55 protein-coding genes, 1 tRNA gene, 1 rRNA gene and 4 pseudogenes (1 of these 61 only partly in view) are annotated in these 55,500 nt (G+C 63.1%); 35 read left to right on the plus strand and 26 right to left on the minus strand.

Features of this window, described 5'->3' with window-relative positions; all coding sequences use genetic code 11:
• The first annotated feature begins 3 nt into the window (after nt 1-3).
• A 5S ribosomal RNA gene (rrf, locus tag WCY17_RS09050) occupies nt 4-116 on the plus strand.
• A gap of 168 nt (nt 117-284) precedes the next feature.
• Here the strand turns inward: rrf and WCY17_RS09055 are convergent.
• Nucleotides 285-1,496: a CoA transferase gene (locus tag WCY17_RS09055; protein WP_372701858.1), complete on the minus strand. Its 1,212-nt coding sequence runs from the start codon at nt 1,494-1,496 to the stop codon at nt 285-287.
• Between the two features lie 24 nt (nt 1,497-1,520).
• Nucleotides 1,521-3,254 (minus strand): acyl-CoA dehydrogenase family protein, encoded by a 1,734-nt coding sequence (locus WCY17_RS09060; protein WP_372701859.1) that lies wholly within the window; start codon nt 3,252-3,254, stop codon nt 1,521-1,523.
• 94 nt (nt 3,255-3,348) lie between these two features.
• Here WCY17_RS09060 and WCY17_RS09065 point away from each other — a divergent pair, with 94 nt between their 5' ends.
• Nucleotides 3,349-6,108 (plus strand): 2-oxoglutarate dehydrogenase E1 component, encoded by a 2,760-nt coding sequence (locus tag WCY17_RS09065; protein WP_372701860.1) that lies wholly within the window; start codon nt 3,349-3,351, stop codon nt 6,106-6,108.
• A 7-nt stretch (nt 6,109-6,115) separates the two neighbouring features.
• Here WCY17_RS09065 and WCY17_RS09070 read toward each other — a convergent pair whose 3' ends face one another.
• The 9 genes from WCY17_RS09070 to WCY17_RS09110 all read right to left on the minus strand — a co-directional run bounded on the left by WCY17_RS09070 (nt 6,116) and on the right by WCY17_RS09110 (nt 13,647).
• Entirely contained in the window at nt 6,116-6,769 is a 654-nt protein-coding gene (locus WCY17_RS09070) for a nucleoside triphosphate pyrophosphatase (protein ID WP_372701861.1), read from the minus strand.
• Nucleotides 6,770-6,868: 99 nt separating this feature from the next.
• Entirely contained in the window at nt 6,869-8,311 is a 1,443-nt protein-coding gene (gene pyk, locus WCY17_RS09075; RefSeq protein WP_372701862.1) for a pyruvate kinase, read from the minus strand.
• A 38-nt stretch (nt 8,312-8,349) separates the two neighbouring features.
• Nucleotides 8,350-8,820, minus strand: a complete 471-nt coding sequence (gene rlmH / locus WCY17_RS09080) for a 23S rRNA (pseudouridine(1915)-N(3))-methyltransferase RlmH (RefSeq protein ID WP_372701863.1) — start codon at nt 8,818-8,820, stop codon at nt 8,350-8,352.
• Nucleotides 8,817-9,167 (minus strand): ribosome silencing factor, encoded by a 351-nt coding sequence (rsfS, locus tag WCY17_RS09085; protein ID WP_372701864.1) that lies wholly within the window; start codon nt 9,165-9,167, stop codon nt 8,817-8,819. Before rsfS ends, rlmH begins: the two co-directional genes overlap by 4 nt.
• The gene (gene nadD / locus WCY17_RS09090) at nt 9,164-9,793 is read right to left on the minus strand and encodes a nicotinate (nicotinamide) nucleotide adenylyltransferase (protein WP_372701865.1); all 630 of its coding nucleotides are present in this window, start codon (nt 9,791-9,793) and stop codon (nt 9,164-9,166) included. The genes rsfS and nadD overlap by 4 nt, the downstream gene beginning before the upstream one ends.
• The gene (gene hemF, locus WCY17_RS09095) at nt 9,778-10,686 is read right to left on the minus strand and encodes an oxygen-dependent coproporphyrinogen oxidase (RefSeq protein ID WP_372701866.1); all 909 of its coding nucleotides are present in this window, start codon (nt 10,684-10,686) and stop codon (nt 9,778-9,780) included. Before hemF ends, nadD begins: the two co-directional genes overlap by 16 nt.
• Nucleotides 10,683-11,990, minus strand: a complete 1,308-nt coding sequence (gene purD, locus WCY17_RS09100; protein WP_372701867.1) for a phosphoribosylamine--glycine ligase — start codon at nt 11,988-11,990, stop codon at nt 10,683-10,685. The genes hemF and purD overlap by 4 nt, the downstream gene beginning before the upstream one ends.
• Nucleotides 11,987-12,718: a YebC/PmpR family DNA-binding transcriptional regulator gene (locus tag WCY17_RS09105; RefSeq protein ID WP_372701868.1), complete on the minus strand. Its 732-nt coding sequence runs from the start codon at nt 12,716-12,718 to the stop codon at nt 11,987-11,989. The genes purD and WCY17_RS09105 overlap by 4 nt, the downstream gene beginning before the upstream one ends.
• A gap of 38 nt (nt 12,719-12,756) precedes the next feature.
• Nucleotides 12,757-13,647: a DMT family transporter gene (locus WCY17_RS09110; RefSeq protein ID WP_372701869.1), complete on the minus strand. Its 891-nt coding sequence runs from the start codon at nt 13,645-13,647 to the stop codon at nt 12,757-12,759.
• 55 nt (nt 13,648-13,702) lie between these two features.
• On the opposite strand from WCY17_RS09110, the gene WCY17_RS09115 reads away from it, so the two are divergent.
• Nucleotides 13,703-14,686: a quinone oxidoreductase gene (locus WCY17_RS09115; RefSeq protein WP_372701870.1), complete on the plus strand. Its 984-nt coding sequence runs from the start codon at nt 13,703-13,705 to the stop codon at nt 14,684-14,686.
• A 139-nt stretch (nt 14,687-14,825) separates the two neighbouring features.
• Here WCY17_RS09115 and WCY17_RS09120 read toward each other — a convergent pair whose 3' ends face one another.
• From WCY17_RS09120 to WCY17_RS09130, 3 genes are all read right to left on the minus strand, one after another.
• On the minus strand, nt 14,826-15,839 hold the full coding sequence (locus tag WCY17_RS09120) for a class 1 fructose-bisphosphatase (protein ID WP_372701871.1): 1,014 nt from the start codon (nt 15,837-15,839) through the stop codon (nt 14,826-14,828).
• Nucleotides 15,840-15,879: 40 nt separating this feature from the next.
• Nucleotides 15,880-18,681 carry an aminopeptidase N gene (gene pepN / locus WCY17_RS09125; protein ID WP_372701872.1) on the minus strand — a complete coding sequence of 934 codons (2,802 nt, stop codon included), beginning with the start codon at nt 18,679-18,681 and terminating at the stop codon, nt 15,880-15,882.
• Between the two features lie 146 nt (nt 18,682-18,827).
• Nucleotides 18,828-19,220, minus strand: a complete 393-nt coding sequence (locus WCY17_RS09130; RefSeq protein ID WP_372701873.1) for an H-NS family nucleoid-associated regulatory protein — start codon at nt 19,218-19,220, stop codon at nt 18,828-18,830.
• A gap of 225 nt (nt 19,221-19,445) precedes the next feature.
• On the opposite strand from WCY17_RS09130, the gene WCY17_RS09135 reads away from it, so the two are divergent.
• From WCY17_RS09135 to WCY17_RS09200, 14 genes and pseudogenes are all read left to right on the plus strand, one after another.
• Nucleotides 19,446-20,273, plus strand: a complete 828-nt coding sequence (locus WCY17_RS09135; protein WP_372701874.1) for a carbon-nitrogen hydrolase family protein — start codon at nt 19,446-19,448, stop codon at nt 20,271-20,273.
• Between the two features lie 112 nt (nt 20,274-20,385).
• Nucleotides 20,386-21,840, plus strand: coding sequence for a metalloprotease TldD (tldD, locus tag WCY17_RS09140; protein ID WP_372701875.1), 1,455 nt, complete (start codon nt 20,386-20,388; stop codon nt 21,838-21,840).
• 1 nt (nt 21,841) lies between these two features.
• Nucleotides 21,842-22,933: an AI-2E family transporter gene (locus WCY17_RS09145; protein WP_372701876.1), complete on the plus strand. Its 1,092-nt coding sequence runs from the start codon at nt 21,842-21,844 to the stop codon at nt 22,931-22,933.
• Nucleotides 22,934-23,043: 110 nt separating this feature from the next.
• Nucleotides 23,044-23,119, plus strand: a tRNA-Thr gene (locus WCY17_RS09150).
• Nucleotides 23,120-23,456: 337 nt separating this feature from the next.
• Complete coding sequence (locus WCY17_RS09155; RefSeq protein ID WP_372701877.1) at nt 23,457-23,699, plus strand: type II toxin-antitoxin system ParD family antitoxin; 243 nt, start codon at nt 23,457-23,459, stop codon at nt 23,697-23,699.
• On the plus strand, nt 23,696-24,025 hold the full coding sequence (locus WCY17_RS09160; protein ID WP_372701878.1) for a type II toxin-antitoxin system RelE/ParE family toxin: 330 nt from the start codon (nt 23,696-23,698) through the stop codon (nt 24,023-24,025). Before WCY17_RS09155 ends, WCY17_RS09160 begins: the two co-directional genes overlap by 4 nt.
• 3 nt (nt 24,026-24,028) lie before the next feature.
• Nucleotides 24,029-24,217 (plus strand): annotated as a pseudogene (locus WCY17_RS09165) (ATP-binding protein); the annotation flags it as partial.
• Nucleotides 24,218-24,268: 51 nt separating this feature from the next.
• Nucleotides 24,269-25,096 (plus strand): 3-hydroxybutyrate dehydrogenase, encoded by an 828-nt coding sequence (locus WCY17_RS09170; RefSeq protein WP_372701879.1) that lies wholly within the window; start codon nt 24,269-24,271, stop codon nt 25,094-25,096.
• A 136-nt stretch (nt 25,097-25,232) separates the two neighbouring features.
• The gene (locus tag WCY17_RS09175; protein WP_372701880.1) at nt 25,233-26,183 is read left to right on the plus strand and encodes an aldo/keto reductase; all 951 of its coding nucleotides are present in this window, start codon (nt 25,233-25,235) and stop codon (nt 26,181-26,183) included.
• A gap of 208 nt (nt 26,184-26,391) precedes the next feature.
• A complete protein-coding gene (locus WCY17_RS09180) occupies nt 26,392-27,558 on the plus strand; it encodes an NEW3 domain-containing protein (RefSeq protein ID WP_372701881.1) in 1,167 nt (388 codons plus the stop codon).
• Nucleotides 27,559-27,571: 13 nt separating this feature from the next.
• Nucleotides 27,572-28,510, plus strand: a complete 939-nt coding sequence (locus tag WCY17_RS09185; protein WP_372701882.1) for an ABC transporter ATP-binding protein — start codon at nt 27,572-27,574, stop codon at nt 28,508-28,510.
• Entirely contained in the window at nt 28,507-29,475 is a 969-nt protein-coding gene (locus WCY17_RS09190) for an ABC transporter permease (RefSeq protein ID WP_372701883.1), read from the plus strand. Before WCY17_RS09185 ends, WCY17_RS09190 begins: the two co-directional genes overlap by 4 nt.
• Before the next feature lie 88 nt (nt 29,476-29,563).
• Nucleotides 29,564-29,818 (plus strand): type II toxin-antitoxin system Phd/YefM family antitoxin, encoded by a 255-nt coding sequence (locus WCY17_RS09195; RefSeq protein WP_372701884.1) that lies wholly within the window; start codon nt 29,564-29,566, stop codon nt 29,816-29,818.
• A complete protein-coding gene (locus tag WCY17_RS09200) occupies nt 29,815-30,243 on the plus strand; it encodes a type II toxin-antitoxin system VapC family toxin (protein WP_372701885.1) in 429 nt (142 codons plus the stop codon). The genes WCY17_RS09195 and WCY17_RS09200 overlap by 4 nt, the downstream gene beginning before the upstream one ends.
• A 134-nt stretch (nt 30,244-30,377) precedes the next feature.
• Here the strand turns inward: WCY17_RS09200 and WCY17_RS09205 are convergent, their stop codons facing one another.
• The 8 genes and pseudogenes from WCY17_RS09205 to WCY17_RS09240 all read right to left on the minus strand — a co-directional run.
• Nucleotides 30,378-30,653, minus strand: coding sequence for a BrnA antitoxin family protein (locus WCY17_RS09205; RefSeq protein WP_372701886.1), 276 nt, complete (start codon nt 30,651-30,653; stop codon nt 30,378-30,380).
• Nucleotides 30,654-30,657: 4 nt separating this feature from the next.
• On the minus strand, nt 30,658-30,783 hold the full coding sequence (locus tag WCY17_RS09210) for a hypothetical protein (protein ID WP_372701887.1): 126 nt from the start codon (nt 30,781-30,783) through the stop codon (nt 30,658-30,660).
• A gap of 496 nt (nt 30,784-31,279) precedes the next feature.
• Nucleotides 31,280-31,537, minus strand: coding sequence for a helix-turn-helix domain-containing protein (locus tag WCY17_RS09215; RefSeq protein ID WP_372701888.1), 258 nt, complete (start codon nt 31,535-31,537; stop codon nt 31,280-31,282).
• A gap of 5 nt (nt 31,538-31,542) precedes the next feature.
• A complete protein-coding gene (locus tag WCY17_RS09220) occupies nt 31,543-31,863 on the minus strand; it encodes a helix-turn-helix domain-containing protein (RefSeq protein ID WP_372701889.1) in 321 nt (106 codons plus the stop codon).
• Entirely contained in the window at nt 31,863-32,078 is a 216-nt protein-coding gene (locus WCY17_RS09225) for a hypothetical protein (RefSeq protein WP_372701890.1), read from the minus strand. The genes WCY17_RS09220 and WCY17_RS09225 overlap by 1 nt, the downstream gene beginning before the upstream one ends.
• A 251-nt stretch (nt 32,079-32,329) precedes the next feature.
• Nucleotides 32,330-32,596 (minus strand): annotated as a pseudogene (locus tag WCY17_RS09230) (flagellin); the annotation flags it as partial.
• A gap of 870 nt (nt 32,597-33,466) precedes the next feature.
• Nucleotides 33,467-34,291, minus strand: a pseudogene (locus WCY17_RS09235) (hypothetical protein); the annotation flags it as partial.
• 95 nt (nt 34,292-34,386) lie between these two features.
• Nucleotides 34,387-34,900, minus strand: a pseudogene (locus tag WCY17_RS09240) (flagellin FliC); the annotation flags it as partial.
• A gap of 235 nt (nt 34,901-35,135) precedes the next feature.
• Here WCY17_RS09240 and WCY17_RS09245 point away from each other — a divergent pair.
• The gene (locus WCY17_RS09245) at nt 35,136-35,762 is read left to right on the plus strand and encodes a glutathione S-transferase N-terminal domain-containing protein (protein WP_372701891.1); all 627 of its coding nucleotides are present in this window, start codon (nt 35,136-35,138) and stop codon (nt 35,760-35,762) included.
• A 105-nt stretch (nt 35,763-35,867) separates the two neighbouring features.
• On the opposite strand, the gene WCY17_RS09250 is transcribed toward WCY17_RS09245, so the two are convergent.
• On the minus strand, nt 35,868-36,761 hold the full coding sequence (locus tag WCY17_RS09250; protein WP_372701892.1) for an AraC family transcriptional regulator: 894 nt from the start codon (nt 36,759-36,761) through the stop codon (nt 35,868-35,870).
• Nucleotides 36,762-36,962: 201 nt separating this feature from the next.
• Between WCY17_RS09250 and WCY17_RS09255 the strand changes: the two genes are divergently transcribed.
• From WCY17_RS09255 to flhA, 13 genes are all read left to right on the plus strand, one after another.
• Entirely contained in the window at nt 36,963-38,855 is a 1,893-nt protein-coding gene (locus tag WCY17_RS09255) for a methyl-accepting chemotaxis protein (RefSeq protein ID WP_372701893.1), read from the plus strand.
• 81 nt (nt 38,856-38,936) lie between these two features.
• On the plus strand, nt 38,937-39,260 hold the full coding sequence (gene flhD / locus WCY17_RS09260) for a flagellar transcriptional regulator FlhD (protein WP_372701894.1): 324 nt from the start codon (nt 38,937-38,939) through the stop codon (nt 39,258-39,260).
• Nucleotides 39,257-39,838, plus strand: coding sequence for a flagellar transcriptional regulator FlhC (gene flhC / locus WCY17_RS09265; protein ID WP_372701895.1), 582 nt, complete (start codon nt 39,257-39,259; stop codon nt 39,836-39,838). Before flhD ends, flhC begins: the two co-directional genes overlap by 4 nt.
• A gap of 210 nt (nt 39,839-40,048) precedes the next feature.
• Nucleotides 40,049-40,915, plus strand: a complete 867-nt coding sequence (gene motA, locus WCY17_RS09270; protein WP_372701896.1) for a flagellar motor stator protein MotA — start codon at nt 40,049-40,051, stop codon at nt 40,913-40,915.
• A gap of 8 nt (nt 40,916-40,923) precedes the next feature.
• Entirely contained in the window at nt 40,924-41,895 is a 972-nt protein-coding gene (motB, locus tag WCY17_RS09275; RefSeq protein ID WP_372701897.1) for a flagellar motor protein MotB, read from the plus strand.
• Complete coding sequence (locus WCY17_RS09280; protein ID WP_372701898.1) at nt 41,892-43,850, plus strand: chemotaxis protein CheW; 1,959 nt, start codon at nt 41,892-41,894, stop codon at nt 43,848-43,850. The genes motB and WCY17_RS09280 overlap by 4 nt, the downstream gene beginning before the upstream one ends.
• Before the next feature lie 28 nt (nt 43,851-43,878).
• Complete coding sequence (locus WCY17_RS09285; RefSeq protein ID WP_372701899.1) at nt 43,879-44,385, plus strand: chemotaxis protein CheW; 507 nt, start codon at nt 43,879-43,881, stop codon at nt 44,383-44,385.
• A gap of 1 nt (nt 44,386) precedes the next feature.
• A complete protein-coding gene (locus WCY17_RS09290) occupies nt 44,387-45,232 on the plus strand; it encodes a CheR family methyltransferase (RefSeq protein ID WP_372701900.1) in 846 nt (281 codons plus the stop codon).
• Between the two features lie 3 nt (nt 45,233-45,235).
• Entirely contained in the window at nt 45,236-46,303 is a 1,068-nt protein-coding gene (locus tag WCY17_RS09295) for a chemotaxis response regulator protein-glutamate methylesterase (protein ID WP_372701901.1), read from the plus strand.
• Between the two features lie 55 nt (nt 46,304-46,358).
• Nucleotides 46,359-46,727, plus strand: a complete 369-nt coding sequence (cheY, locus tag WCY17_RS09300) for a chemotaxis response regulator CheY (RefSeq protein ID WP_372701902.1) — start codon at nt 46,359-46,361, stop codon at nt 46,725-46,727.
• 13 nt (nt 46,728-46,740) lie between these two features.
• The gene (cheZ, locus tag WCY17_RS09305; protein WP_372701903.1) at nt 46,741-47,385 is read left to right on the plus strand and encodes a protein phosphatase CheZ; all 645 of its coding nucleotides are present in this window, start codon (nt 46,741-46,743) and stop codon (nt 47,383-47,385) included.
• A gap of 57 nt (nt 47,386-47,442) precedes the next feature.
• Nucleotides 47,443-48,597, plus strand: a complete 1,155-nt coding sequence (gene flhB, locus WCY17_RS09310; protein ID WP_372701904.1) for a flagellar biosynthesis protein FlhB — start codon at nt 47,443-47,445, stop codon at nt 48,595-48,597.
• On the plus strand, nt 48,594-50,714 hold the full coding sequence (flhA, locus tag WCY17_RS09315; RefSeq protein WP_372701905.1) for a flagellar biosynthesis protein FlhA: 2,121 nt from the start codon (nt 48,594-48,596) through the stop codon (nt 50,712-50,714). Before flhB ends, flhA begins: the two co-directional genes overlap by 4 nt.
• A 132-nt stretch (nt 50,715-50,846) precedes the next feature.
• On the opposite strand, the gene WCY17_RS09320 is transcribed toward flhA, so the two are convergent.
• The 3 genes from WCY17_RS09320 to flgA all read right to left on the minus strand — a co-directional run bounded on the left by WCY17_RS09320 (nt 50,847) and on the right by flgA (nt 52,388).
• Nucleotides 50,847-51,308, minus strand: a complete 462-nt coding sequence (locus WCY17_RS09320) for a flagella synthesis protein FlgN (protein ID WP_372701906.1) — start codon at nt 51,306-51,308, stop codon at nt 50,847-50,849.
• Complete coding sequence (gene flgM, locus WCY17_RS09325; RefSeq protein ID WP_372701907.1) at nt 51,305-51,607, minus strand: flagellar biosynthesis anti-sigma factor FlgM; 303 nt, start codon at nt 51,605-51,607, stop codon at nt 51,305-51,307. The genes WCY17_RS09320 and flgM overlap by 4 nt, the downstream gene beginning before the upstream one ends.
• A gap of 73 nt (nt 51,608-51,680) precedes the next feature.
• Nucleotides 51,681-52,388, minus strand: a complete 708-nt coding sequence (gene flgA, locus WCY17_RS09330; protein ID WP_372701908.1) for a flagellar basal body P-ring formation chaperone FlgA — start codon at nt 52,386-52,388, stop codon at nt 51,681-51,683.
• Between the two features lie 242 nt (nt 52,389-52,630).
• Here flgA and flgB point away from each other — a divergent pair, with 242 nt between their 5' ends.
• The 4 genes from flgB to flgE form a co-directional block, all read left to right on the plus strand.
• Entirely contained in the window at nt 52,631-53,047 is a 417-nt protein-coding gene (gene flgB, locus WCY17_RS09335) for a flagellar basal body rod protein FlgB (RefSeq protein WP_372701909.1), read from the plus strand.
• 27 nt (nt 53,048-53,074) lie between these two features.
• Nucleotides 53,075-53,482, plus strand: coding sequence for a flagellar basal body rod protein FlgC (gene flgC, locus WCY17_RS09340; protein WP_372701910.1), 408 nt, complete (start codon nt 53,075-53,077; stop codon nt 53,480-53,482).
• Nucleotides 53,483-53,497: 15 nt separating this feature from the next.
• The gene (locus tag WCY17_RS09345; RefSeq protein WP_372701911.1) at nt 53,498-54,199 is read left to right on the plus strand and encodes a flagellar hook capping FlgD N-terminal domain-containing protein; all 702 of its coding nucleotides are present in this window, start codon (nt 53,498-53,500) and stop codon (nt 54,197-54,199) included.
• A gap of 95 nt (nt 54,200-54,294) precedes the next feature.
• Nucleotides 54,295-55,500 carry the 5' portion of a flagellar hook protein FlgE gene (gene flgE, locus WCY17_RS09350; protein ID WP_372701912.1) on the plus strand. It continues 3 nt past the right edge of the window, so 1,206 of the gene's 1,209 nt are visible here — the first part of the coding sequence; its start codon is at nt 54,295-54,297; its stop codon lies off the right edge, out of view.

The following is a 55,500-nucleotide window of genomic DNA, read 5'->3' on the forward strand; positions in this document are numbered from 1 at the left end:
ATGCCTGACGACCACAGCAAGGTGGCCCCACTCCTTCCCATCCCGAACAGGACAGTGAAACGCCTTCGCGCCGATGATAGTGGATGGACATCCGTGAAAGTAGGTCATCGTCAGGCACCCCATACCGAGAGCCCCTGCAACATGCGTTGCAGGGGCTTTTGACGTTTGTGGCACGCTTGCAGCGCTTGCCATATTTGCAGCCGTGGAGTGCCGCTGCAGAATACAGATGTGGAATGCCGGTGATACCGGCGTTCATGAAGCCGGGGCTATTGTGCAATAACGCGTCAGGGGCGGGCAATGGTGTTCTGATCGACCAGGGCACCGATTTGTGCATTGCTCAGGCCAAGCACCTGGGCCAGCACTTCTTCTGTATGCTCGCCCAGTACGGGGGCGGCCGAGGCGGGTTGGCGCGGTATCGCAGCGAAATCAAGCGGCAGGCCAGGCATGAGATAGTTGCCCACGCCCGGCTGGTGGACATCGGCAAAAATGGGGTTTTCGTACAGGCTGGCAGGCCCGGTTTGCTGCAGGCGTTGCACCATGGAGTGATACGGGCCCCAGCAGACGCCATGGGTGTCGAATATCTGCTGAATGTCGGCCAATGGGCGTTTCAGGCACCAGGGCTCGAGCAGGCCGGCAATATCCTTTCTGGCCTTGAAACGATTGCCTTCGTCGTCGAGGTCCAGCCCAAGCTGCACGCCAAGGGCCTGCATGGCGTCTTCGAGCCCGGTGGCGCTGCACAGGCTGCGCCATTGTTTGAGGGTCAGGCCCACCACCATGATCCGATGGCCATCGGCCGTGCAGAAATCCTTGCCGAACGCACCAAACAGGTAATTGCCATAGCGCTGGCGTTCCGTACCCAGCTGGGCCTCGGCAATGAAGCCCAGATGCCCCATCATGGCCAAAGCTGCGTCTTCGAGCGCCAGTTTGACATGCTGGCCCCGCCCCGTACGTTGCCGGTGCCGCTCGGCCGCCAGGATGCCGATCACGGCCATATGTCCGGTGATCAGGTCCCAGGCGGGCAGTACGTGGTTACAGACGTCATCGCTGTCTTCGGGCCCGGTAATCGTGGGCAAGCCCAGTGTCGAGTTCACCGTGTAGTCGACAGCTGATTTTCCATGGCGATCACCCGTGACGGTCAACTGGATGAGGCTGGGCATGTCCGTGCTGAGCTTGTCGTAATCGAGCAGGCCACGCGCCGGGAAGTTGGTCAGCAGAATAGTGTCTTTTCTGGCCTGGATCAGGGCGCGGGCCAATTCCCTGCCCGCATCGGTGCGCAGATTGATGGCGACGGATTTCTTGGCCTTGTTCAGGCCATTCCAGAACAGGCTGCGGCCATTTTGAGCCAGTGGCCAGCGGGTGTTGTCCAGCCCGCCACTGAGCGGGTCGATGCGGATGACATCGGCCCCCATCTGTGCCAGTGTCATACCCCCCAGTGGGGCCGCCACGAAGGCAGACAGTTCAATGACGTGAAGATCGTCGAGCAAGTTGGGAAACATGGTGTCTTTCAGGCAGTAATGGGTTCAAGCAGTCGTGGATGAATGATGCGAGGCGGTGGTGCCGGCCGATGGCCCTGATTCTTCTGCAGCTTCTTTCAGCATGGCCTGATACAGGCTTCGGGACACGACTTTCAGGGCCAGCGTTTCTTCTGCCCCTTCGAAGATGGATAATACACGGGCATCGACGAAATGCCTGCTGACGGCTGTCTCTTCAGCATATCCAAGCCCACCGTGCAATTGCTGTGCCTCGCGCGTGACCCGTTCTGCGGCGCGACAGGCCAGCAGCTTGACCAGGCTGGCCAGCATGGGGTTGCCACCGGAAGACAGTTCGTGGCTGACGGCATAAGCCAGTTTGCGGCAGGCCGCATACAGGGCTGCCATGTCGCAGATTTTCACCTGGGTCAGTTGATGATCGGCCAGCGGCTTGCCGAACAGCTTGCGACCCCTGGCCTGGGCGATGGCTTCGGCCAGGGCCGCGTGCATGACGCCTGCCGCTCGGGCTGCCGTCTGCATGCGGCCACCGGTCATGCCGGCCATGGTGTAGTAGAACCCCCGGCCCCGGCCTTGTTCGGCGCCGATGAGCTGCTCGTCGGGGACGAGGTAGTCTTCGAAATGGAGGTCGAAGGAATGCATGCCACGATACCCTATGGTAGGAATCGCCCGGCCCGAGAGCTTGCCGCCGGCTGGCTGATGGTGCTCGAATTCATGGCCGGAGAAAGAAGGCTTGTCGACCAGAAACAGGCTCAGGCCCTGATAGCCGGGCCGGGGCTCGGTTCGTGCCACCACCATGATCAGGGTGGCCTTGCCGGCAAACGTGCACCAGGTCTTGGCACCATTGAGCAACCAGCCCTGCGGGGTATGGCGCGCCTTGAGCGTGAGCCCTGCCACATCGGAACCATGGTCTGGTTCGGTGATGGCAATGGCACACAGCGCTTCGCCACTGGCCATGCGCGGCAGCCAGTGGTTTTTCTGGGCCTGGGTCCCGCCTTCGAGCAGTGCCCGGGCGAGAATCTCCGGGCGGGTCAGCAGGCTGCCGGCAGCCCCCAGCGATGCATCCGACAGGGTTTCCGTGACTGCGAGCATCGTCGGCAGGTCGTTGGGCGAACCGTCGGCGCTACCGCCGTGATGCGCCGGAATGCTCAGGCCGAATGCGCCCATCGAGCACATGCCTGACAGGATTTCTTCGGGCACGGTGAGGTCGTTGCGATGGATCTCGGCCGCCCGTGGACGCACGACATCTTCGGCAAAGCGCTGGAAGGCCGCCTGGATCATGGCCACGTCGGGATGCATGTCGACCAGGCCGATGCCTGCGGGGTTTTCGATGGCCATGGCGCCGAGGCGTGCCTTTTTCGGTGCGGCGCAGAACTCGCGCCGCAGCGATTGAAGGGCGCTGCCGTAAGCCAGACGCCCGATGGGCTCGGGGTCCATGCCGGCGTCGGCATATACGCGCTCGAGACGTGCCAGAATGGATTGAATGGCGTCGAGCGTGTAGGCCATGGCCAGGCCTGCGTCCAGGCCATGGTCGGGGCGCAGGGTCTGGCACAGGTGGTGGGCGGCCTGCCATTCTGCGCAGGCCCAGGCCAGTTCGTAGCTGCTGGCCTGGCAGCCATCGAGCAGTGTATCCTTCAGCCGGTTGTTTTCGCTGCATCGGCGCGCAAGCGCCATGACGGCCGCGTCAAACAGAGCCCTGGTCTCGGCCAGGGCGCTCTGCACCCTGCGGTGTTGCGATGAAGGCGCTGATTCGTTTTCTGTATTCATGGTGTGCTGCCAGCCTGTGAAGTGTCCGGGTAAAGTACGATGGATGGGTTCATGATGCAGTATATAAGCCTGGACACAACTTTCCGATCCGATCATGCATAGACAAAAATTCTTGCCCTCAGCTCTTGGAAATGCTTCCGCTCATTATATGGAATCACTGTACGCCCAGTTCCGCGCAGACCCTGCGTCGGTCGATGCGTCGTGGCAGAGTGTATTCCGGTTCCTCGACGATCTGCTGCAAGACGGCGACCAGGCAGTCGGCGGGGTGGGGCAATCCGCGGCGCCGGCCCTCGCATCGTTCTTGCGTGCCGTCCTGTTGCGGCGCCATGGCCACTTGCAGGCCGACCTGAATCCGCTGTCTGCACCCGATCGGGGGCCGGCCGATGCGCTCGAGGCGTTTCTGGCACAGCAACTGAGGCTGGACACCGATCCAGGTACGCTGCAGGGCCAATATACCGGCAAGCTGGCTGTCGAGACCGCACATATGTCGGATCTGCATCGTATTCAATGGGTGGATGAACGCCTCTCGCAGCCGTGGCCTGAGTGTTCTACCGATGTTCTTCTCGATGCCTGGCGCAACGTGGTGGCGGGCAGTGAATTCGAGCGCTTTTTGATGACCCGGTTTCCCGGGAAAAAGAAATTCGGCCTCGAAGGCGCAGAAATCCTTCTGATTGCGCTCGATCAGGTGTTGTCACAGGCTGCGCGCATGGGTGTCGAAGAGGTGGTGCTGGGCAGCATGCACCGGGGGCGCCTCAATCTCATGGCCAATGTCCTCGGCAAGCCGCTGGTTGAATTGTTCGCCGAATTCATGGGCCTGCACCCGTTTCCCGACGCCGCGCACCTGCCGGCCGATGTGCCCTACCATCTGGGCCACGAGGCTATCGTGACAAAGGCCGGCAAATCCATCCGGATCCGGCTGCTGCCCAATCCATCCCATCTCGAAGCCGTCGATCCGGTGGCACTGGGCGTGGCCCGTGCGCGTCAGGCGCTGCGGCCAGATGGGCAGGCGGGCAAGGTGCTCGCCCTCATCATACACACCGATGCGGCGGTCATCGGGCAGGGCATCGTCAGTGAATGCCTGCAGTTCAGTGGTGTGGCCGGGTTCGGTACAGCCGGCACCATTCATCTGGTCGTGAACAATCAGCTGGGCTTCACCACCGAGCCGTCCGAAGGGCGCAGTTCGCGTCATTGTACGGATGTATGGAAGGCGGTCGACAGCCTGATCCTGCATGTCAATGGTGAATGCCCCGAGGCGGCCATCCGGGCCGCCAGCCTGGCGGTCGAGTATCGCCAGACCCATGCGTGCGACGCCGTTATTGATCTGGTGGCCTTTCGGCGGCACGGCCACAATGAGTTCGATGAGCCCCGGTTCACTCAACCCGTGCTGTATCAGGCAATCGATCACCATGAATCACTGGGCGCGCAACTGGAAAGCCGCCTGGCCGCAGCAGGCGCCTTCGATTCCGAGGTGGCCGGGGCCTTTGCGCGGCAAAACTGGGAACGGTTCGATGCGGCGTTTGAAGCAGCCAGCGCGCGCAAACGGCACGACGCGGATCAGCAGCACGACACGGATCAGCAGCACGACACGGATCAGCAGCACGCCGCAGGTCAGGAATACGACCCGGACCAACAACACAATACGGATCAGCAGCACGACGCCGGCGTCCGTTCGTATCCTGATGGTCCGTCTGCTGGCCCGGATACGGGTGTGCCTCGGGAAAAGCTGCTGGGCATGCTCGAGGTGCTGGCCCATGTGCCCGAGTGGCTGACGCTCGGCGACCGGCTGGCGCGGCAGATTCGTGCGCGCAGCCACATCGGCCAGGGGGTTGCCTGGGCGGTGGCCGAAGCGCTTGCTTTTGCAAGCCTGCTGGCCGAAGGCACGGATGTACGCCTCAGTGGCCAGGATGTCGTACGCGGTGCCTTTTCGCACCGTCATTTTATCCTCACGGATATCCATGACAACCGGAAATACTGTGCACTGAATCATCTTGGTGCAGGGCAGGGCGCGTTCGAGGTCATCAACAGCCCCCTGTCGGAATACGCGGTACTGGGCTTTGAATATGGCTACAGCCTGGCCGCCAGGCACGCGTTGACGCTGTGGGAGGCGCAGTTTGGCGACTTTGCCAACGGCGCGCAGATCATGATCGATCAATTCATCAGCAGCAGCGAAAGCAAGTGGCGCCAGTCTTCCGGGCTGGTAATGCTGTTGCCGCATGGGCTCGAAGGGCAGGGGCCCGAACATTCTTCGGCACGCATCGAGCGCTACCTTCAACTGTGCGCCGGGGGCAACCTGTGGCTGATCAACCCGAGCACGCCCGCCAACTATTTTCATGCCCTGCGCCAGCACGCGCTGACGGCTCAGCCCCGCCCGTTGATCGTGGTGGCGCCCAAGACCTTGTTGCGCCTGCCTGCGGCGGTCTCGCCACTGGACGCATTCTGTCCGGGCGGGCATTTTTCGCCGCTGCACGTCAGTGCTGCATCGGCGCAGGCCTCCAGGCTGCTCGTGTGCTCGGGCAAGATCGCTTACGAGCTGGAAGACTACCGCCAGGCGCAGGGCCATCCGGATGTGACGATTGTCCGCCTCGAGCAGCTGTACCCTGTGCCGTCGGCCGAGTTGCAGGCCTTGTTGCAGGCCAGCCCGTCGGCGGAACTGGTCTGGGTCCAGGAAGAGCCTGAAAACATGGGGGCCTGGTCATATTATGATCGCCGTCTCGAAGCGCTGGCCCGGCTGGCCGGCTGTGCCAACCCGCGGTTCAGGTTCTGCGGCCGGCCGGAAAGTGCTTCGCCAGCGGGCAGCTTCCACTCGAATCACGTGCAGGATCAGGCGCTGATCGTGGAGCAGGCCTTTGCCTGAACCCTGTTCATGCCGCAGCGGACCGCAGCAGCATCATGGTCTCGTGCGCGGGCAGCCCCATGACGCCGGTGTAGCTGCCTTCCAGGCGCGTGATGAAGGCAGCGGCGCGCCCCTGTATCGCATAGGCGCCTGCCTTGCCGAAGGGCTCGCCGCTGGCGATGTAGGCCGCGATGTCGGGTTCAGCCAGGGCCTCGACATCCACATCGCTGGCACTCAACGCCTCCCACAGCCGGCCGCGTGCCCATAAGGCAACCGCAGTGAGCACCTGGTGGCGTCGGCCCGAGAGAAGCCTCAGCATCCGGGCAGCGTCGGCTTCATCGGCGGGTTTGCCCAGCACCTGGCCGTCCACCGTTACCGTGGTGTCTGCGCACAGAATGGGACACTGGTGCCACTGGATGGGCCAGTCGGGCGGTATGGATGCCGGCCTGCCGCCCGCGTGCAGCCAGGCATGGGCGTGCAGCGCCTTGTTGCGCGCCGTGCGACAGACATATTCGACCGCGGGCTCGTGTGCCAAGCGTGGTTCGTCTTCCCCTTCGGGGGCCGGTACGTGCAGTACCCCGTGTGCAACCCCCAATTGGGTGAGTATTTCGTGGCGCCTGGGGCTGGCCGACGCGAGCAGCATGAAGCCCGCCATCAGGCGCCTGCCTCCGCACGTATCCATGCGCCTGCCCGCGCGCGTACCCACGCGTATCGCAGTTCGGCACTCGTCGGCGGCCGGCATGCATCTGTCCCCGCACGTACCCATGCGCCTGCCCGGGTCTCAGTGCACACGCAGGATCTTCATGCCGTTGGTGCCGCCGCTGTCGCTGTAGAAGTCACCCTTGGTGAGGATCACCCAGTCACCCTTCTGCAGCAGCCCCTGTTGGCGCAGAATGTCGATGGCGGCGTTGCTCACGTCGGCGGGTGGCAGCCGGGTGGCATCGAAGGGTATGGTATAGACACCGCGAAACAGCGCTGCGCGACGTTGGGTGCCCACATGGCGGGTATAGCAGTATATGGGCACGCCCGAGCGGATGCGCGACATGATCAGCGGCGTGTGGCCGCTTTCCGTGAGGGAAATGATGGCCTTGATACCGGGAAAATGGTTGGCGGCATACATGCTGGCCAGTGCAATGGTTTCATCGCAGCGCGCAAAGGTTTCGCCCAGCCGGTGATGTGACTGCGTGCTGGTGGGCTCCTGTTCGGCCCCCAGGCAGATGCGTGCCATGGCTTCCACGGCCTGCACGGGATAATCGCCCGAAGCCGATTCGGCCGAGAGCATGACGGCGTCGGTGTAGTCGAGCACCGCATTGGCGACGTCCGACACCTCGGCGCGCGTCGGGATGGGGCTGGCAATCATGGATTCCATCATCTGGGTGGCGGTGATCACCAGCTTGTTCAGCGTGCGGGCGTGGCGGATGATTCTTTTCTGCAGGCCCGCCAGCCGGGCATCGCCGATTTCCACGCCCAGATCGCCCCGGGCCACCATGACGCCGTCGCTGGCGCGGATCAGATCATCGAGTGCCGCGTCATCGGCCACGGCCTCGGCGCGCTCGATCTTGGCAATGATCCAGGCCGGGCTGCCCGCGGCTCGCACGAGCTCGCGCGCGCTGCTGATGTCGGCACCCGTGCGGGGAAACGAGACGGCCACGTAATCGAGCTCGAGCTCGGCGGCCAGTTCGATGTCCTTGTGGTCCTTGGGTGTCAGGCTGGGTGCGGAAATGCCCCCGCCGCGGCGGTTGATGCCCTTGTTGTCGGACAGTTCGCCACCCACCAGAACCGTGGTCTGAACCTGGTCGGCATCGACCGACTCAACCCGGAGAATCACCCGGCCATCATCCAGCAACAACTCGTCGCCGGGCGCGCAATCCTGCACCAATGGCGGATACTCGATGCCCACGATGCGATCCGTGCCGGCATCGAGCGGATGCAGGGTCGACAGGGTGAAGGGCTGCCCGGGCTGCAGTGTCACCCGCCCGTGTTCGAAGCGCGCAATCCGGATCTTGGGCCCTTGCAGATCCCCCATGATGGCCACGTGGCGGTTCAGGCGCTGGGCGATGGCGCGCACGCGCAGCACGCGTTCACGATGCTCGCTGGCCTGCCCATGCGAGAAATTCAGGCGCGCGACATCCAGGCCTGCCAGAATCATGGCTTCGATGCGTTCCGGGCTGGAGGTCGAAGGGCCCAGGGTGGCAACGATCTTGGTACGGCGACGCGGTGTCATGAGAATCTCCGGAATGTCGATTGCAATAGCCCAAAACGTCAACTGCGGTGGTACGGATGCCCGGTCAGTATGCTCCAGGCGCGATAGAGTTGCTCGGCGAGCAGTATGCGCACCATGGGGTGCGGCAAGGTGAGCGATGAGAGCCGCAGGGTCTGGTGGGCCGAGCGCTTCAGGCCGGCATCCAGACCGTCGGGCCCGCCGATCACAAAAGCGGCGTCTGTACCGCTGTCGCGCCATTGCTGTACCAGTTGGGCCAATTGCATGGTATCGAGCGCCTTGCCGTGTTCATCCAGTATGATGCGCAGCGCCCCATCCGGCAAGGCAGCTTCGATGCGCAGGGCCTCGGCGCGCATCAGCTGCCCGGGCGTCTTGCCCAGCGCGCGCGATTCGGGGCGGATTTCGTGCAATACCAGGGGGCAATCGCGCGGCATGCGGCGCGCGTAGTCATCCCAGGCCGCCTGCACCCAGCCCGGCATGCGCTGGCCCACGGCACAGACATGCAGTTTCATGGCCCCAGCAGTTTCACCCTGACCGGCTTGCCGCCCCAGATTTCCTCGAGGTTGTAATACAGGCGGGTTTCGGGCTGCATGCAGTGCACGACGATGTCGCCCAGGTCGATCAGCACCCACTCGCCCGTGTCTTCACCCTCGAAAGCGATGATGTCCAGCCCTTTTTTCTTTGCCTGTTCGGCCACGTGCTGGGCAATGGAGCGCGTCTGACGGCTCGAGGTGCCACTGGCGATGATGACGCGGTCGAACAGGCCCGTCAGGCCCGTTGTGTTGAAGACCTTGATATCCCTGGCCTTGGCATCTTCCAGGGCGTCGATGACCAGTCGTTGCTGTTTTTGCAGGTTCATGTGGTGATTTCTTGGGCGTGAGCCCCGTTCTGGTAGAGATGATGGGTGTGGATATAGGATAGTACCTGGGGATGCAGCATGTCGTGGACCGGCAGCCCGCGGGCCAATGCCGTGCGGATCTGTGTGGCTGAAACCGGGTCGGCCTCGAACGGGATGCGCAGCAATGGTTTTGCAGGGGCCGCCCGCAGCGCCTGGCGCAGTTCGGCGGGGGGCTCGGGAGCAAAGCCGGGCCGGCAGGCGACCGCCAGCTGGACGTGCTCCAGGATATCGCGCCACCTGTGCCATGTACAGAAATTGGCCAGCTGATCGGCGCCCAGAATCCATACATAGTCTGCGCCCGGATCGAGTGCGCGCACGGTATCTATCGTGTAGGTCTGGCCCGACCGGTCGAGCTCGATCGGATTGATGACCAGAGAGGAATCATCGCCACAGGCCAGTTCGAGCATGCGCAGCCGATGCCGTGCCGCGGTCTGCAACGGGCTGCGCTGCCACGGGGCTGCGGCTGGAATCAGCTGGACCAGGTCGAGCCCCAGATGCGCACGGGCCGCGCGCGCCAGCCGGATATGGGCCCGGTGCACCGGATCGAAGCTGCCGCCCAGCAAGCCGATCTTCAGGCGTCGAGCCATGCACGCGGCTTGAGGTAATCGGCCAGCCGGGCCTCGGCCGTACCCGGTTCGGGATGGCAGTCGTAGCGCCATTGCGCCTGCGGTGGCATGGAAAGAAGAATGGATTCGGTGCGCCCGCCGGATTGCAGGCCAAACAGCGTACCGCGATCATAAACCAGGTTGAATTCGACATAACGGCCCCGGCGCAAGGCCTGAAAGGCCCGTTCGCGCTCGCCATAGGCGCTGGCCTGGCGCGCCTGCACGATAGGCACGTAGGCGGGCACAAAACACTCGCCCACCGCGCGCGTGAGCGCGAAGCAGGTATCGAAATCAGGCGTGTTCAGGTCATCGAAGAACAGGCCGCCGACGCCGCGGGTTTCATTGCGGTGGCGCAAAAAGAAATACTCGTCGCACCACGTCTTGTAGCGGGCGTATTTGTCGGCGCCGAAAGGCGCGACGGCATCGCGGCAGACCCGGTGGAAATGGCGGATGTCGTCATCCACCGGATAATAAGGGGTCAGATCCAGCCCGCCGCCAAACCAGTACACGTCTTGCTCGCCGCTGTGCCCATGGGCCACGAACAGGCGTACATTCATGTGCGTGGTGGGGACATGGGGGTTGCGTGGATGCAGAACCATGGAAACACCCATGGCTTCCCAGGATCGCCCGGCCAGTTCGGGGCGTGCCGCACTGGCCGAAGGCGGCAATGCTGCGCCATTGACGTGGCTGAACAATACGCCAGCCCGCTCAAAAACGGCTCCGCCTTCACAGTAGCGCGCCACGCCCCCGCCGCCTTCGGGGCGTGTCCAGGGATCCCGGCCGAAGGCTGACCCTTCGAGTGCTTCGAGGGACTGCACGATGGCCTCCTGGAGGCCGGCAAAGAAATCGTGCATTTGCTGGATGGGTACCATCATGTCGTGCCTCGGGGTACGGTGGAGCCGGGCAGGGCGCGCCAGCCGATGTCCTGCCGGTACTGGCAGCCTTCGAAATGCGTTTCACCCACGGCCCTGTAGGCCAGCTGCCTGGCCTGGCGTACTGAATCGGCCAGCGCGGTGATGCACAGCACGCGCCCCCCGGCTGTGACCAGCTGGCCGTTCTGCAGGGCAGTGCCGGCGTGGAAGGTCATGCAGTCTTCGGTATCGGGGGCCAGGGCCGTGATCGGCTGGCCGTTTTGCGGGGCTTGCGGGTAGCCGGCCGAGGCCAGCACGACACCCAGCGCCGTGCGTCGATCCCAGTCGATTTCGGCCTGGTCGAGCGTGCCGTCGATGGCGTGCTCGATGATCCGGGTCAAATCACCTTTGACGCGCATCAGGATGGGCTGGGCTTCGGGGTCGCCCAGGCGGCAATTGAATTCGAGCACCTTGAGGCTGCGGCTGGCATCCGCGCCTGGCCCGATCATCAGCCCCGCATAGAGGAACCCTGTATACGGCACGCCGTCGCCGGCCATGCCGTGTACGGCCGGCAACATGATTTCGCGCATGATGCGGTTGTGCAGGGCTGGCGAAACGATGGGGGCGGGAGAGTACGCACCCATGCCGCCGGTATTCGGCCCCTTGTCGCCGTCGAGCAGCCGCTTGTGATCCTGGCTCGTGGCCAGGGGCAGGATGTTGCGCCCATCGCAGAGCACGATGAAGCTGGCTTCTTCGCCTTCGAGATACTCTTCTATGACGACGCGCGCGCCCGCGTTGCCGAAGGCGCTATCGGCGCCCAGCATGTGGTCGATGGCGTCCAGGGCTTCTGCGGTGGTTTCTGCGACCACCACCCCTTTGCCGGCGGCCAGGCCATCGGCCTTGATCACGGTGGGGGCACCCTGCTGCAGAACATGTGCGCGGGCCTGGTCGCGGTCGGTGAAACTCTGGTAGCGGGCAGTGGGCAGGCCGTGGCGCATCATGAAGGCCTTGGCGTAATCCTTCGAGCTTTCGAGCCGGGCTGCGGCCTGGGTGGGCCCGCAGATGCGCAGGCCCGCCTGGCGAAAGGCATCGACCAGCCCGTCGGCCAGCGGCGCCTCGGGCCCCACGACCGTGAAGCCGATTTTGTGTTCAAGAGCGAACGCGACCAGATCTGCGGTTTCGGTCAGGGGCAGGTTTTCGTATTCGGCGCTGCTGGCCGTGCCGCCATTGCCGGGGGCCACATAGACTTTCTGTACCCGTGGCGATTTGGCCAGGCACCATGCCAGGGCGTGTTCGCGTCCGCCGGACCCGATGACCAGCAGCTTCATTCGGCTTCGTCCATGATGGCGTTGGTGTAGACCTCCTGGACGTCGTCCAGGCCTTCGAGCAGATCGATGATTTTCTGCATGCGTTCTGCGTCTTCGCCTTCGAGCTCGACTTCGTTCAGCGCCTTCATGACCACGCCATCGAGTTCGGGTTCGAGCCCGGCCTCGGTGAACGCCTTTTTCAGCGTGGTGTATTGACCGGGTTCACAGGTGACTTCGATGACGCCTTCATCATCGGTCTGTACGTCATCGGCACCGTGTTCGAGCGCGACTTCCATGATGGCGTCTTCGGACGACCCTGGCGCAAACATGAACTGCCCGCAATGCTTGAACATGAACACCACGCTGCCGTCCTGGCCCAGGTTGCCGCCGTGTTTCGACAGCGTGTGGCGCACTTCGGATACGGTGCGCTGGCGGTTGTCGGTCAGGCAGTCGACCAGGACCGCCGCGCCGCCAACGCCATAGCCTTCGTAGCGGATCTCTTCGTAGTGGCTGTCGTCGCCGCCCCCGGCGCCGCGCTGGATGGCGCGCAGGATGTTGTCCTTGGGCATGTTGGCCGCGGTGGCCTTGTCCCAGGCAAGCCGCAGTGCGGGGTTGGCGCTGGGATCGGGGCCGGCGTCGCGCGCAGCCACGGTGATTTCACGGATGATTTTGGTCCAGAGCTTGCCGCGCTTGGCGTCCTGACGCCCCTTGCGGTGCTGGATATTTGCCCATTTACTGTGTCCGGCCATAATGATCGTTCTGCTTGAAGCTTGATAAACACATGATTTTACCCGTTAATGTCGATTCGGTCTGCCCGCATCGCCGGTGCCCGGCTCTTGTCCAGACTCGAGATCAGGATGGCGCCGATGATCAATGCGCCGCCCAGAAGCGCCCTGACGGATGGGTACTGGGCAAAGAACAGGGCTGCGAAGGCAATGGCATAGATGGGTTCGAGGGCGATGATGATGGCGGCGCTGCGCGCCTTGAGCCGGCTCAGGCTGGCAACCAGCAAAGCGTGCGAAAACGCGGTGCAGACGACCCCGAGTATGAAGAGCCAGAGCCAGTCGGATGCGCGCAGGCCGGTGAACTCTGCCAGGCACCAGGGCAGTGTCAGGGCCGCCACGATTGCATTTTCAATGCAGGCCAGGGCGTGTGCCGGCCACTGGCCGACCGCCTTGCGGTTGGCGAGCGTGAACAATGCAAACGACAGCCCCGAGCCGATCGCCCACAGCAGGCCCGTCGTGGCCTCGTCGCGGAAGTTGAAGGAAGGGGCGACCAGGCCCAGCCCCACGCTCACGATCGCCACGATCAGCCACTCGAATGCCCGCGTACGTTCGTGAAAAAACAGGCCCTCGAGCAGCGTGATGAAGGCGGGGAAACTGGCAAAACCCAGGGTGGCGATGGCGATGCCGCCGATCTTGACCGCCATGAAAAAGCCCACCCAGTGGATCGCCAGCAACAGGCCGGCCAGACCCACGGAGACGCTGACCGCCCTGCCGGGGCGGGCGATCCCGTGGCCGAGATGGCGCATGAACAGCAACAGGCTCAGGCTGGCAAACGCGGCGCGTCCGGCCGTGATCAACCAGGCACTGCCCTGGATCAGTTCGCCAAGGATCCCGGTGAGCCCAAACAGTACCGCAGCCACATGAACGGCAATGCGAGCTTCACCTGATTTCATGCTAGTCTGAACCTGTTGATTGAACCATTGCCCCTTGGGGGCCGGAGAACACACAGTGGAACACGCAAATGCCATACGCGTACACCAGCATGGTGGCCCTGAAGTCATGCAGATCGAACGCGTCGAAGTCCCGCCGGTCGGGCCCGATGAAGTCCGCATCCGGCACCGGGCCATCGGCCTGAATTTCGTCGATGTGTATTGTCGCACGGGGCTTTATCCCAATCCGGTGCCGCACGGTCTGGGTTTCGAAGCCGCCGGCATCATCGAGGCCGTGGGCGCCGAGGTCACGCACCTCAAGGTCGGTGATCGGGCCGCGTATGGCCAAAGCCCGCTGGGCGCGTACGCCGATCTGCGCAACGTGCCGGCCCACAACGTCGTGGCCATCCCCGATGCCGTCAGTTTCGAGCAGGCCGCAGCGCTGATGCTCAAGGGGCTGACCGTCCAGTATCTGTTCCGCCAGACCTACCGTCTCAAGGGGCATGAGACCATCCTGTTTCATGCGGCAGCCGGTGGTGTCGGGCTGATCGCCTGCCAGTGGGCCAGGGCGCTGGGCGTGCGCCTGATCGGCACCGCGTCCACGCCCGCCAAGGCGGCGCTGGCGCGCCAGCACGGGGCCTGGGAAGTCATCGACTACAGCCGCGAAAACGTGGCCGAACGGGTGCTCGAACTGACCGACGGCCAGAAAGTGCCTGTCGTCTACGATGGCGTGGGCAAGGCCACCTGGGAAACCTCGCTCGACTGCCTGCAGCCGCGCGGGCTGATGGTCAGCTTCGGCAACGCCTCGGGCCCGGTCGACGGGGTCAATCTGGGCATACTGGCCACCAAGGGGTCCCTGTATGTCACGCGGCCTACGCTGGGCACGCACGTGCCCACCGTGCAGGCCATGCAGGCGGCCGCTGCCGAAGTCTTCGACCTGGTGACTGCCGGCAAGCTCGATGTCATCATCGGCCAGCGTTTTCCACTGCACGAAGCCGCCCAGGCCCATGCCGCACTGGTAGCCCGGCAGACCACCGGGGCCACCGTGCTCACGCTCGACTGACGCAGACTGACGCGCCTGGGCTGAAGTACCGGCAAGTGCCGGTCCGCCCGGCTTGAAGCACGAGGCCACCAGGCTGCAGCACGGGCTGGCCAGGGCGGGGTGCCGGCCCGCCTGGCTAAAGCACGAATCCTGGGTGCGCTCAGCCCTGGCCGAGGTGGTATGCCTGTACCCGCTCCACTTCGGTGCGCGAGCCCAGGATCACGCCCACGCGCTGATGCAGGGATTCGGGCTGGATATCCATGATGCGCTGCGCGCCGTCGGTGGCGCAGCCGCCTGCCTGTTCGACCAGGTAGCTCATGGGGTTGGCTTCGTACATCAGGCGCAGCTTGCCCTTGCGGCCCGACGCCCGGGCATCCCTGGGATACATGAAGATCCCGCCCCGGCTCAGGATGCGGTGCACATCGGCCACCATGGATGCAACCCAGCGCATGTTGCAGTTCTTGCCCAGGGGGCCGTTTTCGCCCTGCAGGCATTCGTCGATATAGCGGCGCACGGGGGGTTCCCAGTGGCGCATGTTCGACATGTTGATGGCGAACTCGGCCGTTTCTTCGGGCAGGCGCATGGTGTCATGGGTCAGCAGCCATGAACCCATTTCGCGATCCAGCGTGAAGCCCATCACCCCGTTGCCCACCGTGAGCACCAGCATGCTTTGCGGGCCATAGACCGCGTACCCGGCGGCAACCTGGCGGCTGCCCGGCTGGAGGAAATCGCGTTCTTCGATTTCGCGCCCGCTGGCTTCGGGTGGGGCCTGGAGCACCGAGAAAATGGTACCGATGGAGACATTGACATCGATGTTCGATGACCCATCGAGGGGGTCGAACAGCAGCAGGTTCTGCCCCTTGGGATAATGGTGCGGGATCCGGTGGATGGACTGCATCTCTTCGGAGGCCATGGCAGCCAGATTGCCACCCCATTCGTTGGCCTCGAGCAGGATCTCGTTGGACAGCACGTCGAGTTTCTTCTGGATTTCGCCCTGCACATTCTCGCTCTCCAGGCTGCCCAGCACACCCCCCAGCGCGCCTTTGCTCACGGCGTGGCTGATGGCTTTGCAGGCTCGCGATACGGTTTCGATGAGCAGGCGCACGTCGGCGGATACGGCCTGGTGCAGGCGTTGCTGTTCGACCAGGTATTGCGTCAGAGTCTTGTGTTTCAAGGTGGTTCCTCGGTTTCTGGTAGGTGGGAGTCGGGCAGGCTCAGACGCTCAGTGCCCGGGATACGATCTCGTGTACGTTGCTGGACCGCCCCGGAGCCGCCAGAACGCGTTCAAGCGCCGCCTGCATGCCCTGCCGGGCCCCGGGCTCGAACTGCGCCCAGAGGTCGAAGGCGCGTGCGAGCCGGGCGGCGATCTCGGGGTTCATCGCATCCAGTGCCAGCACCTGTTGCACCCAGAAGTCATACCCTTCAGGGGTGTGCAGGCCGGACAGGTTTTCGAGACAGAAGCGGAATACGACGGCACGCGCGCGATTCGGGTTGCGCAATGAGAATTCAGGCCGCGCCATCAGTGCATGCAGATCGCACACCCGCGTGCCAGGGGCAGTCGCCTGTACCGCGAACCAGCGATCCAGCACCAGAGGGTCGTGCTGCCAGCGGCGGTGGAAATCGGCCAGTGCGTCCTGCGCGTGCTCTGGCGCATGATGCACCAGCCCGGCCAGCGCCCCGAAGCGTTCGGTCATGTTGTGCGCCTGGTGGTATTGCCGTTGCGCCAGTTCGACAGCCCCATCGGCTTGCGCACAGAGCAGGCTCTCGAGCGCCAGGTTGCGCAGCGCGCGTCGACCTGCAGATACGGGATCGGGCGAATAGGGCCGCGAACCGTCATCGGCCAGTTCGGCGTGGATTTGCCGCCATGTATCGGCAAAATGGGTGCCCAGCAACGCCCGTGTCTGGTTCCAGGCGCGGACCGTGGCGTGGGGGTCCATGGGGCTCGAGCGCATCAGCACGCTGCGCTGGGCCGGCATGGCCAGAAGCCGGGCCTTGTAGTCGGGCGATATGGAGGGGTCGTGCAGGCCGGCGCGCCAGACATCCAGCAGCCTGGCTTCATCCTGGCTGATTTTGTCCTGGCTGACCTGGTCCTCGTCGACTCTGTCCTGGTTGGCTTTGCCCTGGCTGGCTTTGTCCTGATCGACCCCGTCCTGGCTGGCTTGGCCGAGTTGATGGCCAATGCGGGCCAGGCGCGCCTGCAGATGATTCTGCATCAGTTCCTGGCAGGCGTCCCAGCGCGCGAAGGCATCGGCATCATATTGTGCCAGCAGGGCCAGATCCTCAGCAGTGCGCCGGGTTTCAAGAATCACCGGCGCCGAGAAATTGCGCAGCAGCGACAATCGCGGGGGCTCGTCCAGGTCGGTGAAGACCCAGCTTTGCCGGGTTTCGCACAGTTCGAGGATCAGCGTGTCATGGACCTGCCCCGCGTGATGTATCGGCAGGGCGGCCCCCGTGCTGCCGAGCAGCCCGATGGCAACCGGAACATGCAGCGGCGGTTTGGCCGCGACCGGGGTGCGCCGGGTTTCGAGGCCCACGGGATCGCAGCGCTGTTCGAGCGTCAGCACGGCCTGCCGGGCCTGTCTGTCGTATTGCAGATCCACCCGGATGCGCGGCGTGCCGGCCTGCTCGTACCAGCGGCGAAACACGGCGAAGTCGCGCCCGGGGTGCCGCGCCATGTACACCGATTCCATGGCGCTGACGAAATCATCGCAAGTGACCGCCTGGCCATCGTGCCGACGGAAATACTCGTCCATACCGGCCCGGAAACCGTCTTCGCCCAGCAAGGTGTGCTGCATGCGGATGACTTCTGCGCCTTTCTCGTAGATGGTGGCCGTATAGAAATTGGCGATCTGCTGGTAGGAATCGGGGCGGATGGGGTGCGCCATCGGGCCGGCGTCTTCCGGAAACTGTGCCAGGCGCAGGGTGTGCACGTCATCGATGCGCTTCACGGCGCGCGCGCTGGCGGCCTCGGTGGCCGGCAGGCCGCGTGCCAGCATGTCGGCCGCGAATTCCTGCTCGCGGAATACCGTCAGGCCTTCTTTGAGCGACAGCTGGAACCAGTCGCGGCAGGTGACCCGGTTGCCCGTCCAGTTGTGGAAGTATTCGTGGCCGATGACGGATTCGATGCCGCGGTATGCGGCATCGGTGGCCGTGTCCGGGTCGGCCAGTACGTAGGCGGCATTGAAAATGTTCAGCCCCTTGTTTTCCATCGCACCCATATTGAAGTCGCGCGCCGCGACCACCATGAAGCGGTCGAGATCCAGTTCGAGCCCGAAGCGCGTTTCATCCCAGTGCAGGGCGCGTGCCAGGCAATCCATGGCCCAATGGGTCTGTGCGCGAAAACCGCGGTCGCTGTACACCTGCAAGAGAATCGGACGACCACTGCGCGTGTTTTCGGTGCGCTCGAGACAATCGAAATCGCCCGCCACCAGCGCGAACAGGTAAGACGGTTTGGGATGGGGGTCTTGCCATGTGACTTGCCGCCGGCCATCGTCCAGCCTGGTTTCATCAACCAGATTGCCGTTGGACAGCAGGACTGGATACTGGTCGGGATCGGCGCGCAGTATCACTTCATATCGGCTCATCACATCCGGGCGGTCGGGAAACCAGGTGATGCGCCGGAAGCCTTCGGCCTCGCATTGCGTGAAGAGCTTGTCGTCGGACTGATACAGGCCCATCAGGCTGGTATTTTGCGCCGGATGGCACTGGCTGACGATGCGCACGACAAATTCACGTGCCGGGTCGGGTACGGCAAATTGCAGGGTGTCATTATCCAGCTGATAGTCGGTGTGGGCCAGCCGCTGGCCATCGACCTGCAATTCGAGCAGTTCGAGATCCTGGCCCTGGAGCACCACCCGATTGCATGCTTTTTCGAGTTTGCGCGGACAGAAATGCAATACGGCCGTGACACGGGTTGTGTCTGCGGCCAGATCGAATTCCAGTCGCACATCCGACAGGTCAAACGGGAAGGGGACATAATCGCTGCGATATGAAGTGTGGGCGTGATCGGTGTGCATGGTCGATAGCGGGAAAACAGGCGAGGGTTCGCATGCCCGATTGTAGCCCGTTGCCCCGCGCGCTCGGGCCGTGAACCGGCACGTACAAAGCAACAGGCCCCGGCTGTGCGGGGCCTGTTGCAGAACAGCAGCTGATGGTGGCCTGTTCAGGCCGTGGCGGGCTGCCCGGGCTGTTCGATCAGGAAGGTGTCGCGCGCAACGCCGCTGGCTTCGGCATCGGCCATCCAGCGGGGCGCCTTGCCCCGGCCTGTCCAGGTGGCGCCGGTGGCCGGGTCGCGGTACTTGGGTGGAATCACGCGCTTTGCCGCGGGGCGGGCAACGGCACTGCCGGCGGGCTTGACGGCAGCGCGAGTGGCAGCCTTGCGGTTGTAGACGGCTGCAATGTCTTCAAGCGAGATGTCATAATCGCGCATCGATTTCACGATGGATGCAATCATGGGCTTGCGTTCTTTTGCTTTGAGCTGTTGCATCTTTTTTTCGAGTTTGTCGATTTCTTTCTGGATCCGGTTTTTTTCTGCGCTGTAACTGGCTCGGGGCATTGCTGACTCCGGTGTAGGGGATTTTGATGAGTTTGAAGTGAATTCGGTCGAGTTTGAATCTCGTTGCGAGATATCGGTATTTTAAGCAGATTTTGCGCGTCGTGTAATCCGCTGCGTTCATATTCTTTTATAATTACCGCATGATGTGTTTTTGCTACGATACGTTTCCGTGGTGGCGCATTCAAGGCGCGGCATTCAATACGATTCGTTCTGCATGGTCGGGCAATGGAATATACAGGCAGTATGCGGGTGGCGGCCATACAAATGGTGTCCGGCACCCGGGTGGATGAAAATCTCATGCGGGCTGCCGCGCTGATCCGGCAGGCCGCCGACACAGGCGCCAGGCTGGTGGTTTTGCCAGAATACTTCTGCCTGCTGGGGCGCCAGCCCACAGACAAGCGCTCCATCGCCGAAACCGCGGGCCAGGGGCCCATACAGGATTTTCTCGCCGGGCAGGCGCGCCAGCACAAGATCTGGCTGGTGGGCGGCAGCGTACCATTGGTCAGCCCCGATCCAGGCCGCGTATACAACACCTGCCTGGTATTCGATCCCGATGGCAGGGTGCATGCCCGCTACGACAAGCTGCACCTGTTCGGCTTTCAGGGGGCTCATGAATCGTACGATGAATCGCTCACCATTCGGCCCGGGCCAGTCTGCAACCCGGCATTCGACCTGCCGTTGGGCCGTACCGGGCTGGGTATTTGCTACGACCTGCGGTTCCCGGAGTTCTTTCGGGCGCAAGGCGACGTGCAACTCATCCTGTTGCCGGCGGCGTTCACGCATACGACGGGCGCGGCGCACTGGGACATCCTGCTGCGTGCCCGGGCCATCGAGAACCAGTGCTACGTGCTGGCCAGCGCTCAGGGCGGCCAGCACGAAAACGGCCGCCAGACCTGGGGGCATACGATGCTGGTGGATCCCTGGGGCGCGATCGTCGACTGCCTGGCGACGGGCCCCGGGGTCGTGGCGGGGCAGGTCTCCGTCGAACGCATCCAGGCCGTGCGGCAATCATTGCCCGCCTTGCAGGATCAGGTCATCGGGCGCGCGACCTGATCCGGTGCGCGACGGCCTCTTTGCGGCCGTCCATCCACGGGCGTGAACCTGTATCATTCAACCAGGGCCGTCGCAGACGGCGGCCCCGAACTATTGCCACTGGACATGCTCGATGAAACTGACTGAACCCGGCCTCGAGGCCCTGCAGGCGGCCCGAAACCTGCTGCTGACCCCATGGGGGCTGGACGAATCCCATTTCTCACAGGCGCTGGCCGAAATCCACGCGCACAAGGTCGATTATGCCGACCTTTATTTTCAGTACAGCTGCTCCGAAGGCTGGAGCCTAGAAGAAGGCATCGTCAAGACCGGCAGCTTTTCCATCGATCAAGGCGTCGGTGTGCGCGCGATACAGGGCGAGAAAACCGCTTTTGCATACGCCGATACCCTGTCGGCCGAGGCGCTGCTGTCCTCGGCGCGGGCGGTGCGCAATATCGCCCGCCGGGGGGCGGGGCGCTGTCGTATCGAGCCCCCCCTGGCCCCTGCGCATGCGCTGTACTCGGCCATCGATCCGGTCCAGTCCCTGTCGGCGCCCGAAAAGGTGGCGCTGCTCGAGCGGCTCGAGCGCATGGCCCGTGCGGCCGATCCGCAGATCATCCAGGTCATGGCCGGCCTGGCCGCCGAACACGATGTGATCCTCGTGGTAGGCAGTGACGGCCGGCAGGTGGCCGACGTACGGCCGCTGGTACGGTTGTCGCTGACCATCATCATGGAACGCGCCGGGCGGCGTGAAATGGGCCACGCCGGCGGCGGCGGCCGCGTGGGCCTGGCCTGGTTCTCCGAAGAGGTCCTGCAGGGCTATGTACGCCAGGCGGTGCACGAGGCGCGCGTCAATCTCGAGGCCCGGCCGGCTCCCGCCGGCCAGATGCCGGTGGTGCTGGGCTCGGGCTGGCCGGGCATTCTGCTGCACGAAGCCGTGGGTCACGGGCTCGAGGGCGACTTCAACCGCAAGGGGTCCAGCCTGTTTTCCGGGCGCATCGGCGAGCGGGTGGCGTCGCGCGGCGTCACCGTGGTGGATGACGGCACCCTGCCGGATCGCAGGGGCTCGCTGAATGTCGATGATGAAGGCCATCCCAGCCAGTTCAACGTGCTGATCGAAGACGGCATCCTGAAAGGCTACATGCAGGACACGCTGAACGCCCGGCTCATGGGGCAGGCCACCACAGGCAATGCACGGCGCGAATCCTACGCCCACCTGCCCATGCCCCGCATGACCAACACCTACATGCTGGCCGGGCGTGATGATCCGCAAGAGATCATTGCCTCGGTCGAGAAGGGCCTGTATGCCGTCAATTTCGGCGGTGGCCAGGTCGACATCACCAGCGGCAAGTTCGTGTTTTCAGCGTCCGAGGCCTACCTGATCGAAAACGGCCGCATCACCAGCCCGGTCAAAGGGGCCACGCTCATCGGCAGCGGCCCGCAGGCCATGGGCCAGATTGCCATGGTCGGCGATGACCTGGCGCTGGATTCGGGCGTGGGCACGTGTGGCAAAGAAGGCCAGAGCGTACCCGTGGGGGTCGGCATGCCCACGCTGCGCATCGATGGCCTGACCGTCGGCGGCACCGCCTGACATGTCGCCTACTGTCAATTTCCGCAGTTTCCTGTTGCTGCTGATCGCGGTCTCCATCGCGTTTGCCAGCATCCTGTTGCCGTTCTATGCGGCCATTTTCTGGGGCGGGGTGCTGGCGGTGCTTTTCACCCCCCTGCAACGCTACATGCTGCGGGTCACTGGCGAGCGCGCCAGCCTGGCGGCACTGCTTTCACTGGTGTGCATCATCTGCATCGTCATCGTGCCCATGCTGTTCATTGCAGGGTCACTGGCCAATGAGGTCGCCAGCCTGTACAACCGCATCAACTCGGGCCAGCTCAATCTGGGCCGGCACTACGCGCAGATCATTTCAGCCCTGCCGGTATCGGTGCACGGCTGGCTGGATTCCTATGGCTTCGGCAACCTGCTCGATATCCGTGAAAAGCTGTCGGCAGGCGCACTCGAGGTCAGCCAGTGGCTGGCCCGCCAGGCCGTCAACATTGGCCAGAATACCTTCCAGTTCGTGATCGGGCTGGGGGTCATGCTGTACCTGCTGTACTTTCTGCTGCGCGATGGCGCCGATCTGGCCGCCCGCATCAAGCACGTGATTCCCCTGGAAGACACTTATCGCCATGAACTCCTGCTCAAATTTGCCACGGTGGTGCGCGCGACCGTCAAGGGCAACATCGTCATCGCCGCGGCGCAGGGCCTGCTGGGCGGGCTGATGTTCGCCTTCCTGGGCATCCAGGGGCCCCTGTTCTGGGGGGTGGTCATGGGCGTGCTGTCGCTGCTGCCAGCCGTAGGGGCGTCGCTTATCTGGGCCCCCGTCGCCATTTATTTCCTGGTGGTGGGCGATCTGTGGCAGGGCGTGGTCCTGATCCTCTTCGGCCTGCTGGTGATCGGCTTGCTCGACAATCTCCTGCGGCCCATTCTGGTGGGCAAGGACACCAAACTGCCCGATTATGTCGTGCTCATCTCGACCCTGGGCGGGCTGTCGGCCTTCGGCCTGAACGGCTTCGTCATCGGGCCGCTGTTTGCCGCGCTGTTCATGACATGCTGGGACATGTTTCCGGATGTGGTTGCCGTCTACCACGAAGGCCGGAAAAATTCGCAACAGGCCCCGCCGCCCGCTTGAGCACGGGCAGGGACGCGAGTCGAATTTCATGTACAATCCTTGGCTTTGGCGCTCCTGCCTGGACAGGCTTGGTCAGCGTCAGGCAGGCACGGGCCCGTGGCCCGGCGCAGGCCGGCTTAGCTCAGTTGGTAGAGCAGCTCATTCGTAATGAGAAGGTCGGGGGTTCGACTCCTCTAGCCGGCACCAGTTCCAGAAAGCCAGCCTCGCGCTGGCTTTTTCATTCATGCGGGTTTGCGGGTCGAGGTTGTGCGTAAACGCCGCCAGCAAGTGCGCCATGAGGGCAATGGCCTTCATGCTGTTCATCTCCGTCGCTTCGTTACCGTCGGGCAGAACGGGCTGGCAAGCTCTGCTGTCTCCACGCCACACCACAGGACAATGGCGTCATCGATCCGGATATGGTCGGCCAAGTCCTAGTAGCGCAGGCTGCTGTTCGGGTTGAGCATGGGGGTCTCTTTTGGTTGAGGTGAAATACGGTAACACGATAGGTCTTGCCAAATTTTGCCAAAGAATCCACACTGACGTAATGAGCACGATGAATATCTCCCTTCCTGAGAGCCTGAAGTCCTTCGTGGACGAACAGGTCAGCCAGCGCGGCTACGGCACCAGCAGCGAGTACGTGCGTGAGTTGATCCGTAAGGACCAAGACCGCCTGCAGTTGCGCAATCTGCTACTGGCTGGAGCAGCCTCGGCCCCGGCAGCGCCCGTCGATGCCAGCTATTTCGATGGGCTGCGGGATCGGGTACGCAAGACAGCGCCCCCAGCGTGAAGCACAAGCCCATCATCCCGCGTGAGCACGCCAACCGGGATGTCGACGAGGCCGTCGCCTATTACCTGAGCGAAGCGGGCGAAGCCGTGGCACTCGGCTTCATCAATGCCCTGGAGAAGGCCTACGGCCATATTTCTCGTTATCCGGCCACGGGCTCTGCGCGTTATGCTCATGAACTCAATCTGCCCGAGCTGCGCGTTTGGTCACTGACGCGCTACCCATACCTTGTGTTCTACGTCGAGCGTCCGGATCACATCGACGTCTGGCGCGTGCTGCACGGCCAGCGGGATATTCCGGCGTGGATGCAGACGTCCGACAGCGTGTGAGGGTTGGACCGGCTGCCGCACCACTCGCACATCGTGCAGATCGCCGGCGAGAGTTACCGACTGAAGGACAAACGAAAGGTCGGGCAGGTGAAGATCAGAATCAGCCGCACTGTAGATGGCTCTGCTCCCGCACGCGCCAGGCGGGAACACCTGGGCCTGACCCAGGCTGAGGTGGCAAAGCGCCTGAAGTGACCCCTAAACCTGTTACGATAAAAACGTACAGATGCAAGAAAAGGAACCATCATGGCACAAGAAAAATCCCCGGCCGGCCAGGCCAGCCCCGTACTCAGCCTCGAAGGCAAGCTCGCCCTGGTGACGGGCGCCGCCAGCGGCCTGGGCAAGCGCATCGCAGAACTCTTCGCACAGGCGGGCGCCGATATCGTGATTGCCGACCTCAATCAGGCCGCCGCCCAAGCCACGGCCGATGCCATTGCCCAGGCGTCAGGCGTGAAAACCATGGCCGTTGCCATGGACGTCACTGATGAAGGCGCAGTCGATGGCGGGTTTGCGCAGGTAGAAAAAGAGCTGGGCCCGGTCGACATCATGGTCAGCAACGCCGGCATACAGATCGTGGCACCGATACAAGACTTCAAGTTTTCAGACTGGAAGAAGCTCCTTGCGGTGCACCTGGACGGCGGTTTCCTGACATCGCGCGCGGCGGTGCGCCAGATGATCGCCTCGGGAAAGGGCGGCAGCGTCCTTTTCATGGGCTCGGTGCATTCCAAAGAAGCCTCGCGCCTGAAAAGCCCCTACGTGGCGGCCAAGCACGGGCTCGAAGGCCTGGCCAAGGTGATCGCCAAAGAAGGGGCCGCACACGGCATACGGGCCAACGTGATCTGCCCGGGCTTCGTGCGCACGCCGCTGGTCGAGAAGCAGATCCCCGAGCAGGCCAGGGAACTGGGCATCACCGAAGAAGAGGTCATCAAGAACGTCATGCTCAAGGACACGGTTGATGGCGAATTCACCACGGTCGATGACGTTGCCCAGGTCGCACTCACGTTTGCCGCGTTCCCCAGCAATGCGCTCAACGGCCAGTCTCTGGTCGTCAGTCACGGCTGGTTCATGCAATAAAGGTCGCCAGTCACAAGGTCGTCAGCCACGGCTGGCTCGTGCAGCAAAGGTCTTCGCTACGGCTGGTTCATGCAGTAAAAGGCCGTTACGTGCCGCTGGCTCATGCAATACAAGATCGCCCATTGAAGGAATCCTCATGCAGTATCGTGCCCTGGGCCGCTCCGGCCTGACCATCGCGCCCATGGTCCTGGGGGGCAATGCCCTCGGGTGGACCGCAGACGAAGCCACATCCTTCAGCCTGCTCGATGCCTTCGTCGATGCCGGCCTGAACGCGGTGGATACCGCCAACAGCTATTCCGCCTGGGTAGACGGCAACCAGGGCGGAGAATCCGAGACCATCATCGGGCACTGGCTGCAGCAGCAGCCGTCCCGGCGCGAGCGCATCGTGCTGATCACCAAAGTGGGCTCGAAATTCCCCGGCGAACCCGGCGGGCTGTCGGCGCGTTCCATCACCCAGGCGGTGGAAAACTCCTTGCGCCGGCTGCGCACCGACTACATCGACCTGTACCTGTCGCACTGGCACGATCCGGACACGCCCTACGCGGACACCCTGGCCACCTACCAGCGCCTGATCGACGCCGGCAAGGTGCGCGCCATCGGCGCCTCGAACCTCGATGCCGCACAACTGGCCGAAGCCCTGCAGGTGGCGAGCGATCGAGGCTTGCCCCGCTACGAAGTGCTGCAGCCCGAATACAACCTGTATGATCGCGAAAAATTCGAGGGGCCCCTGGCCGAACTGACCCGACGCGAAGGGCTGGGCGTGATCACGTACTACAGCCTGGCGTCCGGGTTCCTGTCGGGCAAGTACCGCGTACAGGCAGATCTCGCCCGCGGGCCGCGGGGCGTCAAGGCGGCAAACTACCTGAACGAGCGGGGGCTGCGCATCCTGGCCGCCCTCGACCAGGTGGCGGGCGATACGGGTGCTTCGCAGGCCGAGATCGCGCTGGCCTGGCTGATCGGCCAGGACGCGGTCACGGCGCCCATTGCCAGCGCCACGAGCCTTGCCCAGCTGCACAGCCTGGTGCGGGCCACCCAGATCGAACTGACGGCGGCGCAGCGTGCCGTGCTCGATCAGGCCAGCCAGTGACGCCAGAACGATGCCTGTGAGGCGGCGCGCATGAGGTCGCCCTGGTGGCCCTTGCCGCCCTTGCAGAAGCCGCACGCAAGACTCTGACACACACGCTCACCATTTGCAGGAAATTTTTTTCCCGAACGATTGCCCATCCCTTGTAGGAGCTGACCGATGCCGGACCCCAGGCCCGACATTTCTCGAGACCAACAAGGAATAGGGCCAAATGATGTTCAAGATACCTGCTGCGTGGATCGTCGTTGCAAGCGCTGTTTTCTTCCAGGCCAATGCCCTGGCCGCCACCGAGGCACCGCCCGGGATCTACCTGTCGACCGACTATCCGGCGCTGACCCTGCAGTCGGGCCAGAGCTCTTCAATTGCCCTGACCCTGCGCAACCAGGGGGTGCCGCCCGAGACCCTCGACCTGGAAGTGCAGGGCGTGCCGAAAGCGTGGAAAGCCAGCTTGCTGGGGGGCGGGCGGCCCGTTGAGTCGGCCATGCCGGCCAGCAACCAGGCACTCAGCCTCAAGCTGCAACTGGAGATCCCCCAGCAGAATCCGCAGTCGGCCTATACCCTGCACGTGCGCGCCGACAACCCGCGCTACCAGCTGGATCTGCCCATAGCGATCCGGTTGGCCGATCGCCTGCCGCCCCAGCTCTCGGTGCAGGCCGACCTGCCGCAGCTCACCGGATCGGCCCACAGTGCCTTCGACTATCAGCTGAAGATCAAGAACGACAGCGACGAGGACGTACTGGCCAGCCTCGGCGCCCAGGTACCGCAGTATTTCGATGCCTCATTTACGGAAGGCTATGGTACCCAGCAGGTGAGCGCCGTGCCCATCAAGGCGGGCGAGTCCAAGAGCGTCAAGCTGCACGTGCACCCTGCATCGGGCGCGGCGTCGGGGCGCTACGATGTGGCCGTACAGGTCGCGGCAGCGGGCGTCCAGGCCAGCCTGCCCCTGAAGCTCGATATCACCGGGCAGCCGCAACTGGCCCTGGCCGGGCGCGATGGCCTGCTGAGCACCGAGGCGCAGATCGACCAGGCCCGCACGATGAGCCTCACCCTGCGCAACAGTGGCAGTGCGGTGGCCCGGGATGTCGAACTCGCGGCCACGGCGCCCAACGGCTGGGTCACGCGCTTTGCACCGGACAAGGTGGCGGCCCTGGAGCCCGGCAAGAGCGCTGAAGTGCAACTGAGCCTGACGCCCGCGGCCCAGTCGCTGGCGGGGGACTACATGGTCAAGCTGCAGGCCCGGGCGGGCGGCCAGTCGGCCAGCAGTGACCTGCGCGTTTCGGTGACCACCTCGTCGCTGTGGGGCGTGAGCGGTGCCGTCCTGATTGCCATTGCGCTGCTCGTGCTGGTGGGCGCCGTGGCGCGCTATGGGCGTCGTTGAACGGCGGGCCACCATGAGCGATACTGTCATAGAGGCCAGGGGCCTGGGCAAGGACTATGGCTCGCGTCCGGTCGTGCAGGGTCTGGATTTCAGGGTGGCGGCCGGCGAGGTCTTCGGTCTGCTCGGGCCCAATGGGGCCGGCAAGACCACCACCATCCTGATGCTGCTTGGCCTGACCGAAGCCAGCCGCGGGCAGGTCAGGGTACTGGGCGAAGACCCCTGGCGCAACCCGCTGGCCGTCAAACGCCGGGTCGGCTACATGCCGGACGCCGTCGGTTTCGATGATCATCTGGACGCCACGGACAACTTGAGTTTCATCGCGCGCCTGCTGGACATCCCGGCCAACGAGCGCCCGGCGCGCATCGGCGCGGCACTGGATCGGGTCGGGCTTGCCGGCCAGCAGCGGCAACGGGTGGGCTCGTTTTCACACGGCATGCGCAGGCGCCTGGGGCTGGCCGAAGTCCTGCTCAAGCAACCCCGCGTGATCATTCTCGATGAGCCAACCTCCGGCCTGGACCCCCAATCCACCGAATCCTTCCTGGCCCTGGTCGAGGAATTGCGCAGCGAACACGTCAGCATTCTGCTGTCTTCGCATCTGCTGGACCAGATGCAGCGCATCTGTGATCGGGTGGCGCTCTTCAATGCAGGACACATCGTGCGCATGGGGGCGGTGCCCGACATTGCCCGCGAAGTCCTCGGGGGCTACAGTCACGAGATCCACCTCGAGGCCAGCGGCCCCGACATCAGCGCAGCGCTGGCGGCCCTCTCCGGAGTGCGCTCGGTCCAGATGCCCGTACCGGGCCACTACGTGCTGCAGGCCGAGGGTGACTTGCGCGCGCCGGCGGCGCAGGCAGCCGTGCTGGCCGGTGCGCATCTGGCCGGCCTGTTCGTCGAGATCCCCAGCCTGCAGCGCATCTATCACCAGACTTTCCAGGCTGAGGCAAGATCATGAAAAAACAGCGCATCGGTTCGCCCTGGCGCGGCATGAGCGTCATCTTCTCCAGGGAACTCGCCGATCATCTGACCAGCGCCCGGATGCGCCTGCTGCAATGGCTGGTCGTACTTACCGCAGTGGCCGCGCTGTATGGCGCCATCAGCAGCCTGCGTCAGACCACCGCTGTCGATCCTTTCGTGTTCCTGCGCCTGTTCACGGATGCCCGCGCACCCTTGCCGGCCTTTGCGGCGCTGCTGGGCTTTCTCATCCCGCTGGTGGCGATCGGCCTGGGGTTCGATGCCATCAACGGCGAATACAGCCGGCGCACGCTGAGCCGGATTCTGTCCCAGCCGCTGTACCGGGATGCCTTGCTGCTGGGCAAGTTTCTGGCCGGCCTGGCGGCCCTGGCCATCTGCCTGGTGTGCCTGTGGCTGCTGGTGATCGGCGCCGGATTGATTCTGCTGGGCGTACCCCCCAGCGGAGAAGAGATTCTGCGCTCGCTGGCCTTCCTGCTGGCCGCGCTGGCCTACGCCGGCGTCTGGCTGGCCGTGGCCATGCTCTGTTCGGTGGTGTTTCGTTCGGCTTCGACGTCGGCCCTGGTGGCCCTGGGCCTGTGGCTGTTCGCCGCGTTGCTCTGGCCCATGCTCGCACCGGCAATCGCGCAGGCCGTCGCCCCGCCTGAGCTGACCAACCGGCTGCTCGGCATGCCCGACCTGCATACGCTGGGCTGGCAGCGCGCGCTGCTGCATGCCTCGCCCACGACCCTGTTCAACGATGCCGCGCTCTCGCTGCTGAGCCCCGCGACCCGCAGCCTGGGGCCGGTGTTCCTGTTCCAGGTGCAGGGTGCGGTGCTGGGCAGCCCCCTGCCGCTGGCCGAGAGCCTGGCGCTCGTCTGGCCGCAGTTGACAGGCCTGATCGCGGCCGTCGTCCTGCTGTTCACCCTGGCCTACGTGCTGTTCCAGCGCCAGGAAGTGCGGGCATGAGGGGGTTGCGGGTTGCCGCAGTGACTGGACAGCCTTCTATTTATGTAGTAACGTACCTACATAGACGATTCGTGCAGGAGGTGCCACCATGACCATCACAACCCTATCCAGTCGAGAGCTTAACCAGGACGTTACCCGCGCAAAGAAAGCCGCCAAGAGCGGTCCCGTCTTCATCACAGATCGCGGCAAGCCTGCTCATGTGCTGTTGAGCATCGAGGAATACCAGCGGCTGACAAAGCAACGTCGCAACATTGCTGATTCTCTGGCTATGCCGGACATTGCGGACATTGAGTTTGAACCGCCGCGTGTGACCATCGGCACCCAGCCGGCTGACTTCTCATGAAGTTCGTTCTCGACACCAACGTGGTGTCCGAACTGCGAAAGGTTCGGGCTGGCAAAGCTGACCTGAACGTGGCGGCATGGGTTGAAAGCGTCGATGCCGCAGAGCTTTTTGTGTCCGCGATCACCATCATGGAGCTGGAGCTTGGCGTTCTGTCGATTGAGCGCAAAGACGCCACTCAAGGGGCCATGCTGCGCTCGTGGCTGGAGCAACATGTGCTGCCGGAGTTCTTTGGGCGGACATTGCCAATCGACACAGCCGTGGCACAACGCTGCGCCCGGCTGCACGTCCCCGACAAGCGGGGCGAGCGTGACGCGCTCATCGCGGCAACGGCCCTTGTGCATGGCATGACGGTAGTCACTCGCAAGGTGGCCGATTTCGAGCCTACAGGAGTGGCCGTCATCAATCCGTGGGAGGCGATGCAATGAAAGAGCAAATGCAAGCAATGGGATGGAGGCTTCCGCCCGAGTACGGGCATGCTCAGGTGCCCTATAGTGGAGCTGTCGACAGCCACCGAATGTAGTGTGACACAGGGGGATTCAGATGGCGTCGTGAGGGATGCTCACGGCTGATGCGCCTTCAGCCAATCGCGCAGCGCATCATTTGCCCGGGTTTGCCACCCTCGCCCGGTGGCGCGCAGGCCCTCCAGCACATCCGGATCAAATCGAATGGTGGTAGGTACCTTGCGCACTGCTGCAATGGAGCTCGCAGGACGGCCACGACGGCGGGCCTGGATTTCATCAGGAGTGTGTACGCGGGTATTTTCACCGTCTTTTGCTTGCCGGACAGACTCCAGCAGGTCGCGTTCAAATTGGCTCAGTTCGTTGGTCTTGGGCATGGTTTCACCCCACAAGTTTGCGCAGTTCCTTCAGGAACGCTTGAGAAAGGTTGTCGGTGGTCGATTTGGGATACACGATCAACAGGCTGATCGTGCCATCGGCCAGCGTCGTGTAGTCGATGACTCGCACCTCACCGCGCTTACCGCTGCCGGCGCGGCCCCATCGAACCTTGCGCAGTGGCGTGGCGCCAGGGATGAGGTCCCCGGCCTCCGGGTTCTGCGCGATCCAGTCGATGAACGACTCGCGCTCGTCATCGTCCTATAGTGAGGTCGCATAGCGCTGGCCTGACGCACAGGAAGCGGATGAGGCGTTGCATTGGGGTAAGACGGCCATAATCGTCGAAGCCCGATACTTGTCCAGAACGATGCAACGTAGATCCGACAGGCATAAGCGTGCAAGTGGGTGCGCAATACCCGGGGAGATTTGATCGTGTGCCGGGAGACTGGCTGCTGCCCACCTCACGGCTATGCTCTTCAATGAAATGACGATATGTGAAGGCAATAAGATCACGCACCAGCTCAAGAAGACCGGCAAACGGAAGTCCATCGAAGGGGGTGTCCAGGAGATTCACGATCAAGCAGCATTCCTCCTGAGAACACTAAACATCAGCTCGGCCAATCTCGTATCAGATGATGGCCTGCCAGCCCTTGTCGGCGTTGACATTAAGCAGCATGAGCCGCGTTTTGCCTTGCTCCCACTTGAGCACAGTCGATGCCGTGGCGTACAGGCGGTGGGCGAACACAGGCCGGCTGAACTTCAGTCTCTCGCGCAGACGCTTAATGTTGTAGGCGCTGAACTTCTGCACCGGCGGCGGGCAGATCACGTCGAACTCCCGCAGCGCAGTCAGGTCGTCGCGCAGGGATTCGATGATCGGGTTGTCCATCGACGTCAGGCCGCGACCGTGATGCCTGGCGCGAGCTTCCGCTGCGCAGGTTGTACGATAATTTCGACATGCTGATCCAGCGACACCAGCGCCTGCATCAGCCGCTCCAGCGAAATGTTCTGGAGCTTGTAGCGGCGAACCTGGGACACCTTGGGCTGGGTCATGCCGGTGATGTGGGCAGCTTCCGTCTGGCTCAGGCTGCGCTGGTCAATCAACTCATTTAGTTTGAACGCGAGCGCCGCCTTCGCCGACAGTTCCTCCGCGTCGTCGAAACCGAGGTCCAGCAGCACATTGTCGGTACCTTGAGGGGTGTCTTTGTGACTCATCATATTCTCCTGTTCGCCGCATAGCGGGCGAGCACTGCCTTCAACCGCTTCTCGATCAATTCCACGTCCGGCTGTGGCGTGGCGATATCCGGCGTGCCGCCCAACTGGACGACGAACAACGACACGCCCATGTCCTTCTGCACAGGAACGGGAAACCCCTTGAAGTCCTTCTTCGATGAGCCTTCACAGTACAGGAGCTTGCGTTTCTCTGTCATGATTATATCCGTTCGGGTATAGATGGCAAGCGCCTGAATTGTCGCGACGGCGTTGCGACAATCTGGCCGGCGGGTTCAGCACCAGGATGCTGCCGCGCCAGCGGTGCGGCGGGGCAAGACATGGAAGCTCGGAACCAGGTCAAACAAAAAATACCGCCACTGGCGGATTCGTGTCAAAAAAGCCATCCGTCGCCTGGCGTGATGCCAGATGACGGACGGCCGGGCCGGTGCGTCGGCCCTCGGGGTTGAACTTAACGCAGCAGGCTGAGCATGGTCTGTGGGACCTGATTGGCCTGGGCCAGTACGGCGGTGCCGGCTTGCTGCAGGATCTGCGCGCGGGTCATGTTGGACACTTCGACCGCGTAGTCGGCATCTTCGATGCGTGAGCGCGCTGCCGACAGGTTGGTGACCGTATTGTTGAGGTTGGCAATGGTCGATTCGAAGCGATTCTGGATGGCACCCAGATCGCTGCGCAGGTTGTCCACCCGCGACAGGGCGTTGTCGAGTGCGTCCAACGGGTTGGATGTCAGGAGGCTGACCGCAATTTCATTGCCATCATTGTCTGTCGCGGCTGTTACGGCTACGTCTCCCGTGTTGGCATCGGCGGCGCCCAGGGTTGCTTTCACATAGGTGGCGTCTGAACCAGTGCCTGTCTGGATCAGGTACTGTGTATTTCCGCCGTCATCCTGGTAGCTGACCAGCAACTGATTGCTGTTCAGGCCAGTATAGACACCATTGACCACGGTGGTGACATCATCGTTCTTGATGGATACTACATTTGTGCCATTATCGATTCGGGTGGCATCGATCACTTCGTAGTCGTTACTTGCCGGATTGGTAGTCCAGTTGACCTTGCCCGTGTAATCACCATTGGCATCGGTTTCGAGTTCAGCCTTGTAGTAGCGACCATCCGTACCCAGTACGGCATATTCACCGCTCGGGTCACCGTTGCCATCTTTAATGATGTAGAGGCCCGAAGTGCTATTGCCCGAGGTATCGGCGGCAATGGTGTATTCGAGGTTATAGAGGTCATCCTGAAGCGGCTGGAGCACATCGCCATGGGCTACAGTCAGTTCCTGGAGGGCGCCACTGGTATCCACATTCTGGGCGCTGATCTGGGTAGCTCCCCCGGTGGATACATCGATCTTGTATTCGACATCGTAGTCTGAAAAGGCGGTGGATCCTGCCGTGGCACTCCCCTTGAGGGTGAAGGTGGCTTCAACGGCATAGTAGTTGCCATCCATACCCTTGGCCGCGAATTGCTGTGTCAGGGTATTGCCTGCCTGGTGCGCCGCGTCGGCATTGTTGATGTCGTTACGGGCGAAGAGGCCAGCATCGAAGTCGATCGTTATATCAGCGGGCGTGCCTTGATTATAGGTATGGGTAACGGCGCTGGTCGAAGCGGGCTGACTGACGCTGAAACCAATGTCATTACTATCCACGACAGTCCCTGAAGCCGTGCCGTTTGCGGCGACAGTGATCTGGTAGTAGCCGTCGTCATTACCGCCAGTGACATGGGCATAGTATTGATCATTGCCAGCATCATAGACAATATCCTGTATAGCGGCCCCTGCTCCTGCCCCATTGAGATCAACCGAGCCGAAATCAATCTTTGCGGAGTATGTTGTTGCGCCAGCAGGCAAGGCGGCCTGCACATTGTTTGGATCCAATGTTGCGGTAGCGTTGCCCGACCCATCGACACTGATTTCGTAGTAGCCGTCTTCGCTCGAAGTATCTGAGTTCTTGACTTCGACGTAGAATTTGCCGGTGGAACCGTCATGTGAGATGTTGCCAATTTCTGCATTGCTGTCAAGGCCGGTCAGAACAATGCCCGTCACGTCGCCATTGAAAGGCTCCGCGGCCCCTATCAGTGTCACCTGGCTGCCAGCCCCGTTCGTGCCATTGGTAAAGCCAGCGCCCGTGGTCTTCGTGTCAATCGTTGCGTCTACTGATTGGTAAGAAATCGGGTTGTTGCTGAGATCGTTGCGATCGACGATGGAGCTGGTATCTGAACTGTCCCAGAACCATTGCCCGGTAGACGTGTTTTGGGTCACAATATAAAAATTACCATCGGACGCTTCGATGGCATTCTTGCTTGGATCTGCGGTCAACGCATAAACATCATAAGTGCCCCCCCCATTTTGAACTGCAGTGATACCCGACCCTGATGGAGGGTTGCTGGCACCTGCAAACGCGTTGGCCTGCACGGCCACGGTTTCTGTACTGCCGGTGATGGTGGTCGAGCCCTGGCCCGCGGTAGCGCTGGTGATGTTGGTGACCGTGCCCAGGCTTGAGCCGTTGATGTTGAATGTGCCCAGCCCCAGGGTGGATGCGTTGATTTGCTGCAGACCGATGTGGATGATTTCGTTGTCATTCATGCCGACCTGGATGGACATACTGTTATCTTTCGAAAGTACCTTGATGCCATTGAATTGCGTTTGATCGGATACTCGGTTGATTTCATCGAGGCGCTGCTGGATTTCAGATTGTATTGAATTCAAATCGGACTGCGAATTGGTGCCATTGGCAGCCTGAACTGACAGTTCGCGAATGCGCAGCAGGTTGTTGTTGATTTCGTTGAGCGAACCTTCGGTGGTCTGGGCGATGGAAATGCCATCGTTGGCGTTGCGCGCCGCCTGCGACAGGCCCTGGATGTTGGCGGTGAACCGGTTGGCGATGGCCTGCCCGGCGGCATCGTCTTTTGCGCTGTTGATGCGCAAGCCCGAGGACAGGCGCTCGATTGCCGTGCCCAGCGAATTCTGGGACTTGTTCAGATTGTTCTGGGACACCAGAGCAAGGTAGTTGGTATTGATGACAGCCATGAGAGACTCCTTTCAGGGTAAATCGGCGCGTCGGACGTTGATTCGGGAACACCCGGGATCGGGTTCGAGACTTGCCTGGAAACCGGTCTGGCTGGCCCTGGCGACGTTTCGTGTCCCTATATATCGGGTTACGGCCATCTCGCGGAAAAATTTAGCCGGGAGGCCTTCAAAATCACCAGAGTCAGGGTATATACTGAGTTCAGCTGTTCATATCCACAGTCTATCGAGGGGTGTCATGCAATTATTGGGCTCCGGGCACAGCCCGTTCGCGCGCAAGGTGCGCATCGTTCTGGCCGAAAAGAACATTCCATACGAGTGGGTGGCCGAAGACGTCTGGTCGGCCGACACAAAAATGTCGGCGGTCAACCCGCTGGGCAAAGAACCCTGCCTGGTCACCGACTACGGTGAAGCCATTTTCGACTCACGGGTGATCGTCGAATACCTGGATCAGGCATCCACGGCCAATCCGCTGATTCCGCCGCGGGGGCGGGCCCATCTCGAGGTCCGGCTCTGGGAAGCCATGGCCGATGGCCTGATGGACGCGGCCACCACCGCGCGCCTCGAGCAGACCTGGAAGGGGCGCCGGGCCACCGAGCGCTCGCAGGCCTGGATCGAGCGCCAGATGAAGAAGGTGCACGATACCCTGCAGGTCATGGAGCAGCGGCTGGCCGGTGGGTCGTGGTGCATCGCCGGGGGGCACCTGACCCTGGCCGATCTGGGGGTGGGCAGCGCGCTGTCCTACCTTGACTTCCGCTTTCCGCAGCTCGGCTGGCGCACATCGCACCCGGGCCTTGCGCGCCTGTACGATGCCCAGCTTCAGGTACGCGCCAGTTTTCAGTCTACTGCCCTGAGCGACCACTGAGTCTGATCCGCTTCGGGTGCCCGGGGGCATTGCGGCTTCAGCGGGCAGGGGCGCCTGGTTCGCCCCCAATTTGCCGTGCCGGGCGACACGACGGTGGTAGCCTTTTCAGTTGTGTGGGCCGCCGGGTTGCGTGGCCTGGCGGTATTGGGCCGGTGTCAGGTCGGCGTGGCGTGCAAAGAAATGGCTGAAGTATCCCGGGTCGTCGAACCCCAGCTGGTACGCAATGGTATTGATGTTGCGATCAGTGTATGCCAGCAGGCGCCGGGCTTCGAGCATGACGCGCTCTTGCACGATCTGCTGTGGTGTGAGCCCCGAAATGGCCTGGCAGGCCCGCTGCAGGGTGCGTTCGCTGACCGACAGGTGCGGCGCATAATCGCTGATGCGCCTGTGGGTGGCGTAGTGTCGTTCGACCAGGGCATGGAAATCCTGGTACAGGGCCCAGTGCTTCTGGTCTGACAGCGGGGCCAGCGCATTTTCGGCCGGCTGCTGGCGGGCCAGCTCGACGAAGATCTGCAGGATATGCGAAAAAAAAGCGGCCTGATAGTGGTCGCTTTTTTTGCGGTATTCGTGCCAGAGCGAATCAAACAGGCGCGCCATGACGGGGTCCGTTCTGCTGGCCGCAACCGGTATCAGGCGGGGCGGCTCGAGCACCCAGGCTTTCAGCTGCTGCAGGTGGGCCGCCACGTTCAGCATCAGGCCCTGGCTGAGCGTCAGGGCCATGCCACGGGCATCTGGCTCTACCCGGAATGCATGGATGGCGGGCGCTGGTACGACAATCACCGCCGGCGCCCCGACATCCAGATAGCGGCCTTCGAGAAGCGCATGAATGCTGCCTTCGCCGACCCAGATCAGATGGGCGAGATCCAGATGGCGGTGGGCCTGCATGGTGTCCTGCAGCCGAACGCGGAAGTCGGCCAGGGTTTCCATGTGCACGTAGTTGGGCTCGACCGCCATGTATTTCTGGCCGTAGAGCGCGTAGGTCGGTAGTGCGATGTCCATGACGGGAAAACACGAGCTTTTGTCGGAATTTTCCATTCATGTTAACCCAACAATCGTCGATACTAAACGGAAATTATTACAAGCGTGGTTTTTTGAATCGTTTTGCAGCATCTTGTGGCGCTTGATCGGGTGTTCGCATTCCTTTCATCGTAGCAAATCGTAACTGTAATGACAAATTATGTACAGGGGTAGGCAATCTACATGAAAAACATCAAGATCAGCACTCGCCTGTGGCTGGCGTTTGGTTTCATTCTGTTTCTTTCCGTGCTGCTCGTGGGCGTCGCATTGTGGAACATGCAGGTCATGCTGGGCCACCAAGACGACATCCGCCAGCGCCAAGAAATCCAGACTGTGCTCAACGAAATCGAAAGCCTGGTGAAGATCAAGGATCCCATGGTATATGGCTATGCCGTGGCGCCCAATGCTGAATCCGAGCGTTTTTTCAAGAACGGCGAAGCCGCCACCACCCAGCAGCTCGGGCAGGCGGTCCAACGGGCCGATGGCCTGATCAGCGAGCCCGACGCCCGGGTCCTGTACGACGATCTGGTGGTGCGTCGAAATCAGTACATCAAGACCGTCAACGACATGGTGATGCAGGCCAAGCACACGGGGCGCGACGAGCAGATTTTCGATGCGATCAACGGTCCCCTGGCCACCGTGCAGGCGCAGTTTCTCGACAGCGTGCAGGCGCTGGTGGGCCTGCAGAACGAACGGGTGCGTGAAGCAGTCGCGCAGTCTGCGGCCACCAACCGGCTCAGCGAGCAGATCCTGTGGCTGGTGGGCGCCCTGGTGCTGCTTTTTGGCAGTATCACGGGCTGGCGCATCAGCCGTGCGATTACCGTACCGCTGCATACCGCCGTCACGCTGGCCCAGCGTGTCGCCCAGCGCGACCTCAGCCAGGCCGTGCAGGTGCACGGGCGCGATGAAATCGGCCAGCTGATCCAGGCACTCGAAGACATGCAGGGCGGGCTGAGCCAGGTCATGCGCGAGGTCCGCGAAGACTCTGATTCGGTGGCCCTGGCTGCGTCGCAGATATCGGCCGGCAACCTCGACCTGTCCTCGCGCACCGAGCAACAGTCCAGTTCCCTGGCCGAAACCGCTGCCACCATGGAAGAAATCACCTCCACGGTGCGCCAGAATGCCGATAATGCGCAGCAAGCCAATTCCCTGGCGGGCGATGCCAGCCGCACCGCCCAGACGGGCGGCGAGGTCATCAGCGGCCTGGTGGCCACCATGGGCGAGATCAACGTCAAGTCACAGCAGGTCACCGAAATTGTCGGCGTCATTGACTCCATCGCTTTCCAGACCAACATTCTGGCGCTCAATGCTGCGGTCGAGGCCGCCCGGGCGGGCGAGCAGGGGCGCGGCTTTGCGGTGGTGGCCTCCGAAGTGCGGGCATTGGCTCAGCGCAGTGCCGAGTCGGCCAAAGAGATCAAGGCGCTCATCACCGCATCAGAGCAGGCGGCCCAGCACGGCAATGAACAGGCGCAGCGGGCCGAAGCCTCGATGCAAGAGGTGGTCGACAGCATCCGCCGCGTCACCGACATCGTCGGCGAGATCAGCGCGGCCAGCCAGGAACAGACCACGGCCATCGAACAGGTCAACTCTGCCGTGGCGCAAATGGATGACGTCACGCGCCAGAATGCCAGTCTGGTCGAAGAGTCCGCCGCGGCGGCCACCAGCCTGCAGGAACAGGCCGATACACTGGCCGGCGTCGTGGCCACATTCAGGTTGCGCGAATTGGCTGGGCAGGCGGGCAGGCACGCGGCTGGGGCAACGCACGTGCGCCGGCCCGACCACAATGACCCATCAGCCACAGTGCAGGGTACGCAAGGCGCCAGAATGCGCCCGGCCACTCACGCCGGGCCTGGCGCGGTGCGGGCCGCCCCCGGCGCCGCCAATGGGGCCACTGAGCGCAGGCGGCCTGCAGATGGGCTCTCGTCGGACATCAAGCTCGCCGCTGCCGGGGCTGGCCCCCAGAAAAAGGCACCGGCACCCTCCGAAGGCGGGCATGGCCCGCGGGCCGGCAATGGGGCAAGCCGCGCGGCCACCGACAAGGGGCGCGATGGCGTGGGCGAGTGGGCCGAGTTCTGATCTTCAGCCCGCAGTTCGCAGCCTTCAGCCCGCAGCCTGCAACCCGCGGGCTGCCGAAAAGTCAACATGGAGACGGTTGTCATGTATCAACACAACCCTGCAGTACTGAACGATGTCTACGAAATCAACCTGTCCTACCTGATGCTGGCCCAGAAGCTGCTGGGCGAAAATCTGGCGGCAGGCGCGTATCGGCTTGGTGTCGGTCAGGATACGGCAGAGTTGCTGCTTGGGCTTTCACCCGCACAAGTGGTGCGTCTGGCACAATCCAGCTCATTGGTCTGCGGCTTCAGGCTGAACGATGCGGCGTTGCTGCGGTCCCTGTGCCAGGGCACGCTCGATGGCATTCTGCAGCAGGCCCACGCCACCATTCTCCTGGCCGACCCCGCCGCCGAACTGGTCAAATGAGCAAGCCCGGCATCGCCCAGGAAGCCGCCGAAGTCCTGCTGGCCTCCGAGATGATCCAGTTGGGCGCCCGCCTGCAGGTGCTGCAAGCTGAAACCAGCCTCAGTTACGACCGGCTTTCGCGCCTGTACCGCGATGTCCGCGGGCGGTCCGCACCCAAGGGCATGCTGCCCTATTCACTCGATTGGTACATGAGCTGGCTGCCCAACATACACAGCAGCCTTTTCTACAATATTCACTGCTACCTGAAAGACAAGGCCGGGGTGGCGCCGATCCGGGCCATGGTCGAGGCCTACAAGCTGTATCTCGAGCAGGTGCAGGCCGGGTTCGTGCCCGACACCCGGTCAGGCGCCGAGCCACTGCTCAGTTTCACCCGGGCGTGGATGCTGCTGCGCTTTTTCGATAGCGATCAGCTGCAGCGCTCGCGTTGCACGCGCTGCAGCGGCCAGTTCATTGCCCACGCCCATGATCCGGATGCCGACTATGTCTGCAGCATCTGCAAGCCGCCGCCACGCGCAGGCAAGGGGCGTACGGCGGCGCCGCCGGCGCGCAGCCGGGCTGCACAGGCCCACGGACAGTGATGCCGGGCCGGGTTGCGGCAGGCGGGTTTCAGCGGGCAAGTGGCGGCAGGCAGGCTGCGAGGGGCAGGTCGCGACAGGCGGGTAGCGGTAGCTGGCACGGCGGCGGCATCTGGCCCCTATAGCTGGATCAAGGCCCGAAAATCCGCTCGAATCCAGCTTTTGGCTCCCGAAAAAGCAGCCATCATGACTGCATTCACATAAGGTCATGTCGTGTTTATTTTTATTGGGTACCTGGTGGTCGGGTTTGCCGTGATCGGCAGCTATGTGTTCATGGGCGGGCACCTGGGCGCCTTGTATCAGCCGTTCGAATTCCTGCTGATCGGTGGTTGCGCCGTCGGCGCTTATGTGGGCGCCAGCAATCTTGATTCCATCCGCCTGCTCGGCCGTGCCGTCCCCGGGGCCCTGCGCCGCGAGACCCACGACAAGGCGCTGTTCATGGACTTGCTGTCGGTGCTCTACAAGATCATGCAGCGCATGCGGCGCGACGGGCCCATGGCCATCGAGTCCGAAATCGAGGATCCGCACGCCAGCGCGCTGTTTGCCGATTTCCAGCAGATCCTGCGCAATCCGCGCCTGGTCGAATTTCTTACGGATTATCTGCGCATCATGATCAGCGGCAACATGAACGCCTTCGAAATCGAACAACTGATGGACGAAGAAATCGAGGCGGCCAAGAATGAACACAATATTCCCGTCAATGCCCTCAAGTCGGTTGCTGATGCGCTGCCTGCGTTCGGCATCGTGGCCGCCGTGCTGGGTGTGGTCAAGGCCCTGGCTGCGGTCGATCAGCCGCCCGCGGTGCTGGCCGACCTGATCTCCAAGGCCATGGTGGGTACCTTCCTGGGGATCCTGCTGTCGTATGGCTTCGTATCGCCACTGGCCTCGGCGCTCGAGCGTCAGGCGCAGGCACGGCTCAAGGCCTTCGAGTGCATCAAGATCACCTTGCTGGCGAGCATGAATGGCTATCCGCCCCCGCTGGCCATCGAGTTTGGGCGCAAGGTGCTGTTTTCATCCGTACGGCCGTCGTTTGATGAACTCGATGGCCATGTACGCGAGTTCCGGCGTCAGGCGAATTAGGATCGGCCATGGCCAGGCAGAATGAACCCGGGCGTATCGTCATTCGGCGCAAGCGCGTACATGACCACCCTGTCCATGGGGGCAGCTGGAAGATCGCCTATGCCGACTTCATGACGGCCATGATGGCGTTCTTTCTGGTGATGTGGCTGCTGTTGCTGGTGCCACGATCCGACCTGCATGAAATCGCCGAATATTTTCGCATGAGCCTGACCGAGGCCATGCAGGCCAGCGACCGCACCGGAACCACCCGCTCGGTGATTCCGGGGGGAGACCCCAGCCCGATTCCCGATCAGTTCAAACTGGATGACAGCAGCACCATCTCGCTCGATCGTCTCGATCAGCCCATGGCCTACGTGCCCGAACCCGATACCGGCGCACCCGACGATGAGGCCGACCAGCATCAGCTCGAAGACCTGAAGCGCCGGCTGGAAAGCCTGATTGCCCAGAACCCCGTACTGCAGCAATTCAGGCCTCAGCTCTTGCTCGACATGACCCCCGAAGGCCTGCGCATCCAGATTCTCGATCAGAACAACCGGCCCATGTTTGCGTTGGGCAGTGACACCGTGCAACCCTACATGCGCGACATCCTGCGCGAACTCGCGCTGCCGCTCAATACGCTGCCCAATGCCATCACGATCTCGGGCCATACCGATGCCATGCGCTATGCGCAGGGCGACCGCAGCTACAGCAACTGGGAACTCTCGGCAGACCGGGCCAACGCCGCGCGGCGCGAACTGATCGCCGGCGGGCTCGTCGAGCACAAGATCAAACGCATTCTGGGGCTGGGTGAAACCGTGAACCTGATCAAGGAAGATCCGCTGGCGGCCGTGAACAGGCGCATCAGCATCCTGGTGCTCAACCGGCAGACTGAGCGGCGCATCGATCGCCAGGATGCGATGGCGGCCCAGAATCTCGAATCGCTGCAGCTGCCAGACTTGAACCCATCCCGGCCAGCTGGCTATTCATCGGAGGCCCCATGAGCGAAGCGATGGACCTGAGCGAGTTTTTCGATACGTTCTTTGACGAAGCCGACGAGCTGCTCGAAGCCATGGAGCAGGACCTCCTGCATCTCGACCCGCTGGCGCCCGACATGGACGCCCTGGCCGCCATCTTTCGTGCCGCCCATTCCATCAAGGGCGGCGCCGCCACGTTTGGCTGTTTCGAAGAACTGGCCACCGTGACCCATACGCTGGAAAACATACTCGACCCCATCCGCCATGGGGAAATCGCCTTGCAGGCGGGCATGATCGACCTGTTTCTGGAGACCAAAGACGTGCTCAGTGCCCAAGTAGCTGCTTATCGAAATCAGACTCCGCCCGATGAGGCCGCTTACGCGCGTATCTGTGGCCAGTTGCAGGAACTCGCCCGCAGCGCGGGTGCAGCGGTGTCCGTCGATGTACCGGTGCGCGTGCGCATCGAGCGCCTGGCCGACAAGGATGTGGCTGGCATGGTGCATGAAATGGCGCTGATGGGTACGGTGCTGCACGAGCGGCGCGATGGCAGCGACTGGTCGGTCTGGCTGCAGACATCCGTGCCCGAGGATGACCTGGCCGCGGTGTGCTGTTTTGTGGTGGATGCCAGCCAGGTCCGTGTCACGCGCGAGCCCTTGCCGGCCGTCGGCGGGGCGCAGCCAGCGCTCCCGGCGTCTTCCGAAGCGGCGTCTTCCGATGTGCACGATGGCGGCACGGCAGTTGCGTCGGCGCCGGGCCCGGGCGCGCGCGACGCCACGCGCGACGGCCCGGCCAAAGAGCGCGGTACCATCCGGGTCGGTGTGGAAAAGGTCGACCAGATCATCAACCTGGTGGGCGAGCTGGTCATTACCCAGGCCATGCTGGCGCAAAGCACGCAGGGGCTCGATGCGATCGTGCACGATCGTCTGCTGGGCGGCATCGAGCAACTCGATCGCAACGCACGCCACCTGCAGGAAGCCGTCATGTCCATTCGCATGGTACCGATGGACTACGTATTCAGCCGCTTTCCTCGCGTGGTGCGCGAAAATGCCGGGCGCCTGGGCAAGAAGATCCGCCTGGAAACATACGGCCAGGCCACCGAGCTCGACAAGAGCCTGATCGAACGCATCATCGACCCGTTGACCCATCTGGTGCGCAACAGCCTCGATCACGGCATCGAGTCGCCCGCCGAACGTGAAGCCCAGGGCAAGCCCGCCGAGGGCGTGCTGACCCTGACGGCGCAGCACAGCGGCGGCCATGTGGTGATCGAAGTGCGCGACGATGGGGCCGGGCTGAATCGCGATCGCATCCTGGCCAAGGCCCGCGCCGCCGGCATGGCGGTCAGCGAGGCCACGCCGGACGAAGAACTCTGGCAACTGGTCTTTGCGCCGGGGTTCTCGACGGCCGAGCAGGTGACCGACATATCGGGCCGCGGCGTGGGCATGGACGTGGTACGACGCAACATCCAGGCCCTGGGTGGACACGTCCAGTTGTCGTCGCAGGCCGGGGCGGGGACCACGACCCGTATCGTGTTGCCGCTGACGCTGGCCATTCTCGACGGCATGTCGGTCAAGGTGGGGGCCGAGACCTTCATCTTGCCGCTCGGGCATGTGAATGAATCGCTGCAGGCCAGTGTCAGCCAGATCCGCGAACTCTCGGCAGGCGAGCAGGTGCTGCACGTACGCGGTGAATACCTGTCCATCGTACCCCTGCATCAAGTGTTTCAGGTGCCTGATGCCGAAACCGATCCCACCCGGGCGATTGCCGTCATCGTGCAGGCCGAGGAATTGCGCTTTGCCCTGCTGGTGGATCAGCTCGTCGGCCAGCACCAGGTGGTGGTCAAGAACCTGGAGGCCAACTACCGCAAAGTGGCGGGCATTTCAGCCGCCACGATTCTGGGCGACGGCAGTGTGGCCTTGATCGTCGACATTTTTGCCCTCATGCGTCAGGTGCGGCCCGTGGCTACAGCCGATCTGACGAATTGACCCACTTTTCAGCCCCCATGGAGTCCACATGAACTCAGTCCATACCACGTCCCGCGACGATTCGGCTCTGGATCATGAATTTCTGGTTTTTGCCCTGGCCCAGCAGGAATACGGCATCGACATTCTCAAGGTGCAGGAGATTCGCGGCTATGACGAGCACTCGGTGACACGGATCGCCAACGTGCCGTCGTTCATCAAAGGGGTGACCAACCTGCGTGGGGTCATCGTTCCGGTGGTCGATCTGCGCGTGCGCCTCAACCTCGAGCAGGTCAGATATGACGAGCATACGGTGGTCATCATTCTGAACATCCATTCGCGGGTGGTCGGGATCGTGGTCGACGCGGTCTCGGATGTACAGACCCTGAAACCGGCCCAGATCAGTGCGGCGCCGCAGTTCGGTTCGGCCTTTGCCGCCGAGTACCTGACCGGCATCGGCACGGCCGATGACCGCATGCTGATATTGATCGATATCGAGGCCTTGATGACCAGCCGTGACATGGCGCTGATCGATCACGAGATCGAGCATGCCGGCTGACATGCCAGCGGACAGCAATCAATTGTTTCCAGGCCAGCAGGCCGCATGGTCGCTCGCCAGTCTGGATGCGGGGCAGCTTGAACGGGCGCAGCAGCTGCTGCGCAGGCACTGCGGCATGGTCCTGGGGGCTCACAAGCGCATGATGGCCGAGCGGGTCTTGCGTGAGCGCATTGACCAGACGGGTGCCCGGGGTGTCGCGGCCTACCTGGATGGCCTCGAATCAGATGCCGGGCACCCGGAATGGGAACACTTCGTCAACGCCTTCATGATCAATCACACGGCGTTTTTCCGCGAAGATTATCATTTTCCCATTCTGGCCGAGTTCGTGCGCTCCCGGCCCCGGCCTGTCGATGTCTGGTGCGCCGCCGCATCCACAGGCGAAGAGGCCTATTCCATTGCCATGACCTTGCGCAGCGTGTGCCCGGGCTCGTTTTCGGTCTGGGCCACCGATATCGATACCGAAGCGCTGGCCCAGGCCCGCGCGGCAGTCTATCCGCTCGAACGCGTGCAGTCGATCCCGGTTGACGTACTGCGGACCTATTTTCTGCGCGGGCTGGGGGTCCAGCATGGTTTTGCGCGTGTGCGCCCCGAACTGGCGGCCTATGTCACCTTCCAGCCGTTCAATCTGGCCAGCGCCCATTGGTCGGTACACCAGCGCTTCGATGCAATCTTCTGCCGCAACACCATGATCTACTTCGATCGTGCCCTGCAGGAAAAGATCCTGCGCCGTTTCGTGCATTGGCTCAAGCCCGGCGGGCTCATTTTCGTCGGCCATTCCGAAAGCTACACCGACCTGCGCGACTGCGTCCGCCTGCAGGGCAAAGCGGTCTACACAAAGGCAGGCTGAGCGATGGCATCGACCGAACGCAGAAAAATCCGGGTGTTGTGCGTCGATGACTCTGCACTCGTACGCAGCCTGATGCGGCGCATCATCAGCCAGCAGCCCGACATGGAAGTCGTGGCCGCTGCGGCCCATCCGCTCGAAGCCCGCGAACTCATCAAGCAGCACAACCCGGATGTGCTGACCCTGGATGTCGAAATGCCGCACATGGATGGCCTCGATTTTCTCGAGCGCCTGATGCGCCTGCGGCCCATGCCGGTGGTGATGGTGTCCTCGCTCACCGAGCGGCATTCCGAGATCACCCTGCGGGCGCTCGAACTGGGCGCCGTGGATTTCGTCACCAAGCCCCGGCTCGGGCTGAAAGATGGCCTGCTCGAATACGCCGATACCATCGCCGACAAGATTCGCGCGGCGGCCCAGGCGCACATGCGTGTCGTGCGCCAGAAGCCGGTGGCTGCGCGGGCGCGCCTGGCCGAGCCACTTGCATCCACGGAAAAGATCGTGGCCATTGGCGCGTCCACGGGCGGGGTCGAAGCCATCCGCCAGGTGCTCGAACCGATGCCGGTCAACAGCCCGGCCATCCTGATCACCCAGCACATGCCGGCCGGCTTCACGCGCTCGTTCGTGCAGCGCCTGGATGCGGTGTGCGCCATCACGGTTCACGAAGCCGAAGACGGGCAGCGCATCCTGCCCGGGCATGCCTATCTGGCGCCTGGCGGGGTGGCGCATCTGCGGCTGGCGCGCTCGGGTGCCGATTATGTCGTGGCGCTCGACCACGGGCCGCCCGTGAACCGGCACCGGCCGTCGGTCGATGTGCTGTTTCGCTCGACTGCCGCGGTGGCGGGCCGCAATGCGATTGGCGTGATCCTCACCGGCATGGGCAAGGACGGTGCGCTGGGCCTGCTCGCCATGCGTGAGGCCGGTGCCCAGACGCTGGCCCAGGACGAGGCCAGCAGCGTGGTCTTCGGCATGCCACGCGAGGCCCTGCTGATCCACGCGGCCGAGGTTGCGGTGCCCCTGCAGGCCATGAGCGAAACAATCCTGAAGAAAGCGGGTGCCTACGGGCACCGAGTCTGAAATCTGCAACAGGCCTGGGCCTTGGAGAAATCACACAGTGCAAGTCGATAAATCCATGAAGTTTCTGGTGGTGGATGACTTCCCCACGATGCGTCGGATCATCAAGAATCTGCTGCGTGATCTGGGTTTCGATAATGTCGAAGAGGCGGAAGACGGCGCCATGGGGCTCGATAAACTGCGCCATGGGGGGTTTTCCTTTGTGCTGTCGGACTGGAACATGCCGAACATGGACGGCCTGTCCATGCTGCAGGCGATCCGGGCCGATGCGGCGCTGTCAAAAATGCCGGTGCTGATGGTCACCGCAGAAGCCCGCAAGGAAAACATTATCGCGGCCGCTCAGGCGGGGGCCAATGGCTATATCGTCAAGCCCTTCACGGCGGCCACCCTCGAAGAAAAACTGAACAAGATCTTCGAGAAGCTTTGACGAAGGAGAAGCAATGACTATCCAACTGCCGGGTGCGGCCAGCCAGGGTGAGGCACCCGTCGAACTGCTGCAGCGCATTGCGCAGCTGACCCGTACCCTGCGTGAAAGCATGCGCGAACTGGGGCTCGACCAGACCATCAAGGAAGCAGCCAGTGCCATTCCCGATGCGCGTGATCGCCTCGATTATGTGGCCAGCATGACCGAGCAGGCGGCCAACCGGGTCTTGAACGCCGCCGAGGAAATACAGCCGTGGCAGACCGAGATGCTGACCGGCGCCCAGGCCTTGAGTGCAGACTGGCAGGGCTGGTTCGATGCCCCGCTCGAACTCGAACAGGCCCGGGCGCTGGTCGACCGCACCCGTGGGTACCTGGATACGGTGTCTGCCAGAACGCAGGCCTCGCAGGACAGGCTGATGACCATCATTCTTGCGCAGGATTTCCAGGATCTGACCGGGCAGGTGATTTCACGCATGCTGCAGGTCATCGGCACCATCGAATCCGAACTCCTGCAGGTGCTGATCGATCACGTGCCCCAGGAAAAAGCCGAGGCGGGCCGTGGCAACCTGGTCAATGGGCCGGTTGTGGCCCCGAAAGCCGGCGCTGAAGTGGTCTCGGGCCAGGATCAGGTCGATGATCTGCTTGCCAGCCTCGGGTTCTGAGCAGACCCTTGAAAGCAATCCCTGAAAGCAGGCCCCTGAAATCGGCAGCGTGCGGTCATGGCAGAAGACAGCGATCTTGAGAAAACAGAACCGGCTTCGCCGCGTCGGCTCGAAAAAGCCCGCGAGGAAGGCCAGGTGGCGCGTTCTCGCGAACTGGGCACACTTCTCGCCCTGCTGGGCGGGATTGCCGGGCTCTGGTTTGGTGGCCAGCAGTTCTATACCGCGCTCACGGCCATTCTGCGGCGCGGCCTGGGCTTCGATGCCGTGATCCTGCAAAGCCGGGCGTCATTGCTCGAACCAGCCTCCCTCTCGGCGTGGCAGGCGCTGCAGGCCCTGTTGCCGATCTTTGGCGTACTGGTGCTGGCGGCGCTGTCCGCATCGATCGCCCTCGGTGGCGGAGTCTGGTCGCTGCAGGTCATGGCGCCCAAGCCAGAGCGGCTCAGTCCGCTCAAGGGGCTCAAGCGCATGCTGGGCATGCAGACCTGGGTCGAACTCGGCAAGACCCTGGCCAAGGCTGCCTTGCTGACGTTGGTGGGCATCCAGGTGATTTCCATGTTTCTGGATGACATGCTGGCGTTGTCGGGCATGGCGCCCAATCTTGCCGTGAGCCGCGCGATGGCCCTGGTGGCCACGTGCTGTGCGTGGATCGCTGCATCGCTGCTGCTGGTCGTGCTCATCGATGTGCCCTGGCAGCTCTGGCACCACGCAAAACAGCTGCGCATGTCGCGCGAGGATGTCCGCCAGGAGCACAAGGAGAGCGAGGGCGATCCGCAGCTCAAGAGCCAGATCCGCCAGCGCCAGCGTGCGATGGCCTTCAACCGCATGATGAGTGCCGTGCCCAAGGCGGATGTCATCGTCACCAACCCGACACACTATGCCGCGGCGCTGCAGTACACGGAAGGCAACGGGGCCGCGCCCCGGGTGGTCGCCAAGGGGCGCGGTGCGCTGGCTGCGCGCATTCGTGCGATAGGCCAGGCCCATGGCATCCCGCAGCTCCAGGCCCCGCCGCTGGCCCGGGCGCTGTACCATGCCGTGCCCCTGGATCAAGAGATTCCGGCGGCGCTGTATCAGGCGGTGGCGGAAGTATTGGCCTGGGTCTATCAGGTCAGGCGCTGGCGCCAGGGGCGGGGCCACCTGCCTGCGGCACCCGGGGCCCTGGCCGTGCCGCCCGGGCTGGATCCGCATGCGCGGCGTGCCGGGGGCACGCCATGATGTCGCTCATCCGGTCCATGAACACGCTGGGCCTGGGCAGTGCCCGGATGCTGGCCGGGCCCATTCTGATCCTCATGGTCCTGGCCATGATGATCCTGCCCTTGCCGGTCCTGGTGCTCGACCTGTTCTTCACGTTCAACATCTCGCTGGCCGTGATGATCCTGCTGATGGCCATGTTCACCCGCAAGGCGCTCGATTTTGCCGCGTTTCCATCCGTGCTGTTGTTCGCCACCCTGCTGCGCCTGTCGCTGAACGTGGCCTCGACGCGCATCATACTGCTCAATGGCCATAACGGGCCGTCGGCCGCCGGCCGGGTCATCGAAGCCTTTGGCCAGTTTCTGGTGGGCGGCAACTTTGCCGTGGGCGTCATCGTATTCATCATTCTGGTGATCATCAATTTCGTGGTGATCACCAAGGGGGCCGGCCGGATTGCCGAAGTCGGCGCGCGCTTCACCCTGGATGCCATGCCGGGCAAGCAGATGGCCATCGATGCCGACCTGAACGCCGGCCTGATCAATGAAGACGAAGCTCGCTCCAGACGCCGCGAGATCGCCCAGGAGGCCGAGTTCTACGGCGCCATGGACGGTGCCAGCAAGTTCGTGCGTGGAGACGCCGTGGCCGGCCTGCTGATCATGGTCGTCAATATCGTCGGTGGTCTGATCGTGGGTGTGGTGCAGCGCCATCTGTCCGTGGGCGATGCGGCGAGCATCTATACGCTGCTGACCATCGGCGATGGCCTGGTGGCCCAGATTCCGGCACTGGTGATCTCAACCGCCGCCGGGGTGGTGGTCTCGCGGGTGGCCACCGAGGAAGATGTGGGCGAGCAGGTCGTCAGCCAGCTGTTCTCGAATCCCAGCGTGATGTTCCTGACGGCGGGCATTCTGGCGCTGATGGGTCTGATTCCCAACATGCCGCATGTGGCGTTTCTGCTGCTGGCCCTGGTACTCGCCGGGGCGGGCTGGTCATTGCTGCAGCGGCAGCGGCGGGCGCTGCAGGCCGAAGCACAGGCCGGGCCCGCCGGTCAGCCGGTCGACGCCGCGGCCACCGAAGCCAACTGGGATGACGTACAGACCCTGGATACGCTCAGCCTCGAAGTGGGTTATCGCCTGATCCCCCTGGTCGATGTGCACCAGAGCGGTGAGCTGCTGCAGCGGATCCGCAGCCTGCGCAAGAAATTTGCCCAGGAGGTCGGATTTCTGCCACCGGTCGTGCATATCCGTGACAACCTCGAGATCCCGCCCAACGCGTACCGGATCCTGTTGCTCGGGGTCAGCGTTGCCGAGGGCGAGGCGCATGAGGGCCAATGGCTGGCCATCGACCCGGGAGGCTGTACCGAAACCCTGCCAGGCACACCGACCAAAGACCCGGCCTTCGGCCTGCCGGCCACCTGGATCGCAGCGCAGCATACCGAACAGGCGCAACTGGCCGGTTATACCGTGGTGGATGCCCCCACCGTGGTGGCCACCCACCTGAACCACCTCATGCGGGTGCATTCCGCCGATCTTCTGGGCCGCCAGGAAACCCAGGCCCTGCTGGAGCGGGTGGCGCGCGACTACCCCAAACTGACGGAAGAACTGGTGCCCAGGATCCTCAGTCTGGCCCAGGTGCAGGAACTGTTGCGCGGGCTGCTCAAAGAGGATGTCTCGATCCGCGACATGCGCAGCATCCTCGAGACGATGACCAGCCACACCGAGCCCGCTGGCACCCAGAACGGGTCTGCGCCGGAGCCCGATCTGGGCCGCCTGCTGGCCCGCTTGCGCATGGCGCTGGGGCGCAGCATCGTGCAGCAATGGTTCGGGGACGCGAAGGAACTGCGGGTCATCGGGCTGGACCATCGCCTCGAGCAGATTTTATTGCAGACCCTGGGCAACGAGGCCGGGCTCGAACCCGGCCTGGCCGAGAACCTGCTGCGCGAGGCGCAACGTGCCACGCAGGCCCAGGAAGCACAGGGCGATGCGCCGGTGCTGCTGGTCGTGCCAGCCTTGCGCGTCGCCCTGGCGCGCTTTCTGCGCCTGCAGTTACCCCAGATGGCGGTGCTGTCCACGGCTGAAGTCCCCGAAGACAGCCTGATCCGCGTGACCACCGTGATGGGCGATACGCAGACATCGGCAGCTTGAAGGCATTATTTGCATGTGAAGGCATTATTTGCATGTGAAGGCATTATTTGCCAAGGCCATTGGCCGTGCAGATGACCGAATGCCTGCGGTATACCGGTGCTGTCAGCGAATGCTTTCGGTGTGCCAGTGCGGTCAGCGTGAGCCGCCCCGGACCGGCCCCTCGGGTGCCAGACGGCCCCGGGCAGTGTACAGGCCCCCGTCGGGCTGGCCCTGCAGCGCCTGCAGGGCCTTCTGGTTGTGCCGGCTCAATGCCAGCAGGATTTCGCCATTGCGTACATTGATGCGACGGGCGTCGCGGACCAGCTGCCGCCACCGGGCGACGGCATCGCGCAGGGCGGCGTCGTGCTCGCACAGGACCTCGAGTGTTGCTTCGATGTCGTCGGAACCGGCTGCGAGCAGGGCTTCGGTGCGCTGCTGATCGAAGTCGGCCAGACGGTCGGCGAAATCCTTTTTGCGCAGGCTGAGTTGATTGAGCAGTGCTGGATCCGGTGCTTGCCCGAGTGCTTCGGTTTCGGATTCGAGGAATGCGATGAATTGTTTCAGCAACCGGGCCTGCCGGGTGATGGTCTGCTGCAACATGGCGGTGATGCTCATGGGCGCAGCAATTCGATGGCGGTTTGCAGCAGGCCATCGGCAATGCGCTCGGGACGGATCACCAGCGTGCCGTCGCTCAGGGCCTGGCGAATCTGATCGACCCGGGCCATGTCGACATCCATGGCCGGATGGTGCAGGGCGGCCAGTTGTCGTGAGGCGGCGCTGAGCGCCACACGGGTGTCGGTGGCCCGGGCAGTGACTGTGGCGCCCGCCGTACCGGTGTCACGCGATGTTGCCTTCGCCGATGCTGACGTGTTGCGGCTGGTGGCCTGATGGTCGGGCAGGGCAGGGATTTTCAAGGCGGGCTCCAGAAAAAGAGGTCTCTATATACTGATACGGGACAAATCCCGATTTCTTTAGTTTTTGGACGGATCACATGGGTACATGCACCCAGTGCCCGTCGATGACCGTGCCCATGACGATGTTTCCGTTCGGGGTACGTACGCGTATGGTGCTGCCCGGGTTGCCGGATTCGACGGCGTGCCCGGTACTGGTAACGGTGAACCCCGGCCCGCTGATACGGGTCTGGACGGCCTGGCCCCGTTCGATCGAATCAGGGGCGCGCAGCGCGCCCGACTCGATTGCCGCGCCCGGGCCGATGGGGCGCGTGGCGATCCAGTCGATGATCAGCGACGGATCGGTCATGTACGAGGGGTGGCGCAGCAGGTCGCCCTCGCGCGTGTCGAGATCGTCCAGCGACAGGGTCTCGCCCCGCCGGATGCGGCGGTTGGCGACAAAATAGGTGGCCGGCATGCTCAGATGGGCCTGCAGGTAGAGCGTCCAGATCACTGGGGCGCGGCAACGGGCGCGTACCGTGGTTCTGCTCTGCAGTTGCCCGGAGCCGATGAGGTCGAACGACAGGTCGGTGCAGGCTGGCGCCTGGGCAGTGCGCGGTGCGTCGACGCGGATTTCGACGGGCTGCGGATAATGGCTCGCCTGGTCTTCAAGCAGGGCCTGCGCGGCCTGGATCAGTGGCTCGACCGGCTGCATGGCCTGTGACTCGGCCGGCTGCACAGTTTGTGGCTCGGTCGGCTGCACGGCCTGTGCCGGATCGGCGGCGAACGCGGCGAGTGTCGGCACCAGCAGGCACGCCAGGCTGCCTGCCGCCAGATGGCTGGCCAGCGGGCCGCGAATCGCGGTGCGGTGCCTGGTGCGAGTAACGCATGATGGTGTGGCGCAAATCCCCATTGCGGCATCTTATGGATGATCGATCATTGGAGAAGGCGTGAACAGAACCCGAAAGCGCAGCTTCTTCAGACCATCTGTGTCCGTGTTGCGCCCCTATGATGCAGCCATGAGACAAGTATTACGGGGCAGACGCCATGATGGACCGCATCGTTGCCGAACTGGATTTTCACAAGGCCGCCCTCGCGCTGCGTGAACAGCGTCAGGCGGTTCTGGCGTCGAACATCGCCAATGCCGACACGCCGCATTACAAAGCGCGTGATCTGGATTTCGCAGCCACTCTCGAGCGGGTGACGGCCGATGCGGGCCTGGCCGGGCCTGGCCGGGTCACGCTGCAGCTGACGTCCGCGCGGCACATCCCGGGTCAGGCGCAACGCCCGGTGGGTGTGGATGATCCCCTGTTCCGTATTCCCTTTCAGCCCAGTCTCGATGGCAACACTGTAGAAATGGACGTCGAGCGGGTCGAATTCGCTGACAACACCCTGCGTTCCCAGACCGAGCTGCAGGTGCTCAGCCAGCGTCTGAAGACCCTGCTGGGTGCGATCCAGTCCTGACTTTCTTGATTCCAAGGGTGGCCTCCCATGTCTTCTTTCAGTATTTTCCAGATCGCCGGATCGGCCCTGACAGCCCAGTCCCAGCGCATGAATGTGGCCGCCAGCAACATCGCCAATGCCGACAGCGTGGTGCAGCCCGACGGCCAGCCGTACCGGGCGCGCCTGCCCGTGTTCCAGGTGCAGCCGCAGGCCGGCTCGGTGGGCGTGGGCGGCGTGCGCGTGGCGCAGGTGCTCGAAAGCACCGCGCCCGCGCGCATGCAGTACGAGCCCGGCAATCCGCTGGCCGATGCCGACGGTTATGTGGCCATGCCCAACGTCGACCCGGTGGCCGAAATGGTCAACATGATTTCGGCAGCGCGCTCGTACCAGGCCAACGTCGAGGTCATCAACACCAGCAAGGCCCTGATGGCACGTACCCTGTCCCTGGGTCAATAAAGAGGGCGCGCAGACATGGCCACCACAGATCCGATCGCAGCAGCACAATCGTCCGGGCCATCGGCCGTGGCGCAGGCGGCGCAGGTGCGCAACGAGCGCCTGGCCGATGACATCCAGGACCGCTTCCTGACCATGCTGATCACCCAGCTGCAGAACCAGGACCCGCTCAACCCCATGGACAACGCCGAAATCACGTCACAGATGGCCCAGTTATCTACGGTCAACGGTATCCAGCAACTGAACCAGACCTTGCTGGCACTGTCGGGGCAGATCGACATGTCCCAGTCGCTGCAGGCGGCCGGCTTGATCGGCAAGGATGTGTTGATACCCGGCGAGAAAATCCTGCTGGGTTCGGCAAGTGATGGCGGCGACAAGGTGGCGGCACCGTTCGGCATGGACCTGCTGACGCCCTCGGCCAAAACCGAGGTCGCCATCCTCGATGCCTCGGGCCAGGTGGTGCGGCGCATGGATCTGGGGCCGCTGTCCGCGGGGGTGCACCCCCTGACATGGGACGGCACCGATGACACCGGTGCGCCGGTGCCGGATGGTTCGTACCGGCTCGAAGTCCAGGCCAGGGATGAAGAAGGGGCGCTGCTGGCGTCCCAGGCGCTCACGCACGGCCATGTCGACAGCGTGGCCTACGGGGTCGAGGGTCTGCAACTGGACCTCGGGCTGGCAGGCAGCGCCAGCCTGTTCGACGTGCGTCAGATCATGTAGGGCCAGCCGTTCATGCAGCCACGCCTGTGCCTGTCGCCGGGCCCATTATTTCATCGTGCAGTACACAAGATTCATTCTTACCAGGAAAAACAGCCATGAGTTTCGGACAAAGTCTCAGCGGCCTGAACGCCGCAGCAAAGAATCTCGATGTCATTGGCAACAACATCGCCAACTCCGCCACCGTCGGTTACAAATCAGGCAGCATCACCTTTTCGGATATGTACTCCAGCTCCATGATCGGCCTGGGGGTCAACGTGAGCGGCATCAGCCAGGATTTCAGGTCGGGCACGCTCAGCTCGACCGGCAATCAGCTCGACATGGCCATCGATGGCGACAAGGGCCTGTTCGTGCTGCAGAACAACGAAGGCGCACTGATGTACTCGCGCAATGGTCAGTTCTTTCCCGACAGCCTGAACCGCGTGGTCAATGCCCAGGGCCAGCAGCTCATGGGCTACGCGCCAGGGGGCACGAACCTGGTGGGGCTGCAGATCCCCGAGGTCAATCTGGCGCCGCAGGCCAGTACCACCCTGGACAATCGGGTGAACCTGGATGCATCCGTGCCGGCCATACCAGCGGCCGTGGCATTCGACGCCGATGATTCGAGCACCTATTCGAATGTGGTGCCGGTCACGGTCTATGATTCGCTGGGCAACAAGCACCGCCTCATGCAGTATTACACCAAGCGGGAGGCCGCCGGCGGCATGGCCCAGTGGGAAGTCAACTTCACCCTCGATGGCCAGGCGCCCGATGGCGGCACCGGCATGCTGCTGTCCTTCGATTCCGCCGGCGCGCTGAACCCTGCAACGCCTTCCACGGCCACGATCAGTTTTGTGGGCCTCGAAGTCAACGGGGCGCCGGTCGATGATCTGGCCATTCTCGTCGATTATGGCGAATCCACCCAGTACAGCAGTGGCTTCACCCAGGGTTTCCGGGTGGATGGCTATGCGTCGGGCGAATTCTCCAGCATCTCCATCGCCACCAACGGCGAGATGACGGCGCATTACACCAACGGCCAGAAATCCGTGATCGGCAACGTCGTGCTGGCAGATTTCAACAACGTGCTGGGCCTGCAGTCGGTCGGGGGCAACGCCTGGGTCGAATCGGGTGCCTCGGGCCAGCCGATCTTCGGCATTCCCGGCAGCAATGGCCTGGGCGCCATCATGGGGCAGATGGTCGAAGAGTCCAACGTGGATATCAGCAAATCCCTGGTCGACATGATCATGGCGCAACGGACCTACCAGGCCAATGCCCAGTCGATCAAGACACAGGATCAGATGATGCAGACCCTGATCACCATGCGC

Source organism: Castellaniella sp. (genome assembly GCF_041677825.1).
Taxonomy (GTDB): Bacteria; Pseudomonadota; Gammaproteobacteria; order Burkholderiales; family Burkholderiaceae_B; genus Castellaniella.

Bases quoted from the DNA above. Each gene is read 5' to 3' on its own strand.
- WCY17_RS09290 (WP_372701900.1), top strand. From the start codon at position 44,387: ATGCCAGCGGACAGCAATCAATTGTTTCCAGGCCAGCAGGCCGCATGG.
- tldD (WP_372701875.1), top strand. From the start codon at position 20,386: ATGAAACTGACTGAACCCGGCCTCGAGGCCCTGCAGGCGGCCCGAAAC.
- WCY17_RS09190 (WP_372701883.1), top strand. From the start codon at position 28,507: ATGAAAAAACAGCGCATCGGTTCGCCCTGGCGCGGCATGAGCGTCATC.
- WCY17_RS09255 (WP_372701893.1), top strand. From the start codon at position 36,963: ATGAAAAACATCAAGATCAGCACTCGCCTGTGGCTGGCGTTTGGTTTC.
- WCY17_RS09065 (WP_372701860.1), top strand. From the start codon at position 3,349: ATGCATAGACAAAAATTCTTGCCCTCAGCTCTTGGAAATGCTTCCGCT.
- rsfS (WP_372701864.1), bottom strand. From the start codon at position 9,167: ATGAACCTGCAAAAACAGCAACGACTGGTCATCGACGCCCTGGAAGAT.
- flhC (WP_372701895.1), top strand. From the start codon at position 39,257: ATGAGCAAGCCCGGCATCGCCCAGGAAGCCGCCGAAGTCCTGCTGGCC.
- rlmH (WP_372701863.1), bottom strand. From the start codon at position 8,820: ATGAAACTGCATGTCTGTGCCGTGGGCCAGCGCATGCCGGGCTGGGTG.
- WCY17_RS09060 (WP_372701859.1), bottom strand. From the start codon at position 3,254: ATGAATACAGAAAACGAATCAGCGCCTTCATCGCAACACCGCAGGGTG.
- cheY (WP_372701902.1), top strand. From the start codon at position 46,359: ATGAAGTTTCTGGTGGTGGATGACTTCCCCACGATGCGTCGGATCATC.
- WCY17_RS09215 (WP_372701888.1), bottom strand. From the start codon at position 31,537: ATGGACAACCCGATCATCGAATCCCTGCGCGACGACCTGACTGCGCTG.
- WCY17_RS09180 (WP_372701881.1), top strand. From the start codon at position 26,392: ATGATGTTCAAGATACCTGCTGCGTGGATCGTCGTTGCAAGCGCTGTT.
- WCY17_RS09170 (WP_372701879.1), top strand. From the start codon at position 24,269: ATGGCACAAGAAAAATCCCCGGCCGGCCAGGCCAGCCCCGTACTCAGC.
- WCY17_RS09220 (WP_372701889.1), bottom strand. From the start codon at position 31,863: ATGAGTCACAAAGACACCCCTCAAGGTACCGACAATGTGCTGCTGGAC.
- WCY17_RS09280 (WP_372701898.1), top strand. From the start codon at position 41,892: ATGAGCGAAGCGATGGACCTGAGCGAGTTTTTCGATACGTTCTTTGAC.
- pyk (WP_372701862.1), bottom strand. From the start codon at position 8,311: ATGACACCGCGTCGCCGTACCAAGATCGTTGCCACCCTGGGCCCTTCG.
- WCY17_RS09155 (WP_372701877.1), top strand. From the start codon at position 23,457: ATGAGCACGATGAATATCTCCCTTCCTGAGAGCCTGAAGTCCTTCGTG.
- WCY17_RS09320 (WP_372701906.1), bottom strand. From the start codon at position 51,308: ATGAGCATCACCGCCATGTTGCAGCAGACCATCACCCGGCAGGCCCGG.
- WCY17_RS09245 (WP_372701891.1), top strand. From the start codon at position 35,136: ATGCAATTATTGGGCTCCGGGCACAGCCCGTTCGCGCGCAAGGTGCGC.
- pepN (WP_372701872.1), bottom strand. From the start codon at position 18,681: ATGCACACCGATCACGCCCACACTTCATATCGCAGCGATTATGTCCCC.
- WCY17_RS09110 (WP_372701869.1), bottom strand. From the start codon at position 13,647: ATGAAATCAGGTGAAGCTCGCATTGCCGTTCATGTGGCTGCGGTACTG.
- WCY17_RS09225 (WP_372701890.1), bottom strand. From the start codon at position 32,078: ATGACAGAGAAACGCAAGCTCCTGTACTGTGAAGGCTCATCGAAGAAG.
- nadD (WP_372701865.1), bottom strand. From the start codon at position 9,793: ATGGCTCGACGCCTGAAGATCGGCTTGCTGGGCGGCAGCTTCGATCCG.
- flhD (WP_372701894.1), top strand. From the start codon at position 38,937: ATGTATCAACACAACCCTGCAGTACTGAACGATGTCTACGAAATCAAC.
- WCY17_RS09200 (WP_372701885.1), top strand. From the start codon at position 29,815: ATGAAGTTCGTTCTCGACACCAACGTGGTGTCCGAACTGCGAAAGGTT.
- WCY17_RS09175 (WP_372701880.1), top strand. From the start codon at position 25,233: ATGCAGTATCGTGCCCTGGGCCGCTCCGGCCTGACCATCGCGCCCATG.
- flgB (WP_372701909.1), top strand. From the start codon at position 52,631: ATGATGGACCGCATCGTTGCCGAACTGGATTTTCACAAGGCCGCCCTC.
- WCY17_RS09055 (WP_372701858.1), bottom strand. From the start codon at position 1,496: ATGTTTCCCAACTTGCTCGACGATCTTCACGTCATTGAACTGTCTGCC.
- purD (WP_372701867.1), bottom strand. From the start codon at position 11,990: ATGAAGCTGCTGGTCATCGGGTCCGGCGGACGCGAACACGCCCTGGCA.
- WCY17_RS09130 (WP_372701873.1), bottom strand. From the start codon at position 19,220: ATGCCCCGAGCCAGTTACAGCGCAGAAAAAAACCGGATCCAGAAAGAA.
- WCY17_RS09145 (WP_372701876.1), top strand. From the start codon at position 21,842: ATGTCGCCTACTGTCAATTTCCGCAGTTTCCTGTTGCTGCTGATCGCG.
- WCY17_RS09205 (WP_372701886.1), bottom strand. From the start codon at position 30,653: ATGCCCAAGACCAACGAACTGAGCCAATTTGAACGCGACCTGCTGGAG.
- cheZ (WP_372701903.1), top strand. From the start codon at position 46,741: ATGACTATCCAACTGCCGGGTGCGGCCAGCCAGGGTGAGGCACCCGTC.
- WCY17_RS09195 (WP_372701884.1), top strand. From the start codon at position 29,564: ATGACCATCACAACCCTATCCAGTCGAGAGCTTAACCAGGACGTTACC.
- WCY17_RS09295 (WP_372701901.1), top strand. From the start codon at position 45,236: ATGGCATCGACCGAACGCAGAAAAATCCGGGTGTTGTGCGTCGATGAC.
- WCY17_RS09345 (WP_372701911.1), top strand. From the start codon at position 53,498: ATGGCCACCACAGATCCGATCGCAGCAGCACAATCGTCCGGGCCATCG.
- hemF (WP_372701866.1), bottom strand. From the start codon at position 10,686: ATGATGGTACCCATCCAGCAAATGCACGATTTCTTTGCCGGCCTCCAG.
- WCY17_RS09250 (WP_372701892.1), bottom strand. From the start codon at position 36,761: ATGGACATCGCACTACCGACCTACGCGCTCTACGGCCAGAAATACATG.
- motB (WP_372701897.1), top strand. From the start codon at position 40,924: ATGGCCAGGCAGAATGAACCCGGGCGTATCGTCATTCGGCGCAAGCGC.
- flgC (WP_372701910.1), top strand. From the start codon at position 53,075: ATGTCTTCTTTCAGTATTTTCCAGATCGCCGGATCGGCCCTGACAGCC.
- WCY17_RS09135 (WP_372701874.1), top strand. From the start codon at position 19,446: ATGGAATATACAGGCAGTATGCGGGTGGCGGCCATACAAATGGTGTCC.
- flhB (WP_372701904.1), top strand. From the start codon at position 47,443: ATGGCAGAAGACAGCGATCTTGAGAAAACAGAACCGGCTTCGCCGCGT.
- WCY17_RS09105 (WP_372701868.1), bottom strand. From the start codon at position 12,718: ATGGCCGGACACAGTAAATGGGCAAATATCCAGCACCGCAAGGGGCGT.
- WCY17_RS09185 (WP_372701882.1), top strand. From the start codon at position 27,572: ATGAGCGATACTGTCATAGAGGCCAGGGGCCTGGGCAAGGACTATGGC.
- WCY17_RS09285 (WP_372701899.1), top strand. From the start codon at position 43,879: ATGAACTCAGTCCATACCACGTCCCGCGACGATTCGGCTCTGGATCAT.
- WCY17_RS09070 (WP_372701861.1), bottom strand. From the start codon at position 6,769: ATGGATACGTGCGGAGGCAGGCGCCTGATGGCGGGCTTCATGCTGCTC.
- flhA (WP_372701905.1), top strand. From the start codon at position 48,594: ATGATGTCGCTCATCCGGTCCATGAACACGCTGGGCCTGGGCAGTGCC.